Raw genomic sequence first — 56,783 nt, 5'->3', positions numbered from 1 at the left:
ATGAACGTCGACCGGTCCTGGGTGCCGCCGGCCAGCACGAACTGCTGGGTGAAGACCTTGAAGTCCCAGATCGTGGAGAGCACCACGAGGATGCCGAAGACCGGCCGCAGCATCGGGAAGGTCACCGACCAGAAGACGCGCCACGGGCCGGCCCCGTCCACCCGAGCGGCCTCCTGGAGCTCGCTCGGCACGCTCTTCAGACCGGCCAGCACGCTGACCGCGATGAACGGGAACGAGTGCCAGACCACCACGAGGGTCAGGATGGCGAAGAAGAGCAGCGGGTCGTTGAACCAACCGTAGCCGGTCCAGTCGCTGCGCCCGAACAGCGCCGTGGAGAGCCCGTCGGGGAGCTTGTTGAACAGCCAGGTGGCCAGGCCGCTGGTGTCGTCGAAGATCCACTTCCAGACGATGGTGCCGGTGAGCGCCGGCGTGGCCCAGGCCAGCATCACGCAGCTCGCCACGAACGTGGCCATCTTCCGGCCCAGCCGGTTGAGCAGCAGCCCGACCAGGGTGCCGAGGATCATGGTGAGCACCACGTTGGCCACGGCGAAGAGCACGGTGTTGCGCAGCACCGTACGGAAGAACGGGTCACCGAGGATCTGGGTGTAGTTGGCCAGGCCCACCCACGGCCACTCGCGGTCGCCCCGCAACTGCCGGACGCTGTTCAGCTTGTAGAACGACATCATCACGACCTGGCCGAGCGGCCAGAGCAACAGCACCGCGATGATCGCCAGACAGGGCAGGAGCAGCAGGTACGGGAGGCGGTCCACGCGACGGCGCCGCCGCGCGGGGGTCTCCCGCGCGGCGGCTTCGCCGGTGGCCTCGGTCAGCGTGGTCACTTGGCGTTGAGGATGCTTTCCATCTCGGTGGCCGCGTCGGCGGTGGCCTTCTCGACCGTCTTCTGGCCCTTGATGACCGAGCTGTTCATGGCCTGGGTCACCGTCTTGGTCCGGCTCACCTCGACCCACTTCGGGGTGAGCGGGGTCAGCTTGGTGTTCTGCATGGCGGTGGCGAACGCGGCCATCACCTTGTCGTTGGCGTAGTTGCCGCCGCCGACCAGGTCCTTGTAGACGGGGAAGAAGCCGAGGCTGCTGGCGAACTCCTGGTCCTTCTGCTTGCTGAGCAGGACGGTCAGGTAGTCCCAGGCCAGGGCCTGCCGCTTGCTGTCCTTCCAAAGGGCGATGTCGGAACCGCCGGCGAAGGCCGGGGCGGCCTTGCCGTCCGGACCCGGGATGGGGAACGTGCCCCACACCTTCTCGATGTCCGGGTTGTCCTTCTTCATGGCGCCGCCCTGCCAGCTACCGGCGAACGCCATGGCGGCCTTGCCGGTGGCGAACTGGGTGCGGGCGTCGACCTCGTTCCAGGCGGCGGCGGCCGGCGGGGCCACCTTGTGCACGGTCACCAGGTCGGTCCAGAACTTGACGGCCTTCTGCGCCTCGGGCGTGTTGTAGCCGGACTTCCAGCTGTCGCCGTCCTTGGTGGCGATCTCCGCGCCGGCCGCCCAGAGGAACGAGTAGAACGGCAGCTCTGAGTTGCCCGGCAGGGCGATGCCGTAGGTGCCCGGCTTCTTGGCCTGGACGGTCTTCGCGGCGGTCACCAGCTCGTCCCAGGTCGTCGGCGGCTTCACGCCCGCCTCGGCGAACCAGTCGGTGCGGTAGTAGATGGCCCGCACGCCCGCGTACCACGGGACGCCGTACTGCTTGCCGTCGAGCTGGGCGTTCTTCACCAGGTCGGGAAGGATGTCCTTGCCGTCGGACCAGCCGCTGAACTTGTCCGTGACGTCGGCGAGGGCCTCCTGCGCCGCCCAGCCCTGGGTCTCGGTGTTGCCCAGCTCGGTGACGTCGGGTCCCTCACCGCCGGCGAGCGCGGCCTGGAACTTCTTCGGCGCCTCGAGCCAGGGGATGTACTGCACCACGACGTCGGTCTCGGGGTGCTTCTTCTTGAACTCCGCCTCGACGCCGTCGAGGAACTTGGTCTGGGCGTCGCCGCCCTCACCCATCATCCAGACCGTCAGCTTGCTGTTGTCGGCGGCCTTGTCGTCGTCGCCCGAGCCACCACACCCGGAGAGCACCATCGCGGCCGAGGCCACGATGGCGGTGACCGGGGCCAGCCGCTTCCACCTGTTCACGCCATATCTCCCTCGGGGCGCTTGGCATTAACCTTCTCCGCCGCACCTTAGTAGGAAAATTTCCTTTACAACAGGGGGTACCCGCGGCGGGCGGCCGAGGCGACCGTATCGCAGCTGGACGCCCGGGCGGCAGGGGTGCCGTCCGGGCAGCTCAGGGCGGAGACAGCAAGCGGGCGCCCGACCGATTGGTCGGGCGCCCGCCGGCGCGCTTCGGGGATGGGGGTCAGTAGCGCGAGACGCCGCGGCGGCGACCCACGCCGGCCACCAGGGCCACGGCGATGGCGGCGAACAGAACCTGCAGCAGCAGCTCCCGCCAGTCGATGCCGGCCGTGTCGGCGAAGCCGGACGCCCGGGCGACGATCGTGCCCAGCAGCGCGGCGCCGACGCCGATCAGCATGTGCAGCCACATCGGCATGTTCTGGCGGCCCGGGACGACCAGGCGGCCCAGAGCGCCGACGATCAGACCAACGATGAGCGCGGTGATGATGCCCCAAACGGTGAGCTCCACGGTCGCCCTCCTCCTCTTTCAATGAGTCACACGATGTCGTGTGGTTCCTGTCGTGACCGCTAAGTTCCCGACCCGCCGAAAATCCAAACCGACTCCGGTGACGAATTGCTCCGAACGGCTCTGACCTGGGATTTCCCGGCTGGATCCGGGCACTGCAAGCGCCGACGGGCCAGCCCTTCGCGGCTGACCGGCTTCAATTCCCTTTCCCGAGCACGAACGCCAGCGGGCGCCCGACCGACCGGTCGGGCGCCCGCTGAGGCGCTTGAGGTGTGCGTCAGTAGCGCGAGACGCTGCGACGGCGACCCACGCCGGCCACCAGGGCCACGGCGACGGCGGCCAGCACGACCTGGACCAGCAGCTCCATCCAGTCGATGCCGGAGGTCTCGGTGGCGATGCCGAGCGCGCGGGCCAGGACGGTGCCCAGCAGCGCGGCGCCGACGCCGATCAGCATGTGCAGCCAGATCGGCATGTTCTGGCGGCCCGGGACGACCAGGCGGCCCAGAGCGCCGACGATCAGACCAACGACGAGCGCGGTGATGATGCCCCAGACGGTGAGGTCCACGGTCTTCTCCTTCTAAGAAGTTTCACACGATCTGTGTGGTTCCTGTCGTGACCGGTAAGTTCCCGAGCCGCCGAAAAACCAAACCGACTCACTCCCCGCGCCGCCCTCCGGACCGCCGTGCGTCGGTTCCGGCCGCCCGGGGATCTCCCAGGTGGGAGCGGTTCCGCGGCAGGTCGGCCGGCCAGGAAAAAATCTCCGGGTACGCGAACGGCCGGCGCCCCGCTCGTGCGGGACACCGGCCGTGTGGCGCGGAGGCGTTACTTCTTGCCGGCGGCCTTGCCGTCGCCGGAGTCCGAGGAGAGCGCGGCGATGAAGGCCTCCTGGGGGACCTCGACCCGGCCCACCATCTTCATCCGCTTCTTGCCCTCCTTCTGCTTCTCCAGCAGCTTGCGCTTCCGGCTGATGTCACCGCCGTAGCACTTGGCGAGCACGTCCTTGCGGATGGCGCGGATCGTCTCCCGGGCGATCACCCGGCTGCCGATGGCCGCCTGGATGGGCACCTCGAACTGCTGGCGCGGGATCAGCGTGCGCAGCTTCGCCGCGATCGTCGTGCCGTAGTTGTACGCCTTGTCCTTGTGCACGATCGCGCTGAACGCGTCCACCGGCTCGCCGTGCAGCAGGATGTCGACCTTGACCAGGTCGGACGCCTGCTCGCCGGAGGGCTCGTAATCCAGCGAGGCGTACCCCTTGGTGCGGCTCTTGAGCTGGTCGAAGAAGTCGAAGATGATCTCGGCCAGCGGCAGGGTGTAGCGCAGCTCCACCCGGTCGGCGGAGAGGTAGTCCATGCCCATCAGGCTGCCCCGGCGGCCCTGGCACAGCTCCATCACCGCGCCGACGTAGTCGTTCGGGGTGAGCACGGTGGCCCGCACCGTCGGCTCGTACACCTCGGCGATCTTGCCGGTCGGGTACTCGCTCGGATTGGTCACCACGATCTCCTCGCCGTCCTCCTGCATGGCGCGGTAGACCACGTTCGGCGCCGTGGAGATGAGGTCGAGGTTGAACTCCCGCTCCAGCCGCTCGCGGATGATCTCCAGGTGCAGCAGGCCGAGGAAGCCGCAGCGGAAGCCGAAGCCCAGCGCACCCGAGGTCTCCGGCTCGTAGACCAGGGCGGCGTCGTTGAGCTTGAGCTTGTCCAGCGCCTCACGGAGGTTCGGGTAGTCGGACCCGTCGATCGGGTACAGGCCGGAGTAGACCATCGGCTTCGGGTCCTTGTAACCGCCGAGGGCCTCCTTCGCCGGGTTCGCGTTGATGGTGACCGTGTCACCGACCCGCGACTGGCGGACGTCCTTCACACCGGTGATCAGGTAGCCCACCTCGCCGACCCCGAGCGCGTCGGCCTTCACCATCTCCGGCGAGATGACCCCGATCTCCAGCAGCTCGTGGACGGCGCCCGTGGACATCATCTTGATCCGGTCCCGGGCGCTGATCAGCCCGTCGATCACCCGGACGTAGGTGACCACGCCCCGGTAGACGTCGTAGACCGAGTCGAAGATCATGGCGCGGGCCGGGGCGTCGGCGTCGCCGACCGGCGGCACGAACTGCCGGACGATCTCGTCGAGCAGGTGCGGCACGCCCTCACCGGTCTTACCGGAGACCCGGATGCAGTCCGCCGGGTCGCCGCCGATCAGGTGGGCCAGCTCCTCGGCGTACTTCTCCGGCTGGGCCGCCGGCAGGTCGATCTTGTTGAGCACCGGGATGATGTGCAGGTCGTTCTCGAGCGCCAGGTAGAGGTTGGCCAGCGTCTGCGCCTCGATGCCCTGGGCGGCGTCGACCAGCAGGATGGCGCCCTCGCAGGCCGCCAGCGACCGGGACACCTCGTACGTGAAGTCCACGTGGCCCGGGGTGTCGATCATGTTGAGCACGGCGGACTCGCCGGTCCGGTCGCCCTCGCGGATGGTCCACGGCATGCGGACGGCCTGGCTCTTGATGGTGATGCCGCGCTCGCGCTCGATGTCCATCCGGTCGAGGTACTGGGCGCGCATCTGCCGGGGGTCGACCACGCCGGTGAGCTGCAGCATCCGGTCGGCCAGGGTCGACTTCCCGTGGTCGATGTGGGCGATGATGCAGAAGTTCCTGATGCGCGCCGGGTCGGTGGCACCAGGAGCGTTCGCGCCGGGATCGAGCGTCGGTGGCACAGCTGTCCGTTCTGGTCGGCTGACGTGAGCGGGCCGGCGCGCCGCCGGCCCCCTCTATGCTCCCACGTCGCCCGGGGCGCGCCGGTGCTCCCCCGTCACTCCTCCGGCCTCACTCCTCGGGTGGCTCGACGAAGAGGGCGGCGAGCTTCGGCAGGTGCCGCCGCGCCTGGTCCTCGTCGTCGAAGTCCCAGAAGTCGTTCAGGTCCGGCGCCCGGACCGGGTCCCGGTCCGCCGGCAGGTCGGCGGCCGTGGCCTTCCGGTACGCCTCCCACGGCACCGCCAGCATGTCCTCGCACTCGAACTCCTCGCCGCTGAGCGCGGCGGCCCGGACCTGCGGCAGCTCGGCCAGCGAATCCGGCTCGGCGACCGCCCGGGCGAACACCGCCCGGCCCTGGGTCATGAGCCAGCCCCGGAAGTATTCGAAGCCGTCGTCCGAGGCGCCGCCGTTGATCAGGTACGCCGCGCCCCAGAGGTCGACCTTGTACGACGCGGCGAGCACCCGCTGCTGGTGCTGGGCGTACCCGACGATCTCCTCCGGGTCCCGCTCGGCCAGCAGGGCGACCGCGCGGGCGGCGACCGCCGCGGGCTCGCCCCCGCCCCCGGCCCGGGCGCTGTCGATCAACTGCCAGAACTCGTCGGTCCTCATGGCCTCGCAGTCTGGCAGAGCGCACCGACGTCCTGGCGGAGCGCGCCGCCGTCCCGGTGCGGCAGCATGGGCGGGTGCCCGCGATCTCCCTGCCCCCGGTGCCGTACGACGCGACCGCCGACCGGCCGGGCTGGGCCGCCCTGCCGGCCGGGCTGCGCGACGCGCTGGCCGCCCGGCTCGGCGGCCCCCCGGTGACGGTCCGCCCGGCCGGGGCGGGCTTCACCCGCGGCTTCGCCGCCGTGCTCACCGGCCCGGCCGGCGAGCCGGTCTTCGTCAAGGCGGCGGCGCTGGCCGAGCAGCGGCACCTGGTCGACTGGTACGCCCACGAGGCCACCGTCCTGGCCCGCCTCCCCGCCGGCCTGCCGGTCCCCCGCCCGCGCTGGGCGCTCACCGAGGCCGGCTGGTACGCGCTCGCCCTGGACGCCGTCGACGGGCACACCCCCCGGCTGCCCTGGGACCCGGCCGAGCTGGACGCCGCCCTCACCGCGTACGCCGAGGTGGCCGCCGCGCTCGCCGCGCCGCCCGCGGACCTCGTCGCGCTCGGGCTGCCGCGCCTCGCCGACCTGGCCCGCGACGACATCCTCTGGTGGGGCGAGGTGGCCGCCGGCCGCGAGCCGGCACCGGCGCTGCCGCCCTGGGCCCCGCTGCCCGAGCTGGCCGCGCTGGAAGCCCGCCTCCCCGGATACGCCGACGCTGCCCCCGGCCTGACCCACGGCGACCTGCGGGTGGACAACGTGCTGCTGGACGCCGGCGGCCGCGCCTGGATCTGCGACTGGACCTGGCTCTGCCACGGGCCGGCCTGGTTCGACCTGGTCAGCCTGCTGATCACCGCCCACGCGAGCGGCCTCGACGCGGACGCCGCCTTCGCCGGCCACCCGGCCGCGGCGGGCGCCCCGGCCGACGCGCTGGACGTGACCCTCGCCGCACTCTCCGGCTACTTCCTCACCAGCGCCGGCGCCGGCCCGTCCACCGCCTCCCCGCACCTGCGCGGGCACCAACGCTGGAGCGGTGAGCAGGCGCTGTCCTGGCTCGGCATCCGCCAGGGCTGGGCCTGACCGTGCTCCCCGGGCTGCGGCTTCCCGCCGGCGTGGCGCCGCTTCCGCCGTGCCGCCTGCACGGGCCGGCCCTGGTGTGCGGCGCCGACCGGAGCTGCCGGCGGCAGGATCAGGGCCGCGTCGGTGCGCGGCTCAACCGGGGCGCCGGGCCGGGTTGAGCAGGCCGGACGGCCCGGGGCGCCGGAGGCGTTTTGGCTCGTCCCGGGCGACCTGGTAACCTGGCTTTTCGCGCGGCGATGACGCATGTCCGTCGTGCACGAAAGCAGACCAACCCGAGCTATCAAGACGAGGCTGTCGCGTGGCGAACATCAAGTCCCAGATCAAGCGCAACCGGCAGAACGAGAAGCGCCGGCTGCGTAACAAGTCGGTCAAGTCGTCGCTGAAGACCGCCATCCGGAAGTTCAACGAGGCTGCCGAGGCGGGCGACACCGAGAAGGCCACCACCCTCATGCGTGAGGCCACCCGCAAGCTGGACAAGGCCGCCAGCAAGGGTGTCATCCACGCCAACCAGGCGGCCAACCGGAAGTCGGCGATCGCCCAGCGCGTCGCCTCGTTCTCGGCCTGACGAGCGCCGTAGACCTCACCGGAAGCCCCGGGGTATCGCCCCCGGGGCTTCCGGCCGTCTGCGTTTCCCGGCGCCGCGGCGTGGCTGTTTCCCGGCGCCGCGGCGTGGCTGTTTCCCGGCGCCGGGGCGCGGCTTCGGTCGTCCGCCTTTCGAGCTGACGTCACCGACGACTCACGCCTCCGCCCCCGTCATGCGGGGTGCGCTGCGGTTTCCCCGCCGCTGGTTTCGGTCGCTCGTTCGGCGGTCGCCGCTTCGGATGGTCAGCGGAGGGGGTCGTGCCGGGTCGGGTGCGACGCGGGCCCGATCTGCCCGGACGGTTCGATGGGGCGAGCCGCCCGGAGCGTCGGGTCGCCGGCCAGCTGCACCCCGGCCGGCAGAGCCCGTGCCGTGGACGGCACGCTCGCCCGCCCGATGACCGGCTCCATCTGCCGGCGGAAGCGGTCCCGCTCCTGCTCCGGCACCTGCGCCGCGCTGCGGATCACCATTTCGGCGACCATGTCGTTGAGCTTCACCATGGCCGCCACCGCCGCCGGCAGCACCAGCACCGCCCACCAGGTGACCAGCTCGGCGAGGGCGAGCAGCACGGCCAGCGCCACGGCGCCCTCGAAGAAGAGGAAGCAGAGCACCCCGCCGGGGTTGACGAAACGCAGTCCGAGGACCCGGGCGTAGAGCGGCCTGTACCGCTCCTCGTCCGCACGGGCCGTCGACCACGTTCGGGTCACCGGCCGCCACCCTGCCGCGCCGCGGCCACGGAGAACACGGCCCGCTCCAGCGCGTACGCCCGGTCGTCGGCACCGCCCTTGACGGCCGCGTTGCACTCGGCGGCCGCCCGCATGGCCGCCACCAGACCCTCCGGCGTCCAGCCCCGACCCTGCCGCTGGGCCCGCTCGATCTTCCACGCCGGCATGCCCAGGCTGCTCGCCAGCTGGTAGGGGCTGCCCCGTCCGGCCGAGGCGACCCGGGCCACGGTACGCACCCCGTCGGCGAGCGCGTCGGCGATCGGCACCGGGTCGACACCGACGTGCAACGCCCAGCGCAGCGCCTCCAGGGCCCCGGGCACGTCGCCGACCATCGTCGCGTCGGCCACGGTGAAGCCGGTCACCTCGACCCGCCCCCGGTAGTAGCGGGACACCGTGTCCGCCCCGATCCGCCCGTCGGTGTCGGCGACGAGCTGGGAGCAGGCGGCGGCCAGCTCACGCAGGTCGGTGCCGACGGCGGCGATCAGCGCTTCGGCCGCGTCCTCGGTGCACTTCCCGCCGTGGCGGCGGATCTCGTCCCGGACGAAGGCGACCCGCTCCCGGTGGCCCTTGAGCTTCGCGGCCGGCACCACGGTCGCACCCGCGGATCGCAGCCCGTCGGCGAACGCCTTGCCCTTGGCGCCGCCCAGGTGCAGCACCACGAGCTGCACCTCCGGGTCGGGGTTCTTCGCGTACCCGAGCAGGGCGGTGACCAGGTCCTTGCGGGCGTCCTGCCCGGAGCGGAGCACGAGCACCCGGCGGCCGCCGAACAGCGACGGGCTGAGCATCTCGGCGATCTCCCCCACCGCCAACGAGCCGGCCTGGTATTCCCGGACGTCCACATCGGGGTCGACGCTGCGGGCCCGGGCGACGGCTTCGGAGACGGCTCGCGTGGCGAGCAGCTCCTCGTCGCCGAGGACGAGCAGAATAGGGGGCAGGCTGGCGGGGGTCACGTCGCCCATATTCGCACGGCCCCCGACCGGATCGTGCCTGCTCATCGAGGACTGTGACGGCAGAGCCCGCAGTCAGCGCAAATCCCGACATTCGAGTCGATCTACCAGCTATACCAACAAGCCCCCTCGATGGTCGGGCCGTGTCCCGAGGCGGTCTCACGGCCGCCGCCCCGGACCGGTCCCCCGGGCCACCACCGCCAGTCCGGCACCGCTGCGGACGGCCGCGACGTCGCCGTCGGTGTCGGTGCGCAGCACCCGCGCTCCGGCCCGGGTCAGCCGGTCCAGCAGGCCGGGGTTGGGGTGCCCGTAGTCGTTGCCGGTGCCCACGCAGACCAGCGCGACCGCCGGGCGGACCGCGGCGAGGAACTCGGGATCCTGGTACGCCGACCCGTGGTGGGCCACCTTCAGCACGTCGGCCCGGATGGCGCCGGCAGGCACGGTCTCCAGCAGCGCCCGCTGCTCCTCGGTCTCGGCGTCACCGGGCAGCAGGATCCGCACCCCGTGCACGGTGGCGGCCAGGACCAGCGAGTTGTTGTTCGGGTCCGACCGGCTGCCGCGCAGCGGGTACGGCGGCCCGACCGCGACCAGCTCGACCGCCCCGGCCCGCCACCGCCAGCCCGGCGGCACCGGCGCCAGCCCGCTCCCGCCCCGGCGCGCCGCGTCGCGCACCTGGGCGACCCCGTAGGGCGGCTCGGCCCACTGCGGGGTCGCCACCGCCGCCACCCGCCGGCCCCGGAACACCCCGGTGATCCCGCCCACGTGGTCGGCGTGGAAGTGGCTGACCACCAGCAACGACACCTCGCGTACGCCGAGCCGGCGCAGGCAGCCGTCCACGCCGGACGGATCCGGGCCGGCGTCGACCACGACCGCCCGACCGGCGGCCACCGGCAGCACCACGGCGTCCCCCTGCCCCACGGCGCACGCCACGATCACCCAGCCCCGCGGCGGCCAACCGGCCGCGAGCAGCCGGACGGGCAGCGTGCCGAGCACCACCGCGACCACGACGACCGCGACCAGCCGCCGGACCACCGGGCGCCGGACGGCCACCAGCAGCGCCACGCTGACGGCGGCCAGCAGCAGGGCGCCGGTCACCCCGCCCGGCCAGGGCAGCGTCCCGGCGGGCAACCGCGCCCCCTGCGCGGCCACCGTCACCAGCCAGCGGGCCGGCCAGCTCGCCAGCCAGGCGGCGAACTCGGCACCGGCCGGCCAGACCGGCGACAGCACCGCCGCCGTCACGCCCAGCACGGTGGCGGGCGCGACCACCGGCACGGCCAGCAGGTTCGCCGGCACGGCGACCAGGCTCACCGTCCCGGAGAGCCCCGCGATCACCGGACCGCAGGCGAGCTGCGCGGCCGCCGGCACGGCCAGCGCCTCGGCCGCTCCCGGCGGTACGCCCCGCCGCCGCAGGGTGTCCCGCCAGCCGGGGGCGAGCAGCAGCAGTCCGCCCGTGGCGCAGACCGAGAGCGCGAACCCGGGGTCGCCGGCCAGCTCCGGGTCGACCAGCACCAGCACGGTGACCGCGGCGGCCAGGGCGGGCAGCGCGGCCCGGGACCGCCCGGTGGCGAGCGCGGCCAACCCGATCGCCCCCATCGCGGCGGCGCGCACCACGCTCGGCGAGGGCCGGACCAGGATCACGAACCCGACCAGGGCGAGGACGCACAGCGCCGCGGCCGTCCGGGGACCGGCCCGCGCCCAGCGGGCGAGCAGCAGCACCGCCCCGACCACGATGGCCACATTGGACCCGGACACCGCGTTGAGATGGGTCATGCCGGTGGCCCGGAAGTCCTCCTCCACCTCCGGCGGCAGCCGGCTGGTGTCCCCCACCACGAGGCCGGGCAGCAGCCCACCCGGCGCGTCGGGAAGCGGCGCGCACGCCCGCTGCAGCCCCGTGCGCAGCGCGCCCGCCGCCCGCTGCGTCCACGGGGCCGCACCGTGCCGGGTCGGTGGTCCGGTGGCCGACAGCACCGCCGCCGTCAGGTCCCCGCCGCGTGGGGCCGACAGCCGCCCTCGCGCGGTCGCCCGCTGCCCCGGCAGCACCGTGCGCCAGGCCGGGTCGCTCGCCAGCACCAGGCCGCGCACCGTGCCGGTGACCTGGCGGCCGGCGGGGTCGGTGAGGCGGGTCAAATCGGCCCGGACCAGCAGGGTGGCCGGGCGGCCGGCGACGCCCCGGATCGGGCGCGGGTCGTCCCGGACGACCAGCTCGGCGGTGACCAGGGTGCGTTCGGCCACGAACGCCCGCACGGGCCCGGCGTCGCGGACCGTGAGGCGGGCGGCGGTGGCGGTCGCACCGCAGACCACGCCGATCAGCACGGCGACTGCGATCCAGCCGTAGCGGCGGACCGGGGCGGCCGGGCGGCCGAACAGGCCGCACAGGTGCACGCCCGTGAGCACCGCCAGGCCGGCGGCGACGGCGGCCAGCCAGACGCTTGCCGTCGCAGTGAGGTGCAGACCGGCGAGAGCGGCGAGCCAGGCGGCGACGGCCAGCCCGGCCAGCCGCAGGTCCGGTCCGCTTTCCGTGACCACACCGCCGTCGACCGGCGACCCCGCCTGATCGGCAGGATCGGCAACGGCGGCTCCGGCGGCGGCCGGGTGCTTCCCTCCGCCGTGGACAGCCGCCGACCGGCTGTCCACCGCCCGGTTCTCGCGCCGCACACGTCCGGCTTCGGCGTCGAGGGCGCCGGCGACGTGGCGGTGCGGCTCGGCGGCACTCACACCGTCACCAGGTCCTTCAGTTGTTCGTACCGGGCGTCGCCGATGCCGTCGACCTGGCGCAGGTCGGAGACCGACCGGAAGCCGCCGTGCTGGTCACGGTGGTCGAGGATGCGCTGGGCCAGCACCGGACCCACGCCGGGCAGGGCGTCGAGCTGGGCCAAAGTCGCCGTGTTCAAGTTGACCGGGCCGCTCCCCTGCGCCGCGGCCCCGGCTGCGGGCCCGCCACCGGCCGCCGGGCCGGGTGGGGCGGCCTGGCCGGGCGGGGCGGCGACGCCCACGAGGATCAGCTCGCCGTCGGTGACCTTGCGGGCCGGATTGAGCAGCGTGACGTCCACGCCGGGCAGCGCACCACCAGCCGCCTCGATCGCGTCGCCCACCCGGGCGCCGGCCGGGAGTCGGACGAGACCGGGCCGGCGGACCTTGCCGGCCAGGGCGACCACCACCTGACCGGCGGAGCCGGTGGGCGCGGGCGCGGAGGCCTCCGGTGCGTCGACCGCCGCGACCGGGCGGACCGGCTCGGCGTGCGGCCGCGAGCGCCAGGCCCAGACTCCCGCGACCAGCACCACGACGGCCGCCACCGCCGCGAGGGCGCGCACGCCTCGCCGGCCGGGATCGAAGGCGCCCGGGCCGGGCAGCCGGGACGCCGGAGAGGGCCGTCCCGCTTCCTCGGCCGCGGCCGGCAGGGTCTCTCCGGCCCGGCTCGTCGACGGCCATCCACCGCCGGTTTCGGGATCCGGGTCCGCCTGGTCCGGCTCGGGAGCGGAGCGGGCCGGGAGCTCGGGCTCAAGCTCTCGGGCCGCTGCGAGTGGTCGAGCATCAACAGCGGCGGGGGCTCGCCCGAGCCACGGCAGGCCAGAGCCGACGTCCGCCCCGAGCCCGGGACGCGCCGGGAGGGCGGCACGATCGGAGCCGATGTCCGCTCCGAGCCCGGGGTGCGCCGGGAGGGCGACACGGCCAGAGCCGACATCCGGAGCAGGCCGGCGGCCCACCGGCATGGCGGCACGGCCGGGCGGGGCGGCGGCATCGTCGATCGGCTCGAACAGCCGGGACAACCGCCGCCGTACCGTCGTCTCCTCGTCGTCTGGCACGGCTGGACGCTACGGCGACGTTGGGCCGGCCGGCCCGTCACCAGGGCCCGCCTGTGGACGAGGAGGCACCCTGTGGACAGACCCGCGATCATGGCCGCACTGTGCTAATCCCCGATGCTCAGCGTGCCTCCGGGTCCAGGCCGAGCGCCGCCCGGCCGCCGTCGACCGGCAGGGTCACCCCGTTGACGAAGGCCGCTCCCGCCGACAGCAGGAAGGCGACCACGTCGGCCACCTCGCCGGTACGCCCGGTCCGGCCCACCGGGTGCAGCCGAGCCAGTTCCGCCTCGACCCGGTCGGCCTCCCCCGGGTCCAGGCCGGCCAGGAACGCGGCGTGCCGCTCGGTGTGGATGGACCCGAGCGCGACCGCGTTGGTGCGGATCCCCCGGCGGCCGTAGTCCACAGCGAGGGCCCGGGTCAGCCCCTCGACGGCGGCCTTGGCGATGGCGTACGGCAGGGCGCCCGGCACCGCCCGGCTGGCCTGGTGGGAGGAGACGTTGACGATCGCGCCGCCGGTGCCGGCGGCGAGGAAACGGCGTACGGCGGTGCCGGCGCCGACCACGGCGGGGCGCAGGTTGGCGGCGATCAGGTCGAACACCTCCCCCGCCGGAGCGCGGTGCAGTGCGGCGTCCCGGAACACGGCCGCGTTGTTGACCCAGCCGGCGAGCGGGGCGGCCGCCTCGGCGAGGTCGGCGGCCCACCCGGTGACCTCCTCGTCGGCGGCGTCGCCGGCCACGGCACGCAGCCGGTCGGCGGCCGGGTGCCCGGCCAGCCAGGCCAGCGCGGCCTCGTCCCGCTCGACGACGACCACGGTGTCACCGTCGGCCGCCAGCCGCTCGACGATCGCCCGCCCGACGCCCCGCCCCCCACCGGTGACCACATGGGACCGGGTGTTCATCCGACCTCCCGAGCCCCGGAGATCTTGGCGAGTTGGCGTTCGACAGGAACAGAAGCTCGCCAAGATCGGACCACCCGAGGCGCGGCAACGCCGACCGGGCCGGCGCGCCCAACGGCGAAGGCGGGAACCACGGGACCGGCGGAGGCGGGGACGACGGGAGCGGTCGCGCCGGCGAGCGCGGTCACGGGCGGCGGTGAAGGACGACGCAGGCGAGGCCGGGGCCGGCGTGGGCGGCGATCACCGCGCCGGCCTCGGAGACGTACGTGTCGTGCAGCCGGTCGCCCAGCCGCTCGGTGAGCGCGGCCAGCAGCTGTTCGGCGCGCTGCGGCGCGGCGAGGTGGTGCACGGCGAGGTCGACCTGGGCGTCGCCGGCCGCCTCGACGGCCAGGTCGACGAGGCGCGCGATGCCCCGGCTGGCGGTGCGGACCTTGTCCCGCACGACAATCGCGCCGTCCGGCATGTACATGATCGGCTTGACCGAGAGGGCGGTGCCGAGCAGTGCCTCGGCCGCGTTGATCCGGCCGCCCCGGCGGAGGAATTCCAGCGTGTCGACGTAGAAGTAGATGGTGGTGCGGTCGACGGCGTCGAGCGCCGCCTGGCGTACCCCGGTGAGGTCCGCGCCCTGCGCGGCGGCCGCGGCGGCGGCGAGCACCGGGAAGCCCAGGCCCATCCCGGTGGAGCGGCTGTCGACCACGGTGACCCGGTCGTCGCCGACCTCGGTGGCGGCCAGCCGGGCGGCGTCGACGGTGCCGGAGAGTTCGGCGGAGAGGTGCACCGAGACGACGCCGTCGGCGCCGGCGGCGAGCAGGTCCCGGTAGACCTGCGCGAACTGTTCCGGGGCGGGCCGGGAGGTGCTCACCGTGACCCGCCGGCCGCTCAGGACGCGGGTGGCGTCCTCCGGGAACGTCTCGACGCCCTCCAGCCCCTCGGCGCCGTTGAGCACGACGGTCAGCGGGACGACGGTGAGCCGGTGCGCGCGGACCAGCTCGGGCGGCAGGTAGGCGGTGGAGTCGGTGACGACCGCGACGGGCATGCCCGGCACGCTAGCCGATGTCACGGCGGCGCGCCGGGGCCGAACGGCTCAGACCGCGTCGGTGAGGGCGGGCTGGGTGATGAGCCCGACGTTGTGTGCGCGCAGGTGCCAGCCCCGGACGTCGTCGTGGCGCAGCTCGGTCCAGTGGCAGTTGGCCAGCGAGCCGAGGCTGCGCAGCACCGTGTGGTCCCAGCCGAGCAGGTGGCCGACGCCCTGCCGGGCGCCACCGCCGTGGGTGGTGACCACCACGGTGCCGCCGGAGGCCAGGTCGGCCGCGTCCTGGAACGCGGCGCCGAGCCGCCGGCCCAGGTCGTCGAGGCTCTCGATGCCCGAGCCGGGGTCGGGGTCGCCGGCCCGCCAGCGGGCGTACTCGTCGGGGAAGCGCTCGGCGACCTCGGTGAGGGCGAGGCCCTGCCACTGGCCGAAGTGCCGCTCCCGCAGCCGGGCGTCGGAGCGGACCGGCAGCCCGGTCAGCGCGGCGAGCGCGGCGGCGGTGTCGGCGGCCCGGCGCAGGTCACTGGCGACGATGGCGTCGGGGCGCAGCGCGGCCAGCACGGGGGCGGCGACCCGGGCCTGCTCGCGGCCGAGGTCGTTGAGCGGCACGTCGGTCTGCCCCTGGACCCGGCTGGCGGCGTTCCAGTCGGTGTTGCCGTGCCGCCAGATGATCAGTCGGGTCATTCCGCGGCGGCGCTGCTGGCGGCCGAGTCGGCGAGGTCCCGGTCCACGAACGGGATCTGCGGGCAGTCCTTCCAGAGCCGGTCGAGGGCGTAGAACTCGCGCTCCTCGGTGTGCTGCACGTGGACCACGATGTCGACGTAGTCGAGCAGCACCCAGCGGCCGCCCCGCTCGCCCTCGCGGCGGACCGGCTTGGCCTTCTCCGGCAGCTCCAGCAGGCGCTCTTCGATGGCGTCGACGATGGCGAGCACCTGCCGCTCGTTCGGAGCGGCGGCCAGCAGGAACGCGTCGGTGATCGCGAGCTGGTCGCCCACGTCGATGATGACGATGTCCTGCGCCTTCTTGTCGGCCGCGGCCTGGGCGGCAGCCATCGCCAGCTCGTGAGCGCGTTCCGAAACTGTCACCGTTCTCCTTCGATCAACCGTGCGACTTACCAAGCCTCTCACACCCGGGCGGGCGACGACTTGTCAGTTCTGGTCGATTACCTGGACAAAGGCCAACGTTCCGGGCGGATTTACCGCTGGTAGAGCCGCCGTTTGGCGATGTACTGCACCACACCGTCGGGCACCAGATACCAGACCGGCTCACCTCGGGCCACCCGGGCGCGGCAGTCGGTCGAGGAGATGGCCATGGCGGGGACCTGCACGAGGCTCACCGTGTCGGCGGGCAGGTGCTTGTCGGAGAGCTCGAAGCCCGGCCGGGTCACCCCGATGAAGTGGGCCAGCTCGAACATCCGGTCCACTTCCTTCCAGGACAGGATGCGTTCCAGGGCGTCCGCGCCGGTGATGAAGAAGAGCTGCACCTTCGGGCCGTACTCGTCGTGCAGGTCCTGGAGCGTGTCGACCGTGTAGGTGGGGCCGCCCCGGTCGATGTCGACCCGGCTGACCTGGAAGCGGGGGTTCGACGCCGTGGCGATCACCGTCATGAGGTAGCGGTCCTCGGGCGAGCTGACCGGTTCGTCCGCCTTCTGCCACGGCTGCCCGGTGGGGACGAAGACCACCTCGTCCAGGCCGAACCGGTCCGCCACCTCGCTGGCGGCCACCAGGTGCCCGTGGTGGATGGGGTCGAAGGTGCCGCCCATGATCCCGACTCGCCGGATGTCTTCCTCCACCCCGCGATCGTAGGCCGGGCCCCGCCTGTGGTCCGGCGGGGCCGCCGGGCGTCCCACGGACCACGCCGGGCGGGGTCTCACACCCCGCCCGGCGCGGTCACCGGGTCAGGCGCCCGCGGCGGCCACCGCGGTCCTGGCCACCAGGGCCCGGCGCAGGTCGTCGTCCAGGTCGACGACCCGCCGGCGCAGCCCCGGCGTGAGGTCGTCGCGGGCCAGCAGCGCCGCGGCCAGCTCCCGGGTGGTCTGGGCCACGGCGTAGCGGGGGAACGCCAGGCTGGCGACCCGGTCCGCCGTCCAGGGGGTACGCAGCCGCGCGGCGGCCGGCATGTCGGCGAAGTAGCGCTCGACGTAGTCGGCGGTCAGCTCGGCCTGCTCGGGCTGCCAGAAGCCCTCCGCGGTCGCCTCGACGAGCCGGTTGGAGAGGTCGGTGTTGCGGGTGACGATCTCCCACGCGGCCCGCTTGGCGTCGGCGTCGGGCAGCGCCGCGCGGCAACTCGCGGCCCGTTCGGCTCCGGTGGCGCTGCGGTCGGCGGCCGACTCGGCGGCGATCTCGGGCTCGCCCGCCGCGCCGAGCACCACGAGGCGGCGCAGCAGCGCCCAGCGCAGGTCGGCGTCGACTGCCAGCCCCTCCGGCACGCCCTCGCCGGCCAGCCAGCCGGCGAGCAGCCCGGTGTCGGCGGTGGCGCCGATGAGACCCCGGGCCGCGGCGAGCTGGAGCGAGCCGCCGGCCGGGGCGCCCGCCAGCAGGGTGGCGCAGGCACCGGCGACGCGGAGCAGGGCGGCGTCGCGGGCCAGCGGGTCCAGGTAGCGGTCGACCAGGGTGCGGCTGAGGGTGAGCACGTCCTCCGCGATGATCACCTCGGTTTCGGCCGGCAGCGCCGCCTCGATGAGCGCGACCACCGAGGTCACCGGCCGTTCGCCGTCGGTGGCCGCGTCCAGCGCCTCACCCCAGAGCAGCGCCCGGGCCAGCGGGTCGGCCAGCCCCGGGAGGACCATCGGCACCACGTCGGCCGAGGCGGGGTCGAGCCGGATCTTGGCGAAGGTGAGGTCACCGGCGTTGGGCAGCAGCAGGCCGGTGGCCGGCTGGCCGAGCAGCTCGGCCAGCACGGTGCGGCCCCGGTCGGCGGCCGGGTCGAGGTCGACCTCCACGCGCTGAACCGGCGCGTCGGGGGTGTGCCGGGCCACGCCGATGCGGTGCGGTCGCAGCACCGGGTGGGTCTCCGGCGCGGTCTGCACCACCGCCACGTCGCTCCAGCGGCCGTCGGCGTCGACCGCGGTCTCCATCCGCAGTGTGTTGACCTGGGGCCGGCGCAGCCAGCGCTCGGCCCAGTCGGCCAGGTCGCGACCGCTCGCGGCGCTGAGGCTCTCCAGCAGGTCGGCGAGGGTGGCGTTGCCGAACCGGTGCTTGGCGAAGTGTGCGTTGAGGCCGGCCAGGAAGGGCTCGTCGCCGACCCAGGCCACCAGCTGGCGCAGCACGCTGGCGCCCTTGGCGTAGGAGATGCCGTCGAAGTTGAGCAGCGCCTGGTCGGAGTCGGCCACCTCCTCGGGGGCCACCGGGTGGGTGGAGGGCCGCTGGTCGGCCGCGTAACCCCAGGCCTTGCGGCGCATGGCGAAGGTGGTCCACGCCCCGGTGAAGCGGGTGGCCTCGGCGGTGACCCGGGTGCCCAGGTACTCCGCGAAGGACTCGTTCAGCCAGAGGTCGTCCCACCAGCGCATGGTGACCAGGTCGCCGAACCACATGTGCGCCATCTCGTGCGCGATGGTGGTGGCCCGCAGCTCCCGCTGGCTGTCGGTCACCGCCGAGCGGAAGATGTAGTCGTCGCGCAGGGTCACCAGGCCCGGGTTCTCCATGGCGCCGGCGTTGAACTCGGGGACGAACGCCTGGTCGTACTTGCCGAACGGGTAGCGCTCGGCGAAGAGCTGGTGGAACCGGTCGAGGCACTGCTTCGTGACGGTGAAGATCTCGTCGGCGTCGGCGTCCAGGTGGGCGCCGAGGGACTTCCGGCAGTAGACGGCGAGCGGAATGCCGTCGTGCTCGTCCTGCCGGACGTGCCAGGGGCCGGCGATCAGGCTGACGAAGTACGTCGCCAGCGGCGCGGTGGGCGCGAACTCCCAGCGCCCCGGCGCCGGCCGGTCGGCGACCTGGCCGTTGGCGGCCACCGTCCACTCCGGAGGGGCGGTCACCGCGAGCGTCACCGGGGCCTTGAGGTCGGGCTGGTCGAACGCGGCGAAGATGCGCTGCACGTCGTCCAGGAAGGACATGGCGTAGAGGTAGGTCTCGCCGTCGGCCGGGTCGACGAAGCGGTGCACCCCCTCGCCGGTGTTCGAGTAGGCCATCTCGGCGCTGACGGTCAGCGTGTTGGTCCCGGCCAGCCCGGTCAGCGGCAGGCGGTTGTCGTCGAGCAGGGCCGGGTCGAGGTCCCGGTCGTTGAGGCGCGCCCCCAGCAGCCGGAGGGGTTTGACCTCGGCGAAGGTCTCGGCGCCGGGGGTCGCCCGGAACCGGATGGTGACGGCGGAGCGGAAGCGCTCGGCGTCGCCGGTCAGGTCGAGGTCCACCTGGTAGGACTCGACGGTAATCATCGCGCCACGCGCGGTCGCCTCTACACGGGTCAGGCTCGGCATCCGCTTATCCTGCCCGATGGGACCCGAGCGGGCTCCCCCGATACGCGCGGCGATGGAGGAACGACGATGGGTCAGCATCCCAAGGGCGATTTCGACCTGTCTCAGGCGGTCTGGCAGCGGGCCGAGGGCGACACGTCCGACAGTGCGGTCGAGGTGGCCTTCGTCGGCGACCTGATCGGGATGCGGAACTCGGCCGAGCCGGACGGACCGGTGCTGGTCTTCACCCAGGACGAGTGGGACGCGTTCGTGGCGGGCGCCCAGGACGGCGAGTTCGATCTGGACTGAGCCCGCGCGCTCAGTCACCGTCGCCCCAGCCGAGCCCGCCCGGCCCGGGCGCGTGGTGGAAGCCCGGGTGGCCGGCCACGTCCGCGCAGCGCTCGCCGTCGGGGCCGACCGCCCCGCAGAACAGCCGCTCCGCGCGGTGCCAGGCGTCGGCCGGCGAGAGCGCCGCCGCGCCGAGTGCCAGCTCCGGGCGGAGCAGGCCGAGCGCCTCGGCGTACGCGACCGCCAGCTCCCGCGCGATGGTCGGGTCGGCCGCCTCGAAGCCGAGGTGCACGGTGAAGTGCCGGGGCGGCCGGGCCGCGGCACGCCGGGGCGGCCCGACCAGCGGCTCCTCCCGGTCGCCGCGCCGCAGCCCGGTCACCGCCCGCCGGTGCCGCCAGTGTGCCGCCCTGTTGTCCCGCATCCGTCCTCCCCGTCGCCGGTGACCGCGCCCGCCGGGAGTCCCGCCGGCGGGTGGCGGGGCCGGCCGCCGCCGGCCCCGCACCGAAGACAACCAGCTTTTCCGCGTCCTGGGAGGGGCCAGCTTCCGCGCTCGTCGCCGGCCCCCTCCCCGGCGGCGACCGGCGCCACGCCCACCGGCGCGATCCCGGCCCGAGGCGGCGCGGGCGCCGGGGTTCATGGGTGCCGCGGATCCCGAGGTCACCAGGCTGCGGGTGAGGATTTGCCCGCGCCGGCACGGGTAGGTAGCGCAGCGACCGCACAGGGTCGCCGAGCCGCGTCAGGAGCAACCGATGAGCACCATCCCCAGCGACCGCAGCCCGGAGAGCACGCTCGCGTTCCTCCGCGAGGGCTACCGGTTCATCGGCGCGCGCTGCGACCGCCTCGGCACCGACATCCTCCAGACCCGGTTGCTGCTGGAACCGACGATCTGCCTGCGGGGCCGCCCGGCGGCGGAGCTGTTCTACGACAACGAGCGCTTCGTCCGGCGCGGAGCCATGCCGATGCGCGCCCAGCGCACGCTGACCGGGGTGGGCGGCGTCCAGGGCCTCGACGGCGAGGCGCACCGCCGGCGCAAGGCCATGTTCATGTCGATCATGACCCCGGCGGCGATCCGCCACCTCGGGCAGCTCTTCGACGACGAGTGGCGGGCCCGGATCCCGGCATGGGCCGAGTCCGGGCCGGTGGTGCTCTACGACGAGGTGGGCCGGATGCTCACCCGGACGGTCTGGGCCTGGGCCGGGGTGCCGCTGGCCGACGCCGACGTGCCCCGCCGGACCGCCGAGATGCACGCGATGATCGAAGGGCCGGCCGTGGTCGGTCCGGGGCACTGGCGGGGCCGGCTCGGTCGCCGCCGCGCCGAACGGTGGGCCGGCGAGGTGATCGAGCGGGTGCGCGCCGGCGCGCTGCCGGCGCCGGAGGGCAGCGCGCTGCGGGTGGTCGCCGGGTACCGGGACGAGCGGGGGATGCTGCTGCCCCGCCGGATCGCGGCGGTGGAGCTGCTCAACGTGCTCCGCCCGACCGTCGCGGTGGACCGCTTCGTGGTCTTCTGCGCGCTGGCGCTGCACGACCACCCCCACTGGTGCGACCGGGTCCGCGGCGACGACGCGGCGGCCGAGAGCTTCGTGCAGGAGGTACGGCGTTACTACCCGTTCTTCCCGGTCGCCGCGGCCCGGATCCGGCGCTCGTTCGAATGGCAGGGCTACGCCTTCCCGCAGGGCCGGCGGGTGCTGCTCGACCTCTACGGCACCAACCACCACCCGGAGCTCTGGCCGGAGCCGGAGCGGTTCCGGCCGGAGCGGTTCGACGGCTGGCGGGGTGACCCGTTCCGGCTTATCCCCCAGGGCGGCGGCGACCACGACACCGGCCACCGCTGCGCCGGCGAGTGGATCACGATCGAGCTGATGAAACGGGCGGTCGGCAACCTCACCGGGTCGATGAGCTACCGGGTGCCGGCGCAGGACCTCGCGCTGGACCTCGGCCGGATGCCCGCCCTGCCGCCCAGCGGCCTGGTCCTCGACGGCGTACGCCGAACCGCGTGATCAGCGCACCACGGCGAACCGCAGGTCGGTGATCTGCCCCGAGTCGTCGCAGCGGGTCTTGCGCAGCGTCACCGGGCCGAGTTCGGGGCTGTCGAAGAGGCGTACGCCGCCGCCGAGCAGCACCGGCACGAGGTGCACGACGAGCTCGTCGAGGAGCCCGGCCCGGAGGCACTGCCGCGCCACGTCCGCGCCGAACACGCCCACGTCCCGGTCGCCGGCCGCCTCCCGGGCGAGGTCGGCAGCCGGTCCGATGTCGCCGGAGAGGAAGGTGATCCCGTCGAGGGGCTCGGCGGGCCGGTGGGTCAGCACGAAGACCGGCCCGGACCAGGCCCCGCCGTAGATCGCACGCGCCCCCGCGCCGGGCCGGTTGCCGAGCTCCACGCCGCGCCGGCCGGAAAGGATCGCGCCGGTGCGGCGCATGGTCTCGGCCCCGAGCGGGCCGGCCGCGCCGTGGCCGAACATCCACTCCGCGGAGTCGTCCGGCGGGGCGATGAACCCGTCGAGCGACATGGTGACGTGCCAGATCATCCGCGCCATCGCGCCTCCTCGCGCCGCCCGCCCGGGACGGGCGGGGCCGGCGCCAGTCTCACCCGGAGGTGTGACAGGCGGTCACTTGGCGACCACGAGCGCCTGCGGTGCGGCCTGCTTCATCCGGGTGCGCAGCCACTTGAGCTGGATGGCGGTCTCCTGCTCGCACGCCTTGACCACCCCGAGCAGGTCCTCGTCCCGGGCCCCGTACGCGGCCTGCCCGACGACCGTCCAGCAGATGTCGCACTGTGCGGCCATCAGGTAGAGGTCCTGGAGGTCGCGGAGCAGCCCGATCGGCCCGGTCCGGGTGCCGGAGAACAGCTCGGAGTGCAGCCGGTCCGGCTCGGCCGGGGCCTCCTCGGCGTACCGGCGGGCGAAGGGGGCCAGCTTCTCCGCGTGGGTTCGGCACTGCTTGGCCAGCTTCTCGCAGGTGTGGAAGACGTCCGGCTCGTCCCCGTGCGCCTTCCCCACCTCGGTGAACGCGTCGCCGAGGCGCTCCTGGGCCTTGTGCAGCAGGCCGAGATAGTGGGCCAGGTGCATGTCACTCTCCCCTCGACGGCGCCTCGGCGGCCGGCCCGCCGACCGTGGCCGGGATTCCGGAGCCCTCCGGCGGCGCGGAGCCGCCCACCGTGGGCGCGGGCGAGGGGCGGCCGCCCGAGTCGGCCTCCTTCACCACCCGCACCGCCGCCACCTTGAAGATCGGCTGCTTGGAGACCGGGTCCCAGGCCGTGATCGTCAGCTCGTTGGCCGCCCGGTCGTGCCGACCCTCCCCCGGGCCGGCGCCGTCGGCCGCGTCCCAGTAGCCGTAGTGGAAGGGGAGGAAGACCACGCCGGGGCGTACCCCGCAGATGCGGGCCCGGGCGCGGACGACGCCGCGCGGCGACTCGATCCGGACCAGATCCCCCTCGCCGACGCCGAGCCCCTCGGCGTCGGCCGGGTTGAGCTCCACCCACGACTCGGGGGCGGCGTGCACGAGCTGGCTGGCCCGGCCGGTCTTGGTCCGGGTGTGGAACTGGTAGACGGTCCGCCCGGTGGTGAGCAGCAGCGGGAACTCCTCGCTCGGCACCTCCGGCGACGGCTGGTACGGCGTGGCGTGCAGGAACGCCCGCCCGGCCGGCTGCTTGGCCCGGTACTCCTCGGGCAGCAGCTCGGCCCCGGTGGCCAGGTCGTGGCCGTACGACTCGCAGTAGTCCGGGTCGGTGTTGAACACCCCGTCGGTGTAGAGCCGCTCGGTGCCGTCCGGGTGCTCGTCGGTGCAGGGCCACTGGACGCCGCCGGTGCGCAGCTTGTCGTAGGTGATCGCGGTGTAGTCGCAGGGCCGGCCGCGGGAGCACTCCTTCCACGCCTCGAAGACCTCCTCCGGCCCGGTCCAGGTGATCAGCGGGTTCCCGTCCTTGTCCCGGAAGTCCATCCGGCGCGCGTAGTCGAGGAAGATGTCCAGGTCGGGGCGGGCCTCGCCGGGTGGCTCGACGGCCTTGTCGGAGATGTGCACGGTCCGGTCGACGCTGGTGAACGTGCCGGTCTTCTCGCCCCAGGTGGCCGCCGGCAGCACCACGTCGGCCAGCTCGGCGGTCTCGGTCAGGAAGAGGTCCTGCACCACCACGAACAGCTCCGGGTTCGCCAGGATCCGGCGGATCCGGGCCAGGTCGGGCAGGGAGACCGCCGGGTTGGTGGCCGAGATCCACAGCAGCTTGATCGAGCCCTGCTCGGCGTACCGGAAGATCTGCATGGCGTGGGTCGGCGGCGCCCAGTGCGGGATGCGGTCGACCTCGACGTTCCACAGCCGGGCCAGCTCGGCGATGTGCTCCTCGTTGGCCCAGTTGCGCAGGCCGGGCAGGTCGCCGTCGGCGCCGCACTCGCGGTTGTTCTGCGCGGTGGGCTGGCCGTTCATCTGGTAGAGCCCGGCGCCGGGCCGCCCGAGCATGCCCCGGATCAGGTGCAGGTTGTTCACCTGACAGGACGCCGCGGTGGCCTGGTTGGACTGGTAGAAGCCCTGGAGGACGGTGGACAGCAGCCGCTCCGACCGCCCGAGCAGCTCGGCGGCGCGCTCGATGTCCGCGGCCCGCAGGTCGCAGATGTCGGCGACCTTCGCGACCGGGTAGTCCTCCACCACCTGGCACAGCTCCTCGAAGCCGAGCGTGTGCTCCCGGACGTACGCCTCGTCGTACCAGCCGCGGTGGATCAGCTCGCGGAGCAGGCCGTTGAGCAGCGCCAGGTTGGTGCCGTTGCGCAGCGCCAGGTGCACGTCGGCCTCCCGGGCCACCGGGGTGGCGCGCGGGTCGACGGCGAGCATGGCCGGCGGGTTCGGCCCGCGCCGGCGGTCCAGCATGCGCATCCAGAGCACCGTCTGGGTCTCCGCGACGTTGTGCCCCCACAGCGCGATGGCGTCGCAGTGGTCCACATCCGTGTACGAGCCGGGCTGCCCGTCGGTGCCGAACGACGCCTTGAGCGCCGCGGCGGCCGTGGCGGTGCAGAGCCTGGTGTTGCCGTCCATGTGCGGGGTGCCCAGCCCGGCCTTCCCGATCACGCCGAGCGTGTAGTACTCCTCCAGGAAGAGCTGCCCGCTGGTGTAGAAGCCGAAGTGCCCCCAACCGCCCGGGCCGTCCAGCAGCTCCTTCGACCGGGCCACGATCCGGCCCATGGCGGTGTCCCAGTCGGTCTCGACCAGCCGGTCCCCCTCGCGGACCAGCGGCCGGCGCAACCGGTCCGGGCTGTGGTTGGCCTGCCAGCCGTAGAGGTCCTTCGGGTCGACCCGGCCGTGGTTGATCCGGTCCCCGGCCCGGCCCCGCACACCGACGATCCGGTCGTCGACCACGGCGATGTCCATGGCGTCGCCGTTGGAGTGCAGGATCGAGGCGCTGGGCACCCACCGCCGCACGTCGGCCTCGGTGTGCCCGTCGGCCAGGAAGGTGTCCACCCGCACCGGCCAGCGTTCCCCCGGCCCGTACGGCGTGCGCGGCCCCCACGGGTCGGCGATCCGGTCCACCATCGCTCATCCCTCCTTCGGCGCCGCCCAGAGCGGCATGGGTCGGCCGGCCGCGCGGTTGAACAGCAGGTCCACCACGGTCACCAGCAGCACGGCAGCGAACGCGACGACGAGCTGGCCCGGGGTGTGCAGCAGCCCGAGGCTCACGATCAGTGTGGTGGCGCCGGCCGGCGGATGCGCGGCCTTCAGCAGGACCAGCACCGCGGCGGTGACGGCGAGGGAGCCGGCGGCGGCCACGATCCGCGCCCCGGACACCCCCTCCTGGAGCGCGGACGGCCGGTCGGCGAGGCCGGTGGCCAGTAGGAACGCGTACCCGGCGAGCAGCGCCACGAGGTGCCCGACGACGGTGTTGCGGGGCGAGGACTCCGGCCGGCCGGGCTGCTCGACGTGCAGCATGATCGCCGGGCCGAGGCTGGGGAACAGCCACGGTTGCCGGGTCAGCAGGGCGACCGCGCCGGCCACCACCATGGCGACCGCGCTGCCGGCGAAGGCCCGCGCGGCGGGCCGGGACGGCGTCTCATCGATCTCGGCGGGCATGCCGGGTGCTGTACCCCTGCCGCGGGAATTCAAATCGACGCACGTCCCGGCCATCGCGCGCCGGTCAGGCCGCCTGCGGGTGCAGCACCGTGCGCAGGCAGCCCTCCTCCTTCTTCTGGAAGATCTCGTACCCCCGGGCCCCCTCCTCCAGCGACATCGGGTGGGTGGCCAGGTAGCCCGGGTCGATCTCGCCGATCGCGATCCGGTCCAGCAGCATCGGGATGTAACGCTGGGCGTGCATCTGCCCCATCCGCAGCACCAGCGCCTTGTTCATGGCCGCGCCGAGCGGGAACTTGTCCACCAGGCCGCCGTACACGCCGACGATGCTCACCGTGCCGCCCTTGCGGCACGCCATGATCGCCTGGCGGACCGAGGTGGGCCGGTCGGTCTGCAGCCGGGCGCTCTGCTTCGCCTTGTCGTACGCGTAGGCGGGCCCGACGTCGTGCGACTCCATGCCGACCGCCTCGATGCAGGCGTCCGGCCCGCGCCCGGCGGTCAGCTCGCGCAGCTCCTCCAGCACGTCGGTCTCCGCGTAGTTGATCGTCTCCACGCCGAGTCGCTGGGTGGCGGTGGCCAGCCGCTCCGGCAGCCGGTCGATCATGATGACCCGCTCGGCGCCGAGGATCTGCGCGGACCGGGCGGCCATCTGCCCCACCCCGCCGGCGCCCCAGACGGCGACCACCTCGCCGCCCTTGAGATTGCAGAAGTCCGCCGCCATCCAGCCGGTCGGCATGGCGTCGGAGGCGAACACCACCGAGTCGTCCGGCACCCCGTCGGGCACGGTGAACGCGCCGACGTCGCCGAACGGCACCCGGATGTACTCCGCGTGGCTGCCCGAGTAGCCGCCGGCCGCGTGCGAGTAGCCGAGGATGCCGGCCGGCGAGTGGCCCCAGAGCTTCTCGGTGAAGACCGGCTGCGGGTTGGAGTTGTCGCAGAGCGAGTACTGCTCGGTGCGGCAGTACCAGCAGCCGCCACAGGCCACCACCGAGCCCACGACCACCCGGTCGCCGACCTTGATCCGCCGCACGTCGGGGCCGGTCTCGACCACCTCGCCCATGAACTCGTGGCCCAGGATGTCGCCGTCGCGCATGGCGGGCAGGTATCCGTTGATCAGGTGCAGGTCCGAGCCGCACACGCTGCTGGCCCGTACCTTGACGATGATGTCGCCGCCGGACCGGACGGCCGGCTCCGGCACGTCGCGCACGGCCAGCTTGCCGACGCCCTCCCAGCACAGCGCCCTCACGGCCGGCCTCCCGCCATCAGCTTCTCCCGCATCCGGTCGGTGGCCTGTTCCTGCTTCGGGCTACGCCCCGACGGGTCGTGCCGGGTGTCCAGCACCTGGCCGGTCTCGACGAGCGACTTGATCCGGCGCAGGGCGCTGCGCAGCGCGACGTCCGGGTCGTCCCCGCCGGCCAGGCCGAGCGCCCGGCGTACCGGGCCGGACCGCCAGCGCAGCTCGGCCCGGATCTCGGTGCCCCGGTCCTGCGGCGCCGGCACCAGCTCGACCCGTCCCTCCTGGGCCACCGGTCCCTCGGTGACCCGCCAGCCCAACCGGCCCGGCCCGGTCACGGTGATCTCGGCCCGCCACTCGGTGCCGTCCCCGCCCGGATCGGTCGCCACGCAGCGCCACCGGCGGTCGTCGAGCTGCTCCAGAGTCACCCACTCGGCGAGCCCGCGGTCCAGCCGTTCCCGGTCGGTCCAGAAGCCGATCACCGCCTCCATCGGCCGGTCCACCGTGATTCCCCGGTGGACGACGTACCAGCCGTCCGCCCGGTCGGGTTGGTGCCGGCGCCGTCGCCGGGCCACCACCCGGCCGACCCCGAGCGCGGTCACCGCGGCGGCGCCGGCCAGCGTCCACCTCGTCGCGTTGCTGCTCATCACGTCTCCTCCACCGGGGCGCCTCGGCCCGCCCACATTCCGCAGCGCTACCCGGCGCGGCGGCGTCGAAACGGCGAAACGGTTTGATCACCGAAATTTCGGGCACGCTGCCGTCCCCGCCGACCGAGAGGGGCGCGCCCGTGACCCACGACTTCCGCCGGTCCGGCCGGCACCGACCGGCCGGCGGCATCCAGGAGGTGTTCGACCCCGGCGCGGCGTCCGCGCCGGAGCGGCTTCGGATGGCGTACGTCCTGCCGCTGCGCCCCGACGGCGACAGCGGCCACACCGACCTGACCGGTTACCTGCGCGAGCTGAGCCGGTGGGTCGACGTGATCGTGGTCGACGGGTCCCCGCCGGAGCTCTTCGCCCGGCACGCCGCCGCGTGGCGGGGCCTGGTCCGGCACGTCCCGCCCGATCCCGCGCTGCGCGGGCGCAACCCCACGGCGCTCGGCGTGCTGACCGGCGTCGCCCTGGCCCACCACGAGCACGTGGTGATCGCCGACGACGACGTCCGCTACGACCTCGCGGGGCTGCGCGCCGTGCACGAGCTGCTCGACCGGGTGGACCTGGTCCGGCCGCAGGACCACGTCGACCCGCTGCCCTGGACAGCCTGGCGGGACACCGGCCGGATGCTGCTCCACCGGGCGCTCGGCGGGGACCGGCCGGGCACCCTCGCGGTGCGCCGGAGCACCTTCCTGGCCATGGGCGGCTACGACCCGGACGTGCTCGCGGAGAACCTGGAGCTGGTGCGGACGGTCCGCGCCTACGGCGGCGCCACGGCGACCCCCGCCTGGCTGTACGTGCGCCGGCTCCCGCCGACCGCCGCGCGCCGGCCGGCGTACGACGAGCTGGCCCGACCCGGGTGGCTGCTGGCCGCGCTGGCGGTGCTGCCCGCCGCGGCGGCCGCGCTCGCCGCCCGCCGGCCGGGGCTGCTGCTGCGGGCCGGGGTGGCGACGGTGGCCGTGGCGGAGGTGGGCCGGCGGCGGGCCGGCGGCACCGCCGTCTTCCCGGCGCACACCACGCTCGCGGCGCCGGTCTGGCTGCTGGAACGCGGGGTCGGCGCCTGGCTCGCCGTGGGCCGGCGGCTGCGCGGCGGCCGGCCCGGCCCGGACGCCGGTCAGCGGGCGCACACCACCCGGGCGCTGCGCCGGCGGCTCGCCGGGCGCCGCCCCGACGACCTGGTGCTCTGGGTGGAGACCGGCGCCGTGCCGGCCCCGGCACCGGTGGAACGCCTGCCGCGCTGAACCGGCGGCCCCGCACGCGACAGCTCGCGGCCACCTCCCGGCGTGGTGCCGGGTGTGACCGCGAGCTGCGGCGTACCGATGGGGGTGGTCAGTACCGCACCTGGTCGCGGGACTGCTGGGCGGTGTCCTTGACGTCCTGCGCGGCGGACCTCGTGTCGTCCTTGACGGCGTGCACGGCGTCCTGCGCGGTGGACTTCACCGACTCGGTGGCCTGCTGCGCCGGCTCGCGCAGCTCCTCCTTCAGCTCCCCGGCGACCTCGGTGAGCTTCTCCTTCACCACGCCGCCGTGCTCGGCGGCCTTCTCCTTGACCTGCGCGGCGACCTGCTGCTCGCGGCGGGTGGCCGGGATCAGCGAGGACACCAGCATGCCGACGCCGAAGGCGATCACGCCGGCGGCGATCGGGTTGCCCTCGGACTTCTCCCGCAACACCTGCGGGGCCCGCTGGGCGGCGTCGCCGACGGTCGAGGCGGCGGCGTGCGCCTTGTCGCCGACGGTGGAGGCCGCCGAGGAGGCGTGGTCGCCGACCGAGTGGGCGGCGTGGCCGGTGCTGTGGCCGAGGTCGGATGCGGTTCCCATCACCTTGTCCTTCACGTTGGTGAGCGCGCTGCGGACGCGCTGCTTGCGGTCGTCGACGATCCGGCCCGGGCTCACCTTGTACGCCAGGGCGTCCACGTCCGAGCTGAGGCTGGTGCGAGTGGCTTCGATCTCCCGGCGGATTTGTTCGGGATCGGTGCTCATCGGGTGACTCCCTCCGGGTGCGGCTTGAGCGCGTCGGGGATGCGCTGCACGCTGTCGTTGGTCTGCTTGAGGCCGCGAATCCGCTCGGCGTTCTTCTTGGCCTTCGAGTAGAGGACCGCGGCGACCACGGCCCAGATCACGGCCACGATCAGCGCGGCCAAGCCCGAATCCATCACGTTGTCCAGGAACTGCCACACCGCGATGGAGACGAAGAGCGCCACCATGTAGCCGCCGAAGCCGGCGCCGCCGAAGAGGCCGGCGGCCTTGCCCGCCTTCTTCCCCTCCTGGCGGATCTCCGCCTTGGCCAGCTCGACCTCCTGGCGCATCAGCGTGGAGAGGTCGGTGGTGACCTGGCGCATCAGCTCACCGATGGAGCTGCCCCGGACCTCGTCCGCGGTGTGCGGCGCGCCCGCCGCGGTGTAACCCGAGTCCAGTCCGGACCCCTGCGTCGGCATGCTCATGCCGCCGCCTCCCTTCTGCCGCTCAGGCCGTTCACGGACGGTTGACGCCGCTCGACGGCACGCCCGGCAGCGGGTCGGTCCGGCTCGGCGGGGGCAGCGGCTGGCCGGTGCCACCCTCCGGGTCGGCCCAGGTGTTCGGGGCGCCGCCACCCGGGTAGGTCGCGCCCGGCGCGGAGTAGCCCGGGTCCGGCTCGGCGTACGTGCCGGGGGTCGGGTCGAGGTAGCCGCCCGGCGGGGTCTGCTCCGGCACTGCCCGGGAGGTCGGGATGACCGCCGTGCGGTCCGGGTCGTACGACGGCTGCACGCCGCCGTCGCCGACCGCCGCGATGTTCCGGGTCAGCCGGCCGGCGACCACACCGAGCACGGCGGCGCCCAGCAGGAAGGTGCCCGGGTTGCGGCGGGCGTAGTTCTTCACCTCGTGGAGCAGGTCGCCCGGCTCGCGCTGCTCCAGCCAGCCGGCCACGCCGTGCACCCGGTCGGCGGCCTGGTGGGCCAGCTCGGTGACCGGGCCCGAACCGCCGCCGTTCTGCGCCATCGAGCGCATCTCCTCGGCCAGCGAACGCAGCCCGCTGGCCGCGCGCTGCTGCTGCTGGCTGCTCTGGGCGGTGACCTGGTTCCGGGCCTCGCCGTACAGGTTGCGGGCCTGGCGCTTGGCCTCGCCCACGACCTCCTGGCCCTGCTCCTTGGCGGTCTGGGCGACCGCGCCGCCCGCGTTGGCGGCCTCGTTGCCGACCTGGCGGGCCTGGTCGCGGACGCCGCCGCCGTTCGTCGACTCGTAGGTACCGGACGTGGATGAAAGATCGTAAGTCATGGATTTCCCTTCCGCTCGGAATTCGTAGCGGGTGTGCTGGGGGATCACACCGGCGTTGCTGCCGGCGTGTCGAAATCCCTACCCCCGGTCGTCGGGTCCATGCCTGATTCGTCATTTCTCTGCGGAGTCGCCCCGCGCCGGTCACACAATGGAGGGTCTGCCCGCCCGGGCGGCGGTGTGCTCCCACGGAGGTGACAGCGATGGCACGTGACGTGCGCGGACGCGCCGCGGCCCGGTCCCGGCCGCCGATCCAGAAGGTCGCGCTCGCGGTGGCCGCCGTCTTCGTGCTGATCGGTGTGCTCGGCTTCGTCCCCGGCTTCACCACCCACTACGGCGACCTGAGGTTCGCCGGCCACCACTCGGAGGCCAAGCTCATCGGCCTGTTCCAGGTGTCGATCCTGCACAACCTGCTGCACCTGCTCTTCGGCCTGGCCGGCCTCGTGCTGGCCCGCCGGGTCGCCGGGGCGCGGCTGTTCCTGGCCGGCGGCGGCGCCATCTACCTGGGCCTCTGGCTGTACGGCTTCGCCATCGGCCGGGAGACCGCGGCCAACTTCGTGCCGTTCAACGACGCCGACAACTGGCTGCACCTCTTCCTCGGCTTCGGCATGCTCGCGCTGGGCCTGCTGCTCAACAACGACGTGGGCACCGGCGGGCGGCCGGACACGGCCCTCGACCGGCCCTGACCAACGCCGTCACCCGTTCGGGCGGTCCCGCCCGGCGACCCGCCGGACCGGCGTTTGCCCGATGACGGCCAGGGGCACAGGACCACCACGGGGAGTGACCCCGGCGGGACGAGGAGGTCCGGCGATGCCACGGTTTCTACGCGACAACGCGCTCACGGTCGCCATGCTCGGCGCGTTCGTGATCTTCCTGGTGTTGCAGAGCGTGTTCGGCTGGCAGGTGCACAACGAGGAGCTGGCCGAGTACGGCGCCGCGCCGCTGAGCTGGTGGGCGTACCTGGGCACCGGGCACTTCGCCGAGGCGGTCTTCGAGAACTGGGAGTCGGAGTTCCTCCAGATGGGCGGCTACGTGCTGCTCACCGCGTACCTGGTGCAGAAGGGCTCGGCCGAGTCGAAGCCGGAGGGCCAGACGGACCGGCCCGACGACGACCCGCGGCACGGGACCCCGGACTCCCCCTGGCCGGTGCGGGCCGGCGGCCTGCCGCTGGTGGTCTACCGGAACAGCCTCTCGATCGCCCTGTTCATGATCTTCGCGGGCTCGTTCCTCGGGCACCTGTTCGGCGGCGTGGCCGCCTACAACGAGGAGCAGGCGCTGCAGAGCGGGGCCGCCCCCGTCAGCGCCTGGCAGTTCCTCGGCACCAGCGACTTCTGGTTCCAGTCGATGCAGAACTGGCAGAGTGAGTTCCTCGCCGTGGGTGCGCTCATCCTGCTCAGCATCGTGCTGCGGCAGCACGCCAGCCCCGAGTCCAAGCCGGTCACCGCGGCCCACGCCGAGACCGGCGCGTAGGGTCCGCCGTCAGGCGGCGACCGGGAGCCGCTTGGCGAAGCACACGCTGTACGGGTTGTCGACGTACTCGCCGTACACCGGGATGGGCCGGTAGCCGCAGGACCGGTAGAGGCCGATGGCGGCCGGCAGATAGGTGCCGGTCTCCAGGCACACCGTGGTGTGCCCCTGCCGGAAGGCCAACTCCTCCAGCGCGGCCAGCAACTGCCGGGCGATCCCCCGCCCCCGGTACGCCGGCCGGACGTACATCCGCTTCAGCTCGCCGGTGTCGGCGTCGAGGGCCTGGAGGCCACCGCAGGCGACCGCCCGGCCGCCCTCGACCACCGCCAGGTAGCGGATGTCGTCGTGGGTGATCGTCGCCTGCCCGTCCAGGCCGCCGTCGGCCTCGCGCAGCTCCCGCTGCTGCGCGGCGACCAGGGCGGCGACCTCGGGATCGGTGGCGGGACGGGATTCGATCAGCATTCCGTCACGGTAGGGCGACCGGATTTCGCGAAGGTTTCCGGCCAACGTCCCGAACACGGATAGAGCGGAACTAATCCCAGTCCTCGTCGTCGGCGACGTCCTGCGGGGCCGCCGCCACCTCGTCCTCCGCGCGCACCCGGCGCGCCTTCCGGGCGGCCAGCCGCTCCGCGGCGGAGACGCGGGTCGACTTGTCCTCCAGCCGGACGTCGGTGCCCCGGTTGCCCGGGACGAAGTCGACGCCGGCGTAGAGGGTGGGCTGCCAGTCGAACTCCCGCTCGCCGATCCGGACCAGGTCGCCCGCCTGGGCGCCGGCCTTGGCCAGCTTCTCCTCCACGCCGAGGCGGGCCAGCCGGTCGGCCAGGAAGCCCACCGCCTCGTCGTTGTCGAAGTTCGTCTGCTTGACCCAGCGCTCCGGGCGGCTGCCCCGGACGGTGAAGGAGCCGTCGTCCTCGGCCTCGATGGTGAAGCCGGCGTCGTCGACCGCCTTCGGGCGGATCACGATCCGGGTCGGCTCGGCCGGCGGCGCGGCGCGGCGCGACTGGTCGACCAGCTCGGCCATGGCGTACGTCAGCTCCCGCAGCCCCTCCCGGGTGGCGGTGGAGACGTCGAACACCCGGAAGCCGCGGGCCTCCAGGTCGGGCCGGACGATGTCGGCGAGGTCCCGCCCGTCCGGTACGTCGATCTTGTTGAGCGCCACGAGGCGGGGCCGGTCGGTCAGACCGCCGTACTGGGTCAGCTCGGACTCGATGGCGTCGATGTCGGCCAGCGGGTCCCGGCCCGGCTCCAGCGTCGCCGTGTCGACCACGTGCACCAGCACGGCGCAGCGCTCGACGTGGCGGAGGAACTCCAGGCCCAGACCGCGGCCGGTGGCCGCGCCCGGGATCAGCCCGGGCACGTCGGCGACCGTGAAGGTGTGGTTGTCCACCCGCACGACGCCCAGGTTGGGCACGAGGGTGGTGAACGGGTAGTCGGCGATCTTCGGCTTGGCCGCGGAGATCACCGAGATCAGCGACGACTTGCCGGCGGACGGGAAACCGACCAGGCCCACGTCGGCGACGCTCTTCAGCTCCAGCACCACGTCGAGCCGGTCCCCGGGCTCGCCCAGCTCGGCGAAGCCGGGTGCCTTGCGCCGGGCGTTCGCCAGCGAGGCGTTGCCCCGGCCGCCGCGCCCGCCCCGGGCCGCCTCGAAGGTGGTGCCCACGCCGACCAGGTCGGCCAGCACCTCGCCGTCGAGGGTCTGCACCACCGTGCCGTTGGGCACCTTGATGATCAGGTCGTGGCCGTTGGCGCCGTCCCGGTTGGAACCCGCCCCGCCCTTGCCGTTCTCGGCCTTCATGTGCGGGCGGAAGTGGAAGTCCAGCAGCGTGGTCACCTGCGGGTCGACGACCAGCGAGACGCTGCCGCCGTGCCCACCGTTGCCGCCGTCAGGGCCACCGAAGGGCTTGAACTTCTCCCGGTGGATGGAGACACAGCCGTGCCCGCCGTCGCCGGCCTGCATGTGCAGGACGACCCGGTCAACGAACGTCGTCACGACGCCAATCCTTCCAGCGGGGCACGCCCCCGCGCGAGAAAAGACGAAGCGGGCCGGGACACGAGGTCCGCGGCCCGCTTCGCCGGAAAATTACTGCTGCGGCACGATGCTGACGGTCTTGCGACCACGCTTGGTGCCGAACTGGACCGAGCCGGCGGCCAGCGCGAACAGCGTGTCGTCGCCGCCACGGCCGACCAGGTCACCGGGGTGGAACTTGGTGCCACGCTGACGGATGAGGATCTCACCCGCGCTGACGACCTGACCACCGAAGCGCTTCACGCCGAGTCGCTGGGCCGCGGAATCGCGACCGTTACGCGAGCTGGACGCACCCTTTTTGTGAGCCATTGGAGGACGACCTACTTCCCGCTGGAGATGCCGGTCACCTTGACCTGGGTCAGCGGCTGGCGGTGACCCTGGCGCTTGTGGTAGCCGGTCTTGTTCTTGAACTTGTGGATCCGGATCTTCGGGCCCTTGGTGTGCGCGGCGATCTCGCCGGACACCGCAACCTTGGCAAGCTTCGTAGCGTCGGTCACCAGGTCGTCACCGTCGACGAGGAGCACCGCGGTGAGCTTCACCGCGTCGCCGGGGGCACCGGCGAGCTTCTCGACCTCGATCACGTCGCCCTCGGCGACCTTGTACTGCTTGCCGCCGGTCTTGACGATCGCGTACATCGGAGGCGGACTCCCTGTCGTTGAGGCTGCTAGCGTCTTTTCCCACCGTTACCGGCCAGTCGTTCCCACGGCGTCTCGCCGGGAGCCGTGACACCGGCAGCGCGGGCACGCGGGAACTCAGCACACCAAAGTGCGCCGCAGGCAAGCCTACGCCATGACCGGCCCGCCGCCCAAACCGGGCCGCCGGGTCAGGCCGGACAGAGCTCGTCGAGCCGTCCCTGGAGCCGGTCGAACTCCGTCTCGTCGATGGCCTGCACGTCCGTGCCGAGCCCGGCGACCTCGGTCGCGAGGTCCGCCAGCAGGGTACGCAGCCGCGGGTCGGCGGCCTGCCCGGACTGCTCCCGCAGCGCGTCCCGCCAGCCGGTGAGGGCCGTCTCCGCGTCCCGTCGGGCGGCGTCCGCGGCCTTGCGGTCGCCGCGGCCGGTGGCGCGCAGCATCTCGGCCAGCTTGAACATGTACGTCTGCACGGCCGCGGAGCCGGCCTGCTTGGCGCGGGCGCAGACACCCGGGTCCCCGGTGACCGTCGGCGCCGGTGTGGCCGCCGTGGGCGGTGGGGCCGGTGAGGCGAAGCCCACCGCGAAGGGGTCCTCGCCCCGGTCGGCGCAGCCCGCGCCGGCCAGCAGGACCCCGGTCAGCGCGGTGACCGCGAACACGCGACGCATGTCTCCTCCCTCCGGGGCCGGCCGTCCCGACCGGGGGTCGACGGACACGGCAGGGCCCCTGCCCCGGACTCTGTTGCCGGTGCAGGGGCCCTGTCAAACGCCGTGCAGGTCAGCGGCTCACGGCCGGGTACGCCGCCGCGCGCCGCCGCGCCGGGAACGCCGGCGGGCGGTGCCGCTCTCGGCGCCCTCCTCGTCCCCGTCGCCGAGGGCGTCCGGGTCGTCCGCGGCGGCCAGCCGGGCCGAGTCGCCCTGCTGGCTGTCCGTCACCGCCGGGGCGGCCGCCGTCTCCGTCTCGAACCGGGACAGGTCGTAGCCCTGGGTGTCGTAGTAGTCGTCGTCCGAGCTGTCGACCACCTCGGCGACGACCTTCTGCGGCGCGGCCGGGGTGGGCTGCTCCGCGGCCTCCGCCGCGGGCTTCTCCGCGGCGGCCTTACGACCCCGGCGGCGGCCCTTCTCCTCGGTGGCGGGGCTGGTGACGGCCGAGGCCACCGCCTTGACCTTCTCCCCCGCGCCGCCGCGCGGCTTCTCCGGCACCGGCTCGGTGTGGATGATGACGCCCCGGCCCTTGCAGCACTCACAGGTCTCGCTGAACGCCTCCAGCAGGCCCGCGCCGATCCGCTTGCGGGTCATCTGCACCAGGCCGAGCGAGGTGATCTCGGTGACCTGGTGCTTGGTGCGGTCCCGGCCGAGGCACTCGGTGAGCCGGCGCAGCACCAGCTCCCGGTTCGACTCCAGCACCATGTCGATGAAGTCGATCACCACGATGCCGCCGAGGTCGCGCAGCCGGAGCTGGCGCACGATCTCCTCGGCCGCCTCCAGGTTGTTCCGGGTGACCGTCTCCTCCAGGTTGCCCCCGGAGCCGGTGTACTTGCCGGTGTTGACGTCGATGACGGTCATCGCCTCGGTCCGGTCGATCACGAGCGAGCCGCCGGACGGGAGGAAGACCTTCCGGTCCAGCCCCTTGAGGATCTGCTCGTCGATCCGGTACTCGGCGAAGACGTCGGAGGTGCCGGCGTGCCGGCGGAGCCGCGCCACCAGGTCGGGCGAGACGTGCGACAGGTAGGACTCGACCAGGTCGTACGCCGGCTCGCCCTCGATGACCAGCTCGCGGAAGTCCTCGTTGAACAGGTCCCGGACCACCCGGATGACCAGGTCGGGCTCCTCGTAGAGCAGCACCGGGGCGCCACCCTCGGCCGCCTTGGCCTGGATCTCCTCCCACTGCGCCTGGAGCCGCTTGACGTCCCGGGCCAGCTCGTCCTCGCTGGCGCCCTCGGCGGCCGTCCGGACGATCACCCCGGCGCCGTCCGGCACCAGCTTCTTGAGGATGTCCCGCAGCCGCTTGCGCTCGGTGTCCGGCAGCTTCCGGCTGATGCCGGAGGCGTTGCCGTTCGGCACGTAGACCAGGTGCCGGCCGGACAGCGCGATGTGGCTGGTCAGCCGGGCGCCCTTGTGCCCGATCGGGTCCTTGGTGACCTGCACCAGCACCGAGTCGCCGGACCGGAGCGCCTGCTCGATCGAGCGGGCCCGGCCCTCCAGGCCGCTGGTGTCCCAGTTGACCTCACCGGCGTAGAGCACGGCGTTGCGGCCGCGCCCGATGTCGACGAAGGCCGCCTCCATGCTGGGCAGGACGTTCTGCACCTTGCCCAGGTAGACGTTGCCGGCCATGGTGCCGGACGAGTTGCGGGTCACGTAGTGCTCGACCAGCACGCCGTCCTCCAGGACGGCGATCTGCGTCCGGTCGCCCCGCTGGCGGACCGCCATCACCCGGTCGACCGCCTCCCGGCGGGCCAGGAACTCCGACTCGCTGAGGATCGGCGGGCGGGTACGCCGCTGCTCGCGGCCGTCCCGGCGGCGCTGCCGCTTGGCCTCCAGCCGGGTCGAGCCGGAAACGCCCTGCACCTCGTCGACGGCCTTGCGCGGCTCGCGGATCTTGACGACGGTCGGCACCCCGTCCTCGGCGGCGGTCTCCGCCTCACCCGCGCCCCGGCGGCGACGCCGACGGCGGCGGCGGGTCAGCCCCTCGCCCTCGGCCTCCTCCTCGTCCTCGGTCTCCTCGGCCTCGGCCTCGGCGGACTCGGCCCGGACGGCCTCCTCGGCCTCCTCGTCCTCGGCCTCCTCGGCGCCCCGACCGCGACCGCGGCCCCGGCGGCCACGACGACGACGGCGACGGAGGGCCGCCTCGTCCTCGTCCTCCTCCGCCTCGGCGATCTCCTCGGCCTCGACGGTCGGCTCCTCCTCGACCTCGACCTCGACCTCGGCCGGCTCGACCTCGCGGCGGCCCCGGCGGCGGCGCCGCCCGGTCTCCGCCGGCTCCTCGACCGGCTCCTCGGCGACCGGGTAGGTGACCCGGACGACCGGGGCCTCCTCGGGCTGCGGAGGCATGAACAGGACGGTCGGCGCGGAGAGCGCGGCCCGGCGCCGACGGCCGGTCGGTGCGGGCTCCTCGGCCGGCTCCTCGACCGGACCCGGCACCGCGGCGCCCGGCGCCACCTCACCGGTCCGGTCCTCCGGACCACCGGCGCGGGCCAGGACGGCCTCGTCGGCGTCCCGGTCGCCGGGGGACGGCTCGTCCTCGGCGTCCTCGCCGACCGCGTCCTCGTCGTCCGGCTCGCCCTGGGCGGGCGCCGGGGGCTGCGGGGCGGCGGGCGGCTCGGTGTCGGCCTGCGGCTCGGCGACCCCGTGCGGCTCGACCGCCGGCCCGGCGGTCTCGGCGGGCGCGCCGGCCGGCGACTCGTCCGCGGCGGCCTCGACCGGCGGCGGGGTGGTCTTGCGGCGGCGGGTGCGGGTGACCTTGACCGGCGGCACCACCTCGTCCGAGGCGGCCTCCGCCCCGGCCGCGACCACCGGCTCCTCGGCCGCCTTGGCGGGGGTCGCCTTGCGCCGCCGCCGGGTCTTCGGCGCGGCATCCAGGTCCCCGGCCACCGGGGCGAACACCTCGGCCTGCGGCGTCTCACCGGTCCCGGTCGCCGGGGTGTGCGCCTCGACCGGCGCGTCGGTCTGCTCCGGCTGGTTCAGCGGAGCGGCCTTGCGGCGGCTGGCCCGCTTGCGGGCCGGCGGCTTGACCTCGGCGGTGCTGTCGGTGCTGCTGGTGGCGGTTGCCTCGGCCGGCTCTGCGCCGGTCCGTTCGCCGCCCTCGGGCTCGTTCTCGAGCATGGACGTTCTCCAGTTCTGGCTGCCCCGGGCGCGGGTGAGCGCTGCCACGCAGGGTCGCCGCAAAAGGTGTTTCCGCCGGCCGCGCAGGTGCGCGCCCGCCGAAGTCTGCCTGCCAGAACACTGACCGTCGGTCAGCGTTCTCCGATGGCTGCCCCGTCGCGATCCGCGTCCAACGGATCGACGATCTCGCCTTGCGCGGTCAACGTGCCCTGCGCCAGCCGGATCACCCTCGGTGAGACCGGCGGCTCCAGGTCGGCCACCACGCGGAGGCCGGAAAGGACGTCATCGGGTCGAACGGAGGGGGTGACCTGCCGCACGACCAGTTCGAGTATCGCACACGGTACGGCCGTCGCCCCGGAAGGCGTCTCGGACGGCGGCAGCGCATCGATGGCCATGACGGCCGCGCGGGCGTCGAAGGTGCGTCGCCCCTGCTTGGTCATCCGCTCGACCTGAATCTCCTCGGCGGCGGTGAACGCGCTCACGGCCCGCTCCAGCGCGGCCGGGTCGACCTCGGGCAGCTCGATCCGCCAGCGGGAGGCCTCGATCCGGTCGGCCAGGCTGCCGCCGGCGGCCTCCACCGCGTCCAGCACGTCGAGCCCGGGCGACAGGGCGGCGTCCAGGGCCGCCCGCAGCTGCGCCGGGTCGACCGGCTCGCGCAGGCCGATCTCCAGGTACTCCGCCTCGCTGGCCACACCGGTCGGCGCGGCCGAGGCGTACGAGATCTTCGGGTGCGGGGTGAAACCCTGGGAGAAGGCGATCGGTACGCCGGCCCGGCGCAACGCGCGCTCGAAGGCCCGGGCGAAGTCCCGGTGCGAGGTGAACCGCAGCGGTCCACGCTTGGCGTACCGGATCCGGACCCGCTGGACGACCGGCGCCTGGCCGCCCTCGGGTTGAGGCTTTCTGGCGATCGTGAGCTCCTCGGCTGTGCCTGCGTGTCGGTCCCATCCTGGCGCAGCGGCCGGCACGGCCCACAGCCGGGGCGGCGGAAGCGGCCGGACGAACCGGCCTCAACCGGTCAACGAGGGGATGCCCGCCGGCCGGAAACGACGGTGGCCGGCCGGCGACCCACAGGTCACCCGGCCGACCACCGCGGGTTCAGGACCGGTTGCCGCCCGGCGGCGGGTACGTCCCCGGCGGCGGCGGGAGGTGCCCGGGCGGCGGCGCGTAGGGGTTGGCGCCCGGCGGGGGCTGCCCACCCGGCGCGCCCGGCGGGGCGTGGTAACCGGCCGGGACCGGCGGGGTGCCGTAGCCACCACCGGCGCCCTGGTCGAGCAGGTGGTCCGGCACGGCGGCCGCCCGGGCCGCCTCCCGGCGGTAGCGGCGCCGGTTCCAGATCAGGAAGACCACAAGCGCCACCAGCACCAGGAGCACCACGGCGATGCCGATGCCGATGACCATGACCTGCTGGTCGGTGGGGCCACCCCGGTCGCCGTACTCGGTGACGTCGAAGTCGTCGTCCTCGGCCGCCTGCGGCGGGGCCGGGCTGGCCGCGGCGGGCTCCAGCAGCGGGTTCGCCGAGACCGCCGGCACCTTGGCGGTCAGCGCCGCCACCGGGTCGACGCGACCGAAGCCGTACTGCGGGTCGCGGCCGGGCGGACCGGCGTCCCGGGCGGTGCGGATGATCCGGTTGATCACGTTGGGCGCGGAGAGGTCGGGGTACTTCGCGCGGATGAGCGCCGCGATGCCGGAGACGATCGCCGTGGCGTCGGAGGTGCCGTCACCCCAGCCGTAGCCGTGGTCCCGGCCCGCGTTGTAGATGCCGTCGGCGGGCGCGGCCACCACGGCCTCGGGCCCCTGGACCGAGCCGGACCAGAAGCGCCCGCCCCGGGTCGTGCCGGTCACCGCGATCACCCCGGGGACGTTGGCCGGGCTGATCACCTCGCTGTCCCCTCTGGCGGTGTTGCCGGCGCCGGCCACCACGACCACGTCCCGGTCGAGGGCGTACCGGATCGCCGCCTCCTCGTCGGCGGACGCCGCGCCCATGCTGCCGTAGGACAGGTTGACGACCTTGGCGCCACCGTCGACGGCCATCCGGATGCCCTGGGCCGACGCCGCCTCGCTGATCTCCCCCTTGCCCGGCTTCGTCTTGATCGGCAGGATCCGCGCGCCCGGCGCGATGCCGGTCACCCCGTCCGAACCGGCGTTGCGCGCCGCGATGATGCCGGCCATGTGGGTGCCGTGGCCCTCCGCGTCGGCGCGTCCGTCACCGGGGGCGCCGTAGCTGCGGCCACCGGCGAGCACCTGACCGGCGAGCTCCGGGTGGGTGGCGTCGACGCCGCTGTCCACCACGGCGACCGTCACCCCGCGTCCGGTGGAGAGCCGGTGCGCCTGGTCGATGCGCAGCTCGTCCAGATACCACTGCTCGGCCCGTCGCGGCGCGGCGGCCGCCGGTTGGGCGGCCCCCAGCACCATGAGCCCGGCCACCAGGCCGGCCGCGACCGGGCGGAGCGCGCCCACGTGCAACCTCATCCGTCCGTCCTCAGCGCAGGATGCCCGGGGACGCGGCGTCACCGCTGCCCCACGGATCGTCGTCCTCAGTCAACCACGACGAGTGCTCGCTGCCGCTGCCGCCGTGCCCGGCGCCGCCGTGCCCGCCGCCCATCATGCCGCCGCCCGTCATGCCGGCGCCGCGCGCGCCACCCGCGCCCGCGCCGGCGCCCGCGGCGTTGCGCAACGCGCTGGCCGCGCTGGTCATCGGGGGCACCTTGCCGTTGCCGCCGCCGACCATGCCGGGGATGCCGCCCATGCCGATCCCGCCGGCCGCGCCGACACCACCGCCGATGCCGCCGGCCGAGCCGAGGCCCGCACCGCCACCACCGAAGCCGCCACCGGCGCCACCGAGCCCCGCGGAGTTGACGCCGCCGCCGAGACCCCCGGTGCCGCCGTAGCCACCGCCGATGCTGCCCGGCCCGCCGGCGCCGGCCAGGCCGGTGCCGTAGTCGTGGTCACCCGTCCCGGTGCCCGGGTAGCCCGCGCCCGTGGACGGCGGGGTGTAGGTGCCGCCGCCACCGCCTCCGCCGCCGAAGTCCGGGCCGCCCGTGGTGGGCGGCGGCGTCAGGGATCCGCCGTCGAAGGAGCCCCCGCCGCCGCCACCGCCGACGCCGGTGCTGCCGAGGGAGGGCGCTCCACCACCGAAGCCGCCGCCCGCGCCACCGCCGCCGACGCCGCCACCACCGGTCGGCAGGCCGGACGGCGGCTTGCGGTCGTCGGGGCGGTAGTCGTCGATGCTGCCCTTCGGGTTCGGCACGACCAGCTTGGGCCGCTCCGTCTCCACGGCCGCGGGCAGCGGCGACATCGCCGAGTTGGCCGCCTGCTGGTTGTCCCGGTACCAGTTGTCCAGATGCGACTTGGTGTCCCACCAGCCACCGCGCTTGTTGTCGCTGGCGTTGCCGTCGACCTTCATGGTCGCCTCGAGGTCGTCGGCCTTGTCGCGGAACGCGCCGTCGGCGTACGAGGCCGGGTTGCTCTGGTAGTCCTTGCGGAGCGCGGCCAGGAAGCCCGAGGCGCTCTCGCCGTCCCGGGCGTCGTCGAGCTCGGTGCCGTTGGGCAGGCTCCACTCGTTCCAGCCGAAGTCGTCCATCAGCGGGATCGGGATGCTGGCCACCGACTTGCGGATGTCACCCTCGATCCGCGACAGCGCGCCGCTGACGTTGCTCGCGTGGGTGATGAGATCCTCGATCTCCTTGCCGATCTCGCCCAGGTGCTCGCGGTACGCGTCGCCGCCGCTGCCCTTCCAGCCGCTGAGCAGGCCGGGCAGGCCGCCGCTGTGCGGGCGCTCCGTGCCGGGCGCGATCGGACCGACGAAGGACCGACCGACGAGCGAGTCCCGCAGGTAGCCCAGGCCGGTGGAGAGGTTGCTCCAGCCCATCCCGACCGAGCCGACCGTCTCCGGATCCGCCGACAGCGTCACCTCGCGGACGCACCGCTCCCAGGTTCCTCCAGCCATGACCCTCTCCCCCTCAGGCCGTGTACGGGTAGGTGGGCTGCTCACCCGTCGCCGGCGGCGGGGCGGCGGATTCCAGCATCCGCTCGATCTCCTTGCCGTTGGCGGCGTTGCGGGCCTCGGTGTCGCGGAACGCCTTCGCGATGTCCTCGGTGCCCTGCTTCAGGGTGGCGAGCTTGGTGGAGAGCGCCTTGAGGTGGCCCTCCATGTTCGCCGTCGACTTCGTCAACGCCTGCCACTGCATGCGAGCGTCCTCGTACGCGCCGAACGGCGTGCCGTTGGGCACCGTCTGCGCGTTGTTGCTGTCGCCCTTCATCCGCTCCTTGATGCGTTCCATCTCGTAGCTGATGGTGTCGTCGACATACTGCTTGAGGCGCTCGACGTAGTCCGCCGCGGCGTCCAGGTCCTCGACGCTGACGTGCAGATCGCCGGTGTCCGGCGGCCTGATGTCACCCATGCTGCTGCCCTCCCCGCTGCCGGCCTCCGGCCGGTCCAATACGGACGCAGCGTATCGAGAGACAGCCAGTCGGGGCACCCCCACCCCGCGTCACGGGACGTCGACGGGCGACGCGTCCCGGAATGTGACGGAGCGCGGGACCCCGAGGGATCCCGCGCTCCGGTGTGCGTCGGTGGTGCTACTGCTGGGCACCGGCGGGCAGCTTCAGACCGTTGACCGGGGTCAACGGCAGCAGCTTCCGGCCGGTCGGGCCGATCTGGATCTCGGTGTCCATGGACGGGCACACGCCGCAGTCGAAGCAGGGCGTCCAGCGGCAGTCGTCCTGCTCGTACTCGGCGAGCGAGTCCTGCCAGTCCTGCCAGAGCCAGTCCTTGTCCAGGCCCGAGTCGAGGTGGTCCCAGGGCAGGACCTCCAGCTCGTCCCGTTCCCGGGTGGTGAACCAGTCCAGGTCCACCCCGTACGACGGCAGCACCTCGGCCGCCGCGTCCACCCAGCGCTGGTAGGAGAAGTGCTCGCTCCAGCCGTCGAACCGGCCGCCGTTCTCCCAGACCTTGCGGATCACCGCGCCGACCCGGCGGTCGCCCCGGGACAGCAGGCCCTCGATCAGCGACGGCTCGCCGTCGTGGTACCGGAAGCCGATGGCCCGGCCCAGCGAGCGGTCGCTGTTGATCGCCTGCTTGAGCAGCCGGAGCCGGCCGTCGATGACCTCCGGGCGCTCCATGGCGGCCCACTGGAACGGGGTGTGCGGCTTCGGCACGAAGCCACCGATCGAGACGGTGCAGCGGATGTCCTTGGACCCGGTGGCCGCCCGGCCGGCCCGGATGACCTCGTGCGCCATGTCGGCGATCTCGAGGACGTCGGCGTCGGTCTCGGTCGGCAGGCCGCACATGAAGTAGAGCTTCACCTGCCGCCACCCGTTGGTGTACGCGGTCACCACGGTGCGGATGAGGTCGTCCTTCGACACCATCTTGTTGATGACCTTGCGGATCCGCTCCGACCCACCCTCGGGGGCGAAGGTCAGGCCGGTCCGCCGGCCGTTGCGGGACAGCTCCTGCGCCAGGTCGATGTTGAAGGCGTCCACCCGGGTCGACGGCAGCGAGAGCGAGACGTTGGTGCCCGCGTACTGCTCGGCGAGGCCGGAGCACATGTCGCCGATCTCCGAGTGGTCGGCCGACGACAGCGACAGCAGGCCCACCTCGTGGAAGCCGGAGAACTCCAGCCCCTGCTGCACCATCTGGCCGACCGTGGTGATCGAGCGCTCGCGCACCGGGCGGGTGATCATGCCGGCCTGGCAGAACCGGCAGCCCCGGGTGCAGCCGCGGAAGATCTCCACCGCGTACCGCTCGTGGACCGTCTCGGCCAGCGGCACGAGGGGCTTCTTCGGGTACGGCCAGGCGTCCAGGTCCATGGTCGTGCGCTTGTGCACCCGGAACGGCACGTCGGGGCGGTTCGGCACGACCCGCTGGATCCGGCCGTCCGGCAGGTAGTCCACGTCGTAGAACCGCGGCACGTAGATGCTCTCGGTGCGGGCCAGCCGCAGCAGCAGCTCGTCCCGGCCGCCCGGGCAGCCCTCGGCCTTCCAGTCCCGGACGATCGCGGTGATCTCCAGCACCGCCTCCTCGCCGTCGCCGAGCACGGCGGCGTCGACGAAGTCGGCGATCGGCTCCGGGTTGAACGCGGCGTGGCCGCCGGCCACGATCACCGGGTCGGCCTCGGTGCGGTCGGCGGCCAGCAGCGGGATGCCGGCCAGGTCGATCGCGGTGAGCAGGTTGGTGTAGCCCAGCTCGGTGGAGAAGGAGACGCCGAACACGTCGAAGTCGCGCACCGCGCGGTGGGCGTCGACGGTGAACTGCGGCACGCCGTGGGCGCGCATCAGCTTCTCCAGGTCCGGCCAGACCGCGTACGTCCGCTCGGCGAGCACGTCGGGCAGCTCGTTGAGCACCTCGTAGAGGATCTGGACGCCCTGGTTGGGCAGGCCCACCTCGTACGCGTCGGGGTACATGAGCGCCCACCGGACGGTCGCGGTGTCCCAGTCCTTGACCACCGCGCCCAGCTCGCCACCCACGTACTGGATGGGCTTGGTCACCTGGGGCAGCAGCGGCTCCAGCCGCGGCCACACGGAATTGGCCGCGGTCGGGCGCGGCGTCGTCGACGGGGCACTCATGATGCCCAAGGGTACGCGGTCGCCGGCCACCGACCACGCCGCATCGCCACCCACCCACCATCCCCGCCCGGGTCGGCCAGGAGGGTCGCGTCCAGATCCGGGCCGGCCGCGGCGCGAACGTCCTGATCGGCGAACGGGGACGGGTGGGGGCGGGGTGCCGGGGATTCGCCGGGGTGGCGGGGCGGTACTAACCTCGCAACGGGCGCGAGAGGAGATTGCCGCGATGTCGCAGCCGCAGCCGGGGGCGGACCGGCCGGCCGACGGGGGCACACCGGCCACCGGCCGGAACGGGGATCCGGCGGTCACCGAGCCGCCGGCCGACGTTCCGCCGCAGGCCGACGCCACGCTCCCGACCGGGGCGGACGCGTCGTCCCCGCCGGAGTCCGCGCCGCCGGACGCCGAGGCCCGGGCCGGCGCACCGGACCCGCGGCCGGTCCCCGCCGCCGCACCGGCCGAGCCGGCCCCGGAGGCTCCAGCCGGGGCGCAGGCCGCGCCCGACGCCAAGGCGGCTCCGGAGGCCCCGGTCGCGCCCGATGCCCAGGCGGCACCGGAGGCCCAGGCCGCGCCCGACGTCGAGGCCGTGCCCGATACCCGGGCCACGCCGGACGCCGCCACCGTGCCCCCGCAACCGGCGGCGCCGGATCCCGACCCCACCCCGGTGTCGCCGGCCTCTCCCGCCCGCGGGTCCGCCGCCGTGCCCGGTTCCGCCCGCGCCGCCGGCTCCGCCCCGGTCGCGCCCCGCCCCGACCCCACCCGGGTGGAGCAGCGGCCGGACCCCACCCGGGTCGAGACGCCGCCCGAGCCGCCCGCCCCCCGCTGGAGCGGCTCCGCCGCGGTCCCGACCCCGCCGCCGCGCAAGCGCGCCTGGGGCGAGTCGGCCGAGCCCACCCCGGCGCCGCCGGTCGACTCGCCGGAGCACCAAATCCCGGTCGATCCGTGGGCGGGCGTGGACACCACCGGTTGGGACCTGCACTCCGCCGACTTCCCGGCGCTGCCGCCGACCCTCCCCTACACGGCGCCCTACCCGGCGCCGCACCCGCCGGCCTACCCCGCCCCGCCGGTTGCCGCGGCGCCGCCGGTCAGCCCGCCGGCCGCCCCGGTCCCGCCGCCGGCGGCCCGGCCGGTGGCCCCGCCGCCGGTGGCGCCGCCCGCGCTGCCCAGGCAGCGCCGCGGGAAGACCCCGCCGCCGGCGGCCACGCCGCCCGGGTGGCAGCCACCCAAGGGGTACGTGGCCGTGCCGGTCCGCCGCCGGCGCCGCTGGCCCTGGGTGCTGCTGCTCAGCGTGGCCTGCTGCTGCGGCGTGCCGCTCTGGTGGGCCCAGCCGCTCTCCAGCCAGTACCCGGCGAGCGCGAGCCTGCCCGACCAGCTCGGCTCGATGCGGCTGCGCCAGGACGAGCGCAGCCAGGCCACCGCCGCCGAGCTGAAGTCGCAGGTACGCCAGGCACACCTGCTCGCCGAGGACACCTTCGCCGGCATCTACACCACGAACGACGGCAAGCGGGTCACCCTCTTCGGCGGCACCGGGTTCCGGCTGAGCCCGGAGTCGGACGCGCAGGCCGAGCTGGCCCGCCTCACCGACCGGTACGACCTCGCCCCGTCGGTGCCCGTGGAGACCGGCGTCCGGGGCCGGTACGAGCGCTGCGCGGTGGGTCGGGCCGACGGCGACACGGTGGTCGTGTGCACCTCGGTCGACCACGGCAGCCTGGCCACCGGTGTCTTCACCCGACTGTCGGTGGAGGACAGCGGCCGGCTGCTGGACGACCTGCGCCAGAAGGTGGTCACTCCCGAGCAGTCCTGAGCGATCGTCACCGTTCGCAACGTATCGAACACGTAAAGGTTCCGCCTTCCTCCCGGGTCGGATCGGCCCGAGGGGTGACAATCTGGACATGCCGCGGCGTTGGCTCTTCGCTGACCAGTTGGGGCCGCACTTCCTCGACGAGCGGAAGCAGCCGGTTCTCCTCGTCGAGTCCAAGGCGGTCTTCCGCCGGCACGTCTTCCACCGGCAGAAGGCCCACCTGATCCTCTCCGCGCTCCGGCACCGCGCTGCCGAGCTGGGCGACCAGGCGATCTTCGTGCGCGGCGAGACGTACGGGCAGGCGCTGCGGCAGGTCGGCGAGCCGCTGGAGGTGTGCCACCCGACCTCGCGGCGGGCGCTGGAGTTCGTCCGTGGGCTGGACACCGTCACCGTGCTGCCGGCCCGGGGATACGTGACCAGCCTGGCCGACTTCGCCGACTGGGCCGACAGCCGGCGGGGCACGCTGCGGATGGAGGCGTTCTACCGGTTCGCCCGGGAGCACCACAGGGTGCTCATGGACGGCCGGGGGCCGGCCGGCGGCCGCTGGAGCTTCGACACCGAGAACCGGGACCCGCCGCCGAAGGGCGGCCGGCTCGACGTCCCGGCTCCGGCGATGCCGGCGGAGGACGACATCGACGCGGAGGTCCGGGCCGACCTGGACCGCTGGGCGCGGGAGGGCATCCGGTTCACCGGGCGCGACGGGCCGCGCCGCTTCCCGGCCACCACCGGCGAGGCGAGGTCGCGGCTGCGGCACTTCCTCCGGCACCGGCTCACGGCGTTCGGCCGGTACGAGGACGCCATGCTCTCCACCGACCCGTGGTTGGCGCACAGCGCGCTGTCGTCCTCGTTCAACCTGGGGCTGCTGGACCCGATGGCGGCGGTCCGGGGCGCCGAGCGGGCGTACCGGCGGCAGGAGGCGCCGCTGGCCGCCGTGGAGGGCTTCGTCCGGCAGGTGCTGGGCTGGCGGGACTACATCTGGCACACCTACTGGTATTTCGAGCGGGGCTGGCGGGACAGCAACGAGCTGGGCGCCCGCCGCTCGCTGCCGGACTGGTGGCGCGACCTGGACACCGAATCGGTCGACGCGCGCTGCCTGCGCGACGTGCTCACCGGCGTCCGCGACCGGGGCTGGGTGCACCACATCCCCCGGCTCATGGTGCTCGGCAACTACGCCCTCCAGCGCGGCTGGCGCCCGTCGGAGCTGGTCGAGTGGTTCCACACGCGGTTCGTGGACGGCTACGACTGGGTGCTGACCGGCAACGTGGTGGGCATGAGCCAGTACGCCGACCTGGGCCGGATGACCACCAAGCCGTACGTCGCCGGCGGCGCGTACATCAACCGGATGAGCGACTACTGCGGCGGCTGCCGCTACGACCCCCGCCAGCGGCTCGGCGCGGACGCCTGTCCGTTCACCGCCGGCTACTGGGCGTTCCTGGCCGGCAACCGCGACCGCATCCCGGCGAACGCCCGGATGGCGCGGGCCATGAGGCAGCTGACGCTCCTCGGCGACCTGGACGCGGTGGTCGACCAGGAGCGGCGGCGCGGCAGCGACCCGCCGTGACGCCTCAGGCGGTCGGTTCGGCCGGGGGCTCGGCGCGCTTCGGCGCGTAGCGCGGCACGTACTCCTGGCCGGTGAGCTTCTGGATCTCGGCCATCATCTCGTCGGTCATCTCCCGCAGCGAGGTGCGGTCGTCGGACCGGCCGGTGAAGTCCAGCGGCTTGCCGAACCGGATGGTGATCTCGGCCCGGCCCGGCCGGGGCACCCGCGTGCCGATCGGCTGCGCCTTGTCGGTGCCGGTCACGCCCACCGGGATGATCGGCACGCCGGCCGCCACCGCCAGCCGGGCCGCGCCGGTCCGCCCCCGGTAGAGCCGGCCGTCGGGCGAGCGGGTCCCCTCCGGGTAGACGGCCACCAGGTCGCCGGCCTGGAGCACCGGGATCGCGGCGTCGAACGCGGACAGCGCCGCCCGCCCGCCGGCCCGCTCGACCGGGATGGCGCCCAGCCCGGTGAGCACGAACTTCGAGAAGACGCCCTTCACGCCGGTGCCCGTGAAGTACTCCGACTTGGCCCAGAAGGCCAGGTGCCGGGGCACCACCGTGCCGAGCAGCAACTCGTCGGCGACGGAGAGATGGTTGCCCGCGAAGATCGCTCCGCCGGTCGCCGGAATGTGCTCCAACCCCTCCACGTGCGGACGGAAGGCCAACCGGAGCGCGGGCGCCACGGTGAGCTTGCCGATGGTGTAGAGCAGGGGCACGGGTCCTCCGGCTGTCGTACGTGAACAGGCGCTGTCACGGTAGCGGACGGGTCCGCATCCGGCGGATCGGGTGGTCAGCCGTCCGCGGGGTGGTCCGGGGGCGCGGACGCCGCCGGACCCCCGGTCACGACCTCATACCCGCCGGACCGCCACCGTCACCCGCTCGCCCTCGCCGACCTCGCCGGCGAAGCCGTCGACGCCCTCGGCGAAGTCGACCGTGTCGGCCAGCACCTCCCGGGCCACGAACCCGGTGTACGCGGCGACCGCCGCGCGGACCTCCTCCGAGGCGGAGACGGCCACCACGATCCGGTCCGAGACGTCCAGGTCGGCGTCCCGGCGGGCCTGCTGGACCACCCGGACCACGTCCCGGGCCAGCCCCTCGGCGGCCAGCTCCGGGGTGACCTCGGTGTCCAGCACGACCACGCCCTCGCCGCCGGGCAGCGGCGCGGAGTGCTCGGCGTCGGCGGCGACCAGCCGCAGCTCGTACTCGCCCTCGGCGAGGGTGACCCCGGCGGCGACCGGGGCGCCGTCGCGAAGCTCCCACTCCCCCGCCTTGACCGCCTTGATCACCTGCTGGACCGCCTTGCCGACCCGCGGGCCGAGTGCCCGGGGCACCACGGTCAGCACCTGCTGGCAGTACGCGGACACCTCGTCGGTGAACTCCACCGCCTTCACGTTGACCTCGTCGGCGACCAGGTCGGCGAGGGGGCGCAGCTGGGCCGCGACGGGCGAGGCCACGGTCAGCTTCGACAGCGGCAGCCGGACCCGCAGCCCCTTGGCCTTGCGCAGCGAGAGCGCCGCCGAGGCGACCGCCCGCACGTTGTCCATGGCGGCCACCAGCTCGTGGTCGGCCGGGAACTCCTCCGCCGACGGGAAGTCGGTGAGGTGCACCGACCGCTCGCCGGTGAGCCCGCGCCAGATCTCCTCCGCGGTCAGCGGCGCCAGCGGCGCCACCACCCGGCAGAGCGTCTCCAGCACCGTCCACAGTGTGTCGAACGCGTCGGCGTCGCCCGCCCAGAACCGGTCCCGCGAGCGGCGCACGTACCAGTTGGTCAGCGCGTCCAGGTAGGACCGGACGGTCGCGCAGGCGCCCGAGATGTCGTACGCGTCGAGCTGACCCTGGACCGTCGACACCAGCTCGTTCGTCTTCGCCAGCACGTACCGGTCGAGCAGGTGCGTCGAGTCGGTGCGGCGCTTCGCCGTGTAGCCGTCGGCGTTGGCGTAGAGCGAGAAGAAGTACCAGACGTTCCACAACGGCAGCAGCACCTGGCGCACCGCGTCCCGGATGAGCGTCTCGGTGACCGCCATGTCCCCGCCGCGCAGCACCGGCGAGGACATCAGCATCCAGCGCATCGCGTCCGACCCGTACGCGTCGAAGACGTGGTAGACGTCCGGGTAGTTGCGCAGGCTCTTGGACATCTTGCGCCCGTCGGAGCCCAGCAGGATGCCGTGGCTGAGGCAGTTGCGGAACGCCGGCCGGTCGAACAGCGCGGTGGCCAGCACGTGCATGGTGTAGAACCAGCCGCGGGTCTGCCCGATGTACTCGACGATGAAGTCGCCCGGGTAGTGGTGCTCGAACCACTCGCGGTTCTCGAACGGGTAGTGCACCTGGGCGAACGGCATCGAGCCGGACTCGAACCAGCAGTCCAGCACCTCCGGCACCCGGCGCATCATCGACGTCCCGGTCGGGTCGTCCGGGTTGGGGCGGACCAGGTCGTCCACCGCCGGCCGGTGCAGGTCGGTCAGGCGTACGCCGAAGTCCCGCTCGATGTCGGCCAGCGAGCCGTACACGTCGACCCGCGGGTAGTTCGGGTCGTCGGACTTCCACACCGGGATCGGCGAGCCCCAGAACCGGTTCCGGCTGATCGACCAGTCCCGGGCGTTGGCCAGCCACTTGCCGAACGAGCCGTCCTTGATGTGCGCCGGCGTCCAGTTGATCTGCTGGTTCAGCTCGACCATCCGGTCCTTGACCCGGGTGACCGCGACGAACCAGGACGAGACCGCCTTGTAGACGAGCGGGGTGTCGCAGCGCCAGCAGTGCGGGTAGGAGTGGGTGTAGGTGTCCTGCCGGAGCACCACCCCCCGTTCCTTCAGCTCCCGGATCACCGGCTTGTTCACGTCGAAGACCTGCTCGCCCTGGTAGGGCGGCACCAGCCCGGTGAACCGGGTGTGGTCGTCCACCGTGACGATGGTCGGGATGCCCGCCGCGTTGCAGGTGTTCTGGTCGTCCTCGCCGAAGGCCGGGGCCAGGTGGACGATCCCGGTGCCGTCCTCGGTGGTGACGAAGTCCGCGCCGAGCACCTGGTAGGCGTTCTCGCCGGCCTGCTCGACGAGGAAGTCGTAGAGCGGGGTGTAGCGGCGCCCGACCAGGTCCCGGCCGTGCACGGTGCCGACCTGCTCGTACCCCTCCAGCTCCTTGGCGTACGCGCCGAGCCGCGCGGCGCCGACCAGGTAGCGGTCACCGTCGCGCTCCAGCACGGCGTACTCGATGTCGGGGCCGACGGCGAGCGCCAGGTTCGACGGCAGGGTCCACGGCGTGGTGGTCCAGACGCCGAGCCGCACCGGGCCGCGCACCGGTTCGGGTGCCGAGTCGTCGGCGGTCAGCTCGAACCAGACGGTCAGCGTCGGGTCGTGCCGGTCCTTGTAGACGTCGTCCATCCGCGTCTCGGTGTTCGACAGCGGGGTCTCGCACCGCCAGCAGTACGCCAGCACCCGGAAGCCCTCGTAGACCAGACCCTTGTCGTGCAGGGTCTTGAAGGCCCACATGACGCTCTCCATGTAGTCCAGGTCGAGCGTCTTGTAGTCGTTGGCGAAGTCGACCCAGCGGGCCTGCCGGGTGACGTACCGCTCCCAGTCCTGGGTGAACTCCAGCACCGACGTGCGGCAGGCCTCGTTGAACCGGGCCACGCCAAGGTCGAGGATCTCCGCCTTGGTGGTGATGCCGAGCTGCTTCTCGGCGACCACCTCGGCCGGCAGGCCGTGGCAGTCCCAGCCGAACCGGCGCTCGACGTGCCGGCCGCGCATGGTCTGGTAGCGCGGCACCACGTCCTTGACGTACCCGGTGAAGAGGTGGCCATAGTGCGGCAGGCCGTTGGCGAAGGGCGGGCCGTCGTAGAAGACGAACTCGTTCTTCCCGTCCTCGCCGGCCGGCCGGGCCTCGACGCTGGCCTCGAAGGTCTTGTCGGCCGTCCAGTGCTCCAGGACCCGGCGCTCGACCGCGGGCAGGTCCGGGCTCGCCGGGACGCCGGCGGCGGTCGGGTCGTGCAACGGATAGGCCATCGGGGGTCGCTCTCCTCAGCAGCTCACATGTCCGTGTGGGTCTGCGAGGACGAACCCGTTCCCGGTACGCCCTGTCGACGTGCCCGGGGCTGGGCCCGCGGTACCACCCCGCTTGGCGGTCAAGGTGCGACCGCCCGCTCGTTGGCCGGCTGTGACGGGCCGGTCCCGTCCGGTTCTACTGAGCCGGTCACCCGGCCGTTCTTCCGGAGGCTCACCGGTGATGGCCGGGTCGTCGCCTGGTCCGTCAAGCGTACTCGACCGGGCGGGTGGCCCGCCGCCGAGTATCGGCCCGGGTCGACCCCGCCGGCGGAGCTAGGCTCCCCGGGTGATCCGGATCGAGTTGGACGAGCCCACGCTGACCCGTACCCGGATCGCCACCAGCCCGCTCTGGGAGGCCAAGTGCAGCCTCTACCTTCTGGAGCGCTACCGGGACGAGGCGCCCTGGCCGTACACCGGCTGGGCCCGGCACGCCTGGCGGGTGCTCGCCGAACGGCCCGCGACCGCCCCGGTGCGGCTCTACACCCGGACCGGCCCGTGGTACCCGGACTTCCTCGGTCCGGTGCCGCCCAGCGCCAGCCCGACCATCGAGGAGGAGTTGGCCGCGCTGCGCGCCACCCCCGCCGAGGTGATCGCCGAGCAGATCCCCCGCTACCACGACCCGGACGACCTGCCGGACTGGCTGCGCCCGTTCGTGACCGACCGGCAGGCGGCGCTGGACCGGCTCGCCGACGGCATCCAGGCGTACTGGGACGCGGCGCTCGCGCCCTGGTGGCCCGCGATGCGGGCGGCCCTGGACGAGGAGGTGCTGCACCGGGCGCGGGCGCTGGCCGCCGACGGCCCGGACGCGCTCCTCGCCGACCTGCACGAGCGGGTCCGCTGGGAACGGCCGGTGCTCAGCCTGGTCAAGCCCTCGGAGCGGAGCTTCAAGGCGCTCGACCAGCGGCTGCTGCTGATCCCGCTGATCTTCTCCCGGGGCGCGCTCACCCACTCCACCGACCACCCCGAGATCATCGCGGTCTCCTACCAGGCCCGCGGCGCGGTCCTGCTGGCGGACCGGCCGGCCGGCGCCGCCCCGCCGGCGACCGTGGGGCCCGACCGGCTGGCGGTGCTCGTCGGCCGGGGCCGGGCCCAGGTGCTGCGGGCGCTGACCCGCCCGGCCACCACCGCCGGGCTGGCCGCCACTCTCGGCCTGGCGCCGAGCACCGTCTCCGAGCACCTCGCCGCACTGCTCGCCGCCGGGGTGGCGCACCGCCGCCGGGTGGGACGCCGGGTCCTGTACGGGCTGGAACCGGCCGGCCTGGCCCTGGTCACCCTGATCGGCGCGGACCCGGCCACCGCCTCCGCCTGAGGATTCGGCGGCTGCCGAATTCGTTTCGCGGACCGCCCGCCGTCCCTAGATTCGCCGCCATGAGCGAGCGAAGCGAGCGGATCATCCGGCTCAGGGCGGTGGAGCCTCATGGCGGCCCGGAGCGGAGCGGAGGGCCGGCATGAGCGAGTACGCGATCGAGGCGGCCGGGCTGCGGCGCACCTACCGCAGCCGGACGGGATGGTTCCGACCCCAGCGCCGGGAGGTGGAAGCGGTCCGCGGCGTCGACCTGACGGTCGGCAACGGGGAGCTGTTCGGCCTGCTCGGACCGAACGGCGCGGGCAAGACCACCACCATCAAGCTGCTGAACACGCTGCTGATCCCGACCGCCGGCAGCGCGCGGATCTGCGGCCACGACGTGGTCAGCGAGACCCGGGAGGTACGCCGCCGCATCGGGTACGTCTTCGGCGGTGACCGGGGCCTGTACGAACGGCTGTCCGCCCTGGACAACCTGCGCTACTTCGCCGAGCTGTACGGCGTGCCGGGGCGGGATCAGCAACGACGCGTCGCCGAGGTGCTGGAGCTGGTCCGGCTGGCCGGCCGGGAGCGCGAGCGGGTGGAGGGCTACTCCCGGGGCATGCGGCAGCGCCTGCACATCGCCCGGGGTCTGCTGCACCGGCCGCGGGTGCTCTTCCTCGACGAGCCGTCGATCGGGGTGGACCCGGTGGCCGCCCGGGAGCTGCGGCAGACCGTCGCCGATCTGGCCGCCACCGGCACCACGGTGCTGTTGACCACCCACTACATGGCCGAGGCGGACGAACTCTGCGACCGGATCGCGGTGATCGCCGACGGCACCATCCAGGCCCTCGGCACGCCGGCCGAGCTGCGGCGGCACGCCGACGGCCGGCAGGTGCTGGAGGTCGAGGCGTACGGCGTGACCGACGCCCAGCTCGCCGCCGTCCACGCCCTGCCCGGGGTGCGCGAGGCGAGTGTGACGGTCACCGGCGCGGCGCAGGTGCTGACCGTGCAGTCCGACGCGGGGGTGGACGTGCAGGCCGACGTGCTGCGCGAGCTGGACGGCGTACGGCTGGGACGGGTCGCCGCCCGCCAGCCCACCCTGGAGGACGCGTACGTGGCGATCGTCAACCGGGTCGACACCCCGGCCCGCCCGGTCGAGAGGGTGGCCGCGTGAGTCTGCTCCGCATGATCGGGGTGGGGGCGCTGCTGCACACCAGGCAGCTCAGCCGCTCGCCGTTCGAGATCGCGACCGCGCTGATCGTGCCGGTGGTGCAGGCGACCCTGGCGGTCTACCTGTTCCGCGCCGGCGGCGAGCCGGGCCGGCTGCTGGAGGCCGCGGTCGGCGCCGGGCTGATGGGAGTCTGGTCGTCGGTGCTGTTCGGGTCCGGCGGCGCCATCCAGAACCAGCGCTGGCAGGGCACCCTGGAGATGCTCATGCTGGCACCGCGCCCGCCCGCCCTGGTGATCTTCCCGATCACCCTGTCCACGGCGGTCACCGGCACCTACGCCATGCTCGCCACCCTGCTGTGGGGCCGACTGCTCTACGGCGTGCCGCTGACCTTCGCGCACCCGCTGCTCTTCCTGGTCGCGGCGCCCGGCTGCGTGCTCGGCCTGGGCATGTTCGGCCTGCTGCTGGCCAGCACGTTCGTGCTGATGCGCAACGCCAACGCGTTGGCCAACACGCTGGAGTACCCGATCTGGCTGGTCTCCGGGATGCTGGTGCCGCTCACGGTGCTGCCCGGCTGGACCGGCCCGATCGCCGCCGCGCTGCCCACCACCTGGGGCGCCCGGGCGGTGCACGAGGCGGCCAGCGGCGGCCCGGTCTGGCCGTCCCTGGGCATCTGCCTGGCGATCAGCCTCGGCTGCCTGGCCTGCGGCGCCCTGATGATGACGTACGTCGAGCGACGGGCCCGCGCCGCGGCGACCCTCGCGCTGGCCTGAGGAGAACGACGATGGCACTCTTCCGGCTGATCGGCACGGGCGGCGTGATCGCCTACCGGGCCCTGTTCAACTGGACCACCCCGGCGATGTTCATCGGCTCGCTGCTGGTGGGGCCGATCTTCCAGCTGCTCTTCTTCGCGTACCTGGGCCGGCAGCTCGGGGTCGCCGACGACCGCTTCTACATCGTCGGCAACGCGGTGCTCGCCGCCTCGCTGTCCTGCGTCTTCGGTGGCACCATGGCGGTCGCGAACGAGCGGCGCTTCGGCACCCTCGGGCACGTGCTGCTCTCCCCACGCAGCCGCACCGCGGTCTTCCTCGGCCGGGTCCTCCCGTACGCCGGGAACGGCCTGCTCATCGCGGTGAGCACGCTGACCGTGGGCGCGCTCCTGCTCGGCCTGCGGGTGCCGCCGGAGGCCCTGCCGGGGCTGCTGGCCACCCTGGCCGTGGCGGCGCTGTCCTGCGGTTTCTTCGGCCTCACCCTCGGTGCCCTCGGCCTGCGGTTCCGGGACGTCTGGGTGGTCTCCAACGTCTCGGTGGCGCTGCTGCTCCTGCTCACCGGCGTGAACGTGCCGGCCGCCGGCTTGCCCGGGTGGATGCGCGCGGTGGGCGCGGGCCTGCCGATCACCCACGCCGCCGGCGCGGCCCGCCGGCTGGTGGCCGGCGAGGGCTTCGCGGCGGCCGCGCCGGCACTCGCCGCCGAGGCCGCCGTCGGACTCGGGTACGCGCTCCTGGCCGCGCTCCTCCTCAAGGTCTTCGAGGCCGAGTCCCGCCGCCGCGCCTCCCTGGACACCATGTAACCCCCACCCCCACCC

Annotated in this window: 52 protein-coding genes (1 of these 52 running past the window's edge); 13 read left to right on the top strand and 39 right to left on the bottom strand. The window is 73.8% G+C overall.

Features of this window, described 5'->3' with window-relative positions:
• The 6 genes from NFX44_RS03595 to NFX44_RS03570 form a co-directional block, all read right to left on the bottom strand.
• Positions 1-839, bottom strand: the 5' portion of a protein-coding gene (locus NFX44_RS03595; RefSeq protein ID WP_262282049.1) for a carbohydrate ABC transporter permease. The gene continues 148 nt to the left of window position 1, outside the view; only the first 839 of its 987 coding nucleotides appear in the window; the start codon lies at positions 837-839; its stop codon lies beyond the left edge, outside the window.
• On the bottom strand, positions 836-2,128 hold the full coding sequence (locus tag NFX44_RS03590) for a sugar ABC transporter substrate-binding protein (RefSeq protein ID WP_262282048.1): 1,293 nt from the start codon (positions 2,126-2,128) through the stop codon (positions 836-838). Before NFX44_RS03590 ends, NFX44_RS03595 begins: the two co-directional genes overlap by 4 nt.
• Before the next feature lie 223 nt (positions 2,129-2,351).
• Positions 2,352-2,636: a GlsB/YeaQ/YmgE family stress response membrane protein gene (locus NFX44_RS03585; RefSeq protein WP_189198069.1), complete on the bottom strand. Its 285-nt coding sequence runs from the start codon at positions 2,634-2,636 to the stop codon at positions 2,352-2,354.
• A gap of 274 nt (positions 2,637-2,910) precedes the next feature.
• Positions 2,911-3,198 carry a GlsB/YeaQ/YmgE family stress response membrane protein gene (locus NFX44_RS03580; protein ID WP_262282047.1) on the bottom strand — a complete coding sequence of 96 codons (288 nt, stop codon included), beginning with the start codon at positions 3,196-3,198 and terminating at the stop codon, positions 2,911-2,913.
• A 257-nt stretch (positions 3,199-3,455) separates the two neighbouring features.
• Positions 3,456-5,333: a translation elongation factor 4 gene (gene lepA, locus NFX44_RS03575; RefSeq protein WP_262282046.1), complete on the bottom strand. Its 1,878-nt coding sequence runs from the start codon at positions 5,331-5,333 to the stop codon at positions 3,456-3,458.
• Between the two features lie 109 nt (positions 5,334-5,442).
• Positions 5,443-5,979, bottom strand: a complete 537-nt coding sequence (locus NFX44_RS03570) for a DUF4240 domain-containing protein (protein ID WP_262282045.1) — start codon at positions 5,977-5,979, stop codon at positions 5,443-5,445.
• 74 nt (positions 5,980-6,053) lie between these two features.
• On the opposite strand from NFX44_RS03570, the gene NFX44_RS03565 reads away from it, so the two are divergent.
• Entirely contained in the window at positions 6,054-7,034 is a 981-nt protein-coding gene (locus tag NFX44_RS03565; RefSeq protein ID WP_262282044.1) for a phosphotransferase family protein, read from the top strand.
• A gap of 298 nt (positions 7,035-7,332) precedes the next feature.
• Positions 7,333-7,599 (top strand): 30S ribosomal protein S20, encoded by a 267-nt coding sequence (gene rpsT / locus NFX44_RS03560; protein WP_151464914.1) that lies wholly within the window; start codon positions 7,333-7,335, stop codon positions 7,597-7,599.
• A 260-nt stretch (positions 7,600-7,859) separates the two neighbouring features.
• On the opposite strand, the gene NFX44_RS03555 is transcribed toward rpsT, so the two are convergent.
• From NFX44_RS03555 to pepN, 10 genes are all read right to left on the bottom strand, one after another.
• On the bottom strand, positions 7,860-8,321 hold the full coding sequence (locus NFX44_RS03555) for a hypothetical protein (protein WP_262282043.1): 462 nt from the start codon (positions 8,319-8,321) through the stop codon (positions 7,860-7,862).
• Positions 8,318-9,298, bottom strand: a complete 981-nt coding sequence (gene holA, locus NFX44_RS03550) for a DNA polymerase III subunit delta (protein ID WP_262282042.1) — start codon at positions 9,296-9,298, stop codon at positions 8,318-8,320. Before holA ends, NFX44_RS03555 begins: the two co-directional genes overlap by 4 nt.
• A gap of 147 nt (positions 9,299-9,445) precedes the next feature.
• Complete coding sequence (locus NFX44_RS03545; RefSeq protein WP_262282568.1) at positions 9,446-11,812, bottom strand: ComEC/Rec2 family competence protein; 2,367 nt, start codon at positions 11,810-11,812, stop codon at positions 9,446-9,448.
• 185 nt (positions 11,813-11,997) lie between these two features.
• Positions 11,998-12,852 (bottom strand): helix-hairpin-helix domain-containing protein, encoded by an 855-nt coding sequence (locus tag NFX44_RS03540; protein ID WP_262282567.1) that lies wholly within the window; start codon positions 12,850-12,852, stop codon positions 11,998-12,000.
• Positions 12,853-13,207: 355 nt separating this feature from the next.
• A complete protein-coding gene (locus NFX44_RS03535; protein ID WP_262282041.1) occupies positions 13,208-13,984 on the bottom strand; it encodes an SDR family NAD(P)-dependent oxidoreductase in 777 nt (258 codons plus the stop codon).
• A gap of 181 nt (positions 13,985-14,165) precedes the next feature.
• Positions 14,166-15,017, bottom strand: coding sequence for a DegV family protein (locus NFX44_RS03530; RefSeq protein WP_262282040.1), 852 nt, complete (start codon positions 15,015-15,017; stop codon positions 14,166-14,168).
• A 48-nt stretch (positions 15,018-15,065) separates the two neighbouring features.
• Entirely contained in the window at positions 15,066-15,695 is a 630-nt protein-coding gene (locus NFX44_RS03525) for a histidine phosphatase family protein (RefSeq protein ID WP_262282039.1), read from the bottom strand.
• On the bottom strand, positions 15,692-16,096 hold the full coding sequence (rsfS, locus tag NFX44_RS03520; protein WP_262282038.1) for a ribosome silencing factor: 405 nt from the start codon (positions 16,094-16,096) through the stop codon (positions 15,692-15,694). Before rsfS ends, NFX44_RS03525 begins: the two co-directional genes overlap by 4 nt.
• A gap of 110 nt (positions 16,097-16,206) precedes the next feature.
• The gene (gene nadD / locus NFX44_RS03515) at positions 16,207-16,803 is read right to left on the bottom strand and encodes a nicotinate-nucleotide adenylyltransferase (RefSeq protein ID WP_262282037.1); all 597 of its coding nucleotides are present in this window, start codon (positions 16,801-16,803) and stop codon (positions 16,207-16,209) included.
• A 105-nt stretch (positions 16,804-16,908) separates the two neighbouring features.
• Positions 16,909-19,425: an aminopeptidase N gene (gene pepN, locus NFX44_RS03510; protein WP_262282036.1), complete on the bottom strand. Its 2,517-nt coding sequence runs from the start codon at positions 19,423-19,425 to the stop codon at positions 16,909-16,911.
• 66 nt (positions 19,426-19,491) lie between these two features.
• Here pepN and NFX44_RS03505 point away from each other — a divergent pair, with 66 nt between their 5' ends.
• Positions 19,492-19,710, top strand: coding sequence for a DUF397 domain-containing protein (locus tag NFX44_RS03505; protein ID WP_262282035.1), 219 nt, complete (start codon positions 19,492-19,494; stop codon positions 19,708-19,710).
• Positions 19,711-19,720: 10 nt separating this feature from the next.
• On the opposite strand, the gene NFX44_RS03500 is transcribed toward NFX44_RS03505, so the two are convergent.
• On the bottom strand, positions 19,721-20,110 hold the full coding sequence (locus NFX44_RS03500; protein ID WP_262282034.1) for a hypothetical protein: 390 nt from the start codon (positions 20,108-20,110) through the stop codon (positions 19,721-19,723).
• Between the two features lie 328 nt (positions 20,111-20,438).
• On the opposite strand from NFX44_RS03500, the gene NFX44_RS03495 reads away from it, so the two are divergent.
• Positions 20,439-21,686 (top strand): cytochrome P450, encoded by a 1,248-nt coding sequence (locus NFX44_RS03495; protein WP_262282033.1) that lies wholly within the window; start codon positions 20,439-20,441, stop codon positions 21,684-21,686.
• On the opposite strand, the gene NFX44_RS03490 is transcribed toward NFX44_RS03495, so the two are convergent.
• From NFX44_RS03490 to NFX44_RS03465, 6 genes are all read right to left on the bottom strand, one after another.
• The gene (locus NFX44_RS03490; RefSeq protein WP_262282032.1) at positions 21,687-22,223 is read right to left on the bottom strand and encodes a dihydrofolate reductase family protein; all 537 of its coding nucleotides are present in this window, start codon (positions 22,221-22,223) and stop codon (positions 21,687-21,689) included.
• A 72-nt stretch (positions 22,224-22,295) separates the two neighbouring features.
• Positions 22,296-22,754, bottom strand: a complete 459-nt coding sequence (locus NFX44_RS03485) for a hypothetical protein (protein WP_262282031.1) — start codon at positions 22,752-22,754, stop codon at positions 22,296-22,298.
• A gap of 1 nt (position 22,755) precedes the next feature.
• Positions 22,756-25,203 carry a molybdopterin oxidoreductase family protein gene (locus tag NFX44_RS03480; RefSeq protein WP_262282030.1) on the bottom strand — a complete coding sequence of 816 codons (2,448 nt, stop codon included), beginning with the start codon at positions 25,201-25,203 and terminating at the stop codon, positions 22,756-22,758.
• A gap of 3 nt (positions 25,204-25,206) precedes the next feature.
• Complete coding sequence (locus NFX44_RS03475) at positions 25,207-25,737, bottom strand: HPP family protein (protein ID WP_262282029.1); 531 nt, start codon at positions 25,735-25,737, stop codon at positions 25,207-25,209.
• Positions 25,738-25,801: 64 nt separating this feature from the next.
• Positions 25,802-26,980, bottom strand: coding sequence for a zinc-dependent alcohol dehydrogenase (locus tag NFX44_RS03470; protein WP_262282028.1), 1,179 nt, complete (start codon positions 26,978-26,980; stop codon positions 25,802-25,804).
• Positions 26,977-27,615: a cyclase gene (locus tag NFX44_RS03465; protein ID WP_262282027.1), complete on the bottom strand. Its 639-nt coding sequence runs from the start codon at positions 27,613-27,615 to the stop codon at positions 26,977-26,979. Before NFX44_RS03465 ends, NFX44_RS03470 begins: the two co-directional genes overlap by 4 nt.
• A gap of 140 nt (positions 27,616-27,755) precedes the next feature.
• Here NFX44_RS03465 and NFX44_RS03460 point away from each other — a divergent pair, with 140 nt between their 5' ends.
• Positions 27,756-28,859 carry a glycosyltransferase family 2 protein gene (locus tag NFX44_RS03460; protein ID WP_262282026.1) on the top strand — a complete coding sequence of 368 codons (1,104 nt, stop codon included), beginning with the start codon at positions 27,756-27,758 and terminating at the stop codon, positions 28,857-28,859.
• 88 nt (positions 28,860-28,947) lie between these two features.
• Here NFX44_RS03460 and NFX44_RS03455 read toward each other — a convergent pair whose 3' ends face one another.
• Genes NFX44_RS03455 through NFX44_RS03445 form a run of 3 tightly spaced genes read right to left on the bottom strand, consistent with a single transcriptional unit; the run spans position 28,948 to position 30,870 of the window.
• Positions 28,948-29,598 carry a DUF3618 domain-containing protein gene (locus NFX44_RS03455; protein WP_262282025.1) on the bottom strand — a complete coding sequence of 217 codons (651 nt, stop codon included), beginning with the start codon at positions 29,596-29,598 and terminating at the stop codon, positions 28,948-28,950.
• Entirely contained in the window at positions 29,595-30,059 is a 465-nt protein-coding gene (locus NFX44_RS03450) for a phage holin family protein (protein WP_151462565.1), read from the bottom strand. The genes NFX44_RS03455 and NFX44_RS03450 overlap by 4 nt, the downstream gene beginning before the upstream one ends.
• 31 nt (positions 30,060-30,090) lie before the next feature.
• Positions 30,091-30,870 (bottom strand): hypothetical protein, encoded by a 780-nt coding sequence (locus NFX44_RS03445; protein WP_262282024.1) that lies wholly within the window; start codon positions 30,868-30,870, stop codon positions 30,091-30,093.
• A gap of 200 nt (positions 30,871-31,070) precedes the next feature.
• Here NFX44_RS03445 and NFX44_RS03440 point away from each other — a divergent pair, with 200 nt between their 5' ends.
• Both NFX44_RS03440 and NFX44_RS03435 read left to right on the top strand, forming a co-directional pair.
• Positions 31,071-31,553: a DUF4383 domain-containing protein gene (locus NFX44_RS03440; protein WP_262282023.1), complete on the top strand. Its 483-nt coding sequence runs from the start codon at positions 31,071-31,073 to the stop codon at positions 31,551-31,553.
• A gap of 124 nt (positions 31,554-31,677) precedes the next feature.
• Positions 31,678-32,337, top strand: coding sequence for a DUF6766 family protein (locus NFX44_RS03435; RefSeq protein WP_262282022.1), 660 nt, complete (start codon positions 31,678-31,680; stop codon positions 32,335-32,337).
• A gap of 9 nt (positions 32,338-32,346) precedes the next feature.
• Here the strand turns inward: NFX44_RS03435 and NFX44_RS03430 are convergent, their stop codons facing one another.
• From NFX44_RS03430 to NFX44_RS03380, 11 genes are all read right to left on the bottom strand, one after another.
• Entirely contained in the window at positions 32,347-32,796 is a 450-nt protein-coding gene (locus NFX44_RS03430; protein WP_262282021.1) for a GNAT family N-acetyltransferase, read from the bottom strand.
• A 70-nt stretch (positions 32,797-32,866) separates the two neighbouring features.
• Entirely contained in the window at positions 32,867-34,327 is a 1,461-nt protein-coding gene (obgE, locus tag NFX44_RS03425) for a GTPase ObgE (RefSeq protein ID WP_262282020.1), read from the bottom strand.
• Positions 34,328-34,417: 90 nt separating this feature from the next.
• Positions 34,418-34,672 (bottom strand): 50S ribosomal protein L27, encoded by a 255-nt coding sequence (gene rpmA / locus NFX44_RS03420; protein WP_013288010.1) that lies wholly within the window; start codon positions 34,670-34,672, stop codon positions 34,418-34,420.
• An 11-nt stretch (positions 34,673-34,683) separates the two neighbouring features.
• Positions 34,684-34,998, bottom strand: a complete 315-nt coding sequence (gene rplU / locus NFX44_RS03415; protein ID WP_151462559.1) for a 50S ribosomal protein L21 — start codon at positions 34,996-34,998, stop codon at positions 34,684-34,686.
• A gap of 188 nt (positions 34,999-35,186) precedes the next feature.
• Positions 35,187-35,660, bottom strand: a complete 474-nt coding sequence (locus tag NFX44_RS03410) for a hypothetical protein (protein WP_262282019.1) — start codon at positions 35,658-35,660, stop codon at positions 35,187-35,189.
• A 117-nt stretch (positions 35,661-35,777) separates the two neighbouring features.
• Positions 35,778-38,813, bottom strand: a complete 3,036-nt coding sequence (locus NFX44_RS03405; protein ID WP_262282018.1) for an Rne/Rng family ribonuclease — start codon at positions 38,811-38,813, stop codon at positions 35,778-35,780.
• A 131-nt stretch (positions 38,814-38,944) separates the two neighbouring features.
• Entirely contained in the window at positions 38,945-39,664 is a 720-nt protein-coding gene (locus NFX44_RS03400; RefSeq protein WP_262282566.1) for a TIGR03936 family radical SAM-associated protein, read from the bottom strand.
• 244 nt (positions 39,665-39,908) lie between these two features.
• Positions 39,909-41,282, bottom strand: a complete 1,374-nt coding sequence (mycP, locus tag NFX44_RS03395) for a type VII secretion-associated serine protease mycosin (RefSeq protein ID WP_262282017.1) — start codon at positions 41,280-41,282, stop codon at positions 39,909-39,911.
• Positions 41,283-41,292: 10 nt separating this feature from the next.
• Entirely contained in the window at positions 41,293-42,759 is a 1,467-nt protein-coding gene (locus NFX44_RS03390) for a hypothetical protein (RefSeq protein ID WP_262282016.1), read from the bottom strand.
• 13 nt (positions 42,760-42,772) lie between these two features.
• Positions 42,773-43,213, bottom strand: a complete 441-nt coding sequence (locus tag NFX44_RS03385) for a hypothetical protein (protein WP_262282015.1) — start codon at positions 43,211-43,213, stop codon at positions 42,773-42,775.
• A gap of 178 nt (positions 43,214-43,391) precedes the next feature.
• Positions 43,392-45,377, bottom strand: a complete 1,986-nt coding sequence (locus NFX44_RS03380; protein WP_262282014.1) for a TIGR03960 family B12-binding radical SAM protein — start codon at positions 45,375-45,377, stop codon at positions 43,392-43,394.
• A 223-nt stretch (positions 45,378-45,600) separates the two neighbouring features.
• Between NFX44_RS03380 and NFX44_RS03375 the strand changes: the two genes are divergently transcribed.
• Both NFX44_RS03375 and NFX44_RS03370 read left to right on the top strand, forming a co-directional pair.
• Entirely contained in the window at positions 45,601-47,175 is a 1,575-nt protein-coding gene (locus NFX44_RS03375) for a hypothetical protein (RefSeq protein WP_262282013.1), read from the top strand.
• 88 nt (positions 47,176-47,263) lie between these two features.
• Positions 47,264-48,733, top strand: coding sequence for a cryptochrome/photolyase family protein (locus NFX44_RS03370; RefSeq protein WP_262282012.1), 1,470 nt, complete (start codon positions 47,264-47,266; stop codon positions 48,731-48,733).
• 4 nt (positions 48,734-48,737) lie between these two features.
• On the opposite strand, the gene NFX44_RS03365 is transcribed toward NFX44_RS03370, so the two are convergent.
• Positions 48,738-49,427 carry a 1-acyl-sn-glycerol-3-phosphate acyltransferase gene (locus NFX44_RS03365; RefSeq protein ID WP_262282011.1) on the bottom strand — a complete coding sequence of 230 codons (690 nt, stop codon included), beginning with the start codon at positions 49,425-49,427 and terminating at the stop codon, positions 48,738-48,740.
• Positions 49,428-49,559: 132 nt separating this feature from the next.
• Entirely contained in the window at positions 49,560-52,706 is a 3,147-nt protein-coding gene (gene ileS, locus NFX44_RS03360) for an isoleucine--tRNA ligase (protein ID WP_262282010.1), read from the bottom strand.
• A gap of 325 nt (positions 52,707-53,031) precedes the next feature.
• On the opposite strand from ileS, the gene NFX44_RS03355 reads away from it, so the two are divergent.
• The 4 genes from NFX44_RS03355 to NFX44_RS03340 all read left to right on the top strand — a co-directional run bounded on the left by NFX44_RS03355 (position 53,032) and on the right by NFX44_RS03340 (position 56,768).
• Positions 53,032-54,054 carry an ArsR family transcriptional regulator gene (locus tag NFX44_RS03355; protein WP_262282009.1) on the top strand — a complete coding sequence of 341 codons (1,023 nt, stop codon included), beginning with the start codon at positions 53,032-53,034 and terminating at the stop codon, positions 54,052-54,054.
• Positions 54,055-54,193: 139 nt separating this feature from the next.
• Positions 54,194-55,204: an ABC transporter ATP-binding protein gene (locus NFX44_RS03350; protein WP_262282008.1), complete on the top strand. Its 1,011-nt coding sequence runs from the start codon at positions 54,194-54,196 to the stop codon at positions 55,202-55,204.
• On the top strand, positions 55,201-55,971 hold the full coding sequence (locus tag NFX44_RS03345) for an ABC transporter permease (protein WP_262282007.1): 771 nt from the start codon (positions 55,201-55,203) through the stop codon (positions 55,969-55,971). Before NFX44_RS03350 ends, NFX44_RS03345 begins: the two co-directional genes overlap by 4 nt.
• An 11-nt stretch (positions 55,972-55,982) precedes the next feature.
• Positions 55,983-56,768 carry an ABC transporter permease gene (locus NFX44_RS03340; RefSeq protein ID WP_262282006.1) on the top strand — a complete coding sequence of 262 codons (786 nt, stop codon included), beginning with the start codon at positions 55,983-55,985 and terminating at the stop codon, positions 56,766-56,768.
• The last annotated feature ends 15 nt before the right edge of the window (positions 56,769-56,783 follow it).

Origin of the sequence: Micromonospora sp. MA102, from assembly GCF_025460765.1 — a bacterium.
Classification (GTDB): Bacteria; Actinomycetota; Actinomycetes; order Mycobacteriales; family Micromonosporaceae; genus Micromonospora; species Micromonospora halotolerans.
The sequence above is the reverse complement of the archived record's forward strand: the minus strand, read 5'-3'. Positions and strand labels throughout refer to the sequence as shown.

Bases quoted from the DNA above. Each gene is read 5' to 3' on its own strand.
- pepN (WP_262282036.1), bottom strand. From the start codon at position 19,425: ATGCCGAGCCTGACCCGTGTAGAGGCGACCGCGCGTGGCGCGATGATT.
- NFX44_RS03480 (WP_262282030.1), bottom strand. From the start codon at position 25,203: ATGGTGGACCGGATCGCCGACCCGTGGGGGCCGCGCACGCCGTACGGG.
- NFX44_RS03410 (WP_262282019.1), bottom strand. From the start codon at position 35,660: ATGCGTCGCGTGTTCGCGGTCACCGCGCTGACCGGGGTCCTGCTGGCC.
- holA (WP_262282042.1), bottom strand. From the start codon at position 9,298: ATGGGCGACGTGACCCCCGCCAGCCTGCCCCCTATTCTGCTCGTCCTC.
- NFX44_RS03490 (WP_262282032.1), bottom strand. From the start codon at position 22,223: ATGGCGCGGATGATCTGGCACGTCACCATGTCGCTCGACGGGTTCATC.
- NFX44_RS03390 (WP_262282016.1), bottom strand. From the start codon at position 42,759: ATGGCTGGAGGAACCTGGGAGCGGTGCGTCCGCGAGGTGACGCTGTCG.
- NFX44_RS03535 (WP_262282041.1), bottom strand. From the start codon at position 13,984: ATGAACACCCGGTCCCATGTGGTCACCGGTGGGGGGCGGGGCGTCGGG.
- NFX44_RS03405 (WP_262282018.1), bottom strand. From the start codon at position 38,813: ATGCTCGAGAACGAGCCCGAGGGCGGCGAACGGACCGGCGCAGAGCCG.
- NFX44_RS03350 (WP_262282008.1), top strand. From the start codon at position 54,194: ATGAGCGAGTACGCGATCGAGGCGGCCGGGCTGCGGCGCACCTACCGC.
- NFX44_RS03525 (WP_262282039.1), bottom strand. From the start codon at position 15,695: ATGACCCGACTGATCATCTGGCGGCACGGCAACACCGACTGGAACGCC.
- rplU (WP_151462559.1), bottom strand. From the start codon at position 34,998: ATGTACGCGATCGTCAAGACCGGCGGCAAGCAGTACAAGGTCGCCGAG.
- NFX44_RS03450 (WP_151462565.1), bottom strand. From the start codon at position 30,059: ATGAGCATGCCGACGCAGGGGTCCGGACTGGACTCGGGTTACACCGCG.
- NFX44_RS03375 (WP_262282013.1), top strand. From the start codon at position 45,601: ATGTCGCAGCCGCAGCCGGGGGCGGACCGGCCGGCCGACGGGGGCACA.
- mycP (WP_262282017.1), bottom strand. From the start codon at position 41,282: ATGAGGTTGCACGTGGGCGCGCTCCGCCCGGTCGCGGCCGGCCTGGTG.
- NFX44_RS03370 (WP_262282012.1), top strand. From the start codon at position 47,264: ATGCCGCGGCGTTGGCTCTTCGCTGACCAGTTGGGGCCGCACTTCCTC.
- NFX44_RS03455 (WP_262282025.1), bottom strand. From the start codon at position 29,598: ATGAGCACCGATCCCGAACAAATCCGCCGGGAGATCGAAGCCACTCGC.
- NFX44_RS03385 (WP_262282015.1), bottom strand. From the start codon at position 43,213: ATGGGTGACATCAGGCCGCCGGACACCGGCGATCTGCACGTCAGCGTC.
- NFX44_RS03495 (WP_262282033.1), top strand. From the start codon at position 20,439: ATGAGCACCATCCCCAGCGACCGCAGCCCGGAGAGCACGCTCGCGTTC.
- NFX44_RS03340 (WP_262282006.1), top strand. From the start codon at position 55,983: ATGGCACTCTTCCGGCTGATCGGCACGGGCGGCGTGATCGCCTACCGG.
- NFX44_RS03430 (WP_262282021.1), bottom strand. From the start codon at position 32,796: ATGCTGATCGAATCCCGTCCCGCCACCGATCCCGAGGTCGCCGCCCTG.
- NFX44_RS03465 (WP_262282027.1), bottom strand. From the start codon at position 27,615: ATGAGCAGCAACGCGACGAGGTGGACGCTGGCCGGCGCCGCCGCGGTG.
- NFX44_RS03435 (WP_262282022.1), top strand. From the start codon at position 31,678: ATGCCACGGTTTCTACGCGACAACGCGCTCACGGTCGCCATGCTCGGC.
- ileS (WP_262282010.1), bottom strand. From the start codon at position 52,706: ATGGCCTATCCGTTGCACGACCCGACCGCCGCCGGCGTCCCGGCGAGC.
- NFX44_RS03445 (WP_262282024.1), bottom strand. From the start codon at position 30,870: ATGACTTACGATCTTTCATCCACGTCCGGTACCTACGAGTCGACGAAC.
- rpmA (WP_013288010.1), bottom strand. From the start codon at position 34,672: ATGGCTCACAAAAAGGGTGCGTCCAGCTCGCGTAACGGTCGCGATTCC.
- NFX44_RS03380 (WP_262282014.1), bottom strand. From the start codon at position 45,377: ATGAGTGCCCCGTCGACGACGCCGCGCCCGACCGCGGCCAATTCCGTG.
- NFX44_RS03500 (WP_262282034.1), bottom strand. From the start codon at position 20,110: ATGCGGGACAACAGGGCGGCACACTGGCGGCACCGGCGGGCGGTGACC.
- NFX44_RS03485 (WP_262282031.1), bottom strand. From the start codon at position 22,754: ATGCACCTGGCCCACTATCTCGGCCTGCTGCACAAGGCCCAGGAGCGC.
- NFX44_RS03475 (WP_262282029.1), bottom strand. From the start codon at position 25,737: ATGCCCGCCGAGATCGATGAGACGCCGTCCCGGCCCGCCGCGCGGGCC.
- NFX44_RS03440 (WP_262282023.1), top strand. From the start codon at position 31,071: ATGGCACGTGACGTGCGCGGACGCGCCGCGGCCCGGTCCCGGCCGCCG.
- NFX44_RS03505 (WP_262282035.1), top strand. From the start codon at position 19,492: ATGGGTCAGCATCCCAAGGGCGATTTCGACCTGTCTCAGGCGGTCTGG.
- NFX44_RS03530 (WP_262282040.1), bottom strand. From the start codon at position 15,017: ATGCCCGTCGCGGTCGTCACCGACTCCACCGCCTACCTGCCGCCCGAG.
- NFX44_RS03570 (WP_262282045.1), bottom strand. From the start codon at position 5,979: ATGAGGACCGACGAGTTCTGGCAGTTGATCGACAGCGCCCGGGCCGGG.